Source organism: Amycolatopsis sp. (assembly GCF_036008905.1).
Classification (GTDB): Bacteria; Actinomycetota; Actinomycetes; order Mycobacteriales; family Pseudonocardiaceae; genus Amycolatopsis.
Genome location: NZ_DASYMU010000159.1, coordinates 1 through 46,416 on the forward strand (window position 1 = coordinate 1; position 46,416 = coordinate 46,416).

39 protein-coding genes are annotated in these 46,416 nt (G+C 66.9%); 23 read left to right on the top strand and 16 right to left on the bottom strand.

What is annotated here, in order from left to right; translation table 11 throughout:
• The 3 genes from VGP60_RS27755 to VGP60_RS27765 form a co-directional block, all read right to left on the bottom strand.
• Positions 1–700: metallophosphoesterase (locus VGP60_RS27755; protein ID WP_327551060.1), on the bottom strand; the 700-nt coding region annotated here is incomplete at its 3' end.
• Between the two features lie 107 nt (positions 701–807).
• Positions 808–1,590 (bottom strand): alpha/beta fold hydrolase, encoded by a 783-nt coding sequence (locus tag VGP60_RS27760; protein WP_327551061.1) that lies wholly within the window; start codon positions 1,588–1,590, stop codon positions 808–810.
• Positions 1,591–1,612: 22 nt separating this feature from the next.
• On the bottom strand, positions 1,613–2,101 hold the full coding sequence (locus VGP60_RS27765) for a GNAT family N-acetyltransferase (protein ID WP_327551062.1): 489 nt from the start codon (positions 2,099–2,101) through the stop codon (positions 1,613–1,615).
• Positions 2,102–2,230: 129 nt separating this feature from the next.
• Between VGP60_RS27765 and VGP60_RS27770 the strand changes: the two genes are divergently transcribed.
• Positions 2,231–2,872 (top strand): VanZ family protein, encoded by a 642-nt coding sequence (locus VGP60_RS27770; protein ID WP_327551063.1) that lies wholly within the window; start codon positions 2,231–2,233, stop codon positions 2,870–2,872.
• Here the strand turns inward: VGP60_RS27770 and VGP60_RS27775 are convergent.
• A complete protein-coding gene (locus VGP60_RS27775; protein ID WP_327551064.1) occupies positions 2,813–2,989 on the bottom strand; it encodes a hypothetical protein in 177 nt (58 codons plus the stop codon). The genes VGP60_RS27770 and VGP60_RS27775 overlap by 60 nt on opposite strands.
• Before the next feature lie 224 nt (positions 2,990–3,213).
• Here VGP60_RS27775 and mug point away from each other — a divergent pair, with 224 nt between their 5' ends.
• The 5 genes from mug (at position 3,214) to VGP60_RS27800 (ending at position 8,050) form a co-directional block, all read left to right on the top strand.
• The gene (mug, locus tag VGP60_RS27780; RefSeq protein WP_327551065.1) at positions 3,214–3,765 is read left to right on the top strand and encodes a G/U mismatch-specific DNA glycosylase; all 552 of its coding nucleotides are present in this window, start codon (positions 3,214–3,216) and stop codon (positions 3,763–3,765) included.
• Positions 3,766–4,031: 266 nt separating this feature from the next.
• Entirely contained in the window at positions 4,032–4,808 is a 777-nt protein-coding gene (locus VGP60_RS27785) for a response regulator transcription factor (RefSeq protein WP_327551095.1), read from the top strand.
• Between the two features lie 131 nt (positions 4,809–4,939).
• The gene (locus tag VGP60_RS27790) at positions 4,940–6,784 is read left to right on the top strand and encodes an acyl-CoA dehydrogenase (RefSeq protein WP_327551066.1); all 1,845 of its coding nucleotides are present in this window, start codon (positions 4,940–4,942) and stop codon (positions 6,782–6,784) included.
• A gap of 196 nt (positions 6,785–6,980) precedes the next feature.
• Positions 6,981–7,256, top strand: a complete 276-nt coding sequence (locus VGP60_RS27795) for a GlsB/YeaQ/YmgE family stress response membrane protein (RefSeq protein WP_327551067.1) — start codon at positions 6,981–6,983, stop codon at positions 7,254–7,256.
• A gap of 74 nt (positions 7,257–7,330) precedes the next feature.
• A complete protein-coding gene (locus tag VGP60_RS27800; protein WP_327551068.1) occupies positions 7,331–8,050 on the top strand; it encodes a leucine-rich repeat domain-containing protein in 720 nt (239 codons plus the stop codon).
• A gap of 2 nt (positions 8,051–8,052) precedes the next feature.
• On the opposite strand, the gene VGP60_RS27805 is transcribed toward VGP60_RS27800, so the two are convergent.
• From VGP60_RS27805 to VGP60_RS27825, 5 genes are all read right to left on the bottom strand, one after another.
• Entirely contained in the window at positions 8,053–9,849 is a 1,797-nt protein-coding gene (locus VGP60_RS27805; protein WP_327551069.1) for a VanW family protein, read from the bottom strand.
• Positions 9,850–9,873: 24 nt separating this feature from the next.
• Positions 9,874–10,029, bottom strand: coding sequence for a hypothetical protein (locus VGP60_RS27810; RefSeq protein WP_414640419.1), 156 nt, complete (start codon positions 10,027–10,029; stop codon positions 9,874–9,876).
• Between the two features lie 10 nt (positions 10,030–10,039).
• A complete protein-coding gene (locus VGP60_RS27815; protein WP_327551096.1) occupies positions 10,040–11,851 on the bottom strand; it encodes an NHL domain-containing thioredoxin family protein in 1,812 nt (603 codons plus the stop codon).
• A gap of 107 nt (positions 11,852–11,958) precedes the next feature.
• A complete protein-coding gene (locus VGP60_RS27820; protein WP_327551070.1) occupies positions 11,959–12,420 on the bottom strand; it encodes an SRPBCC family protein in 462 nt (153 codons plus the stop codon).
• A gap of 61 nt (positions 12,421–12,481) precedes the next feature.
• Complete coding sequence (locus tag VGP60_RS27825; protein WP_327551071.1) at positions 12,482–14,848, bottom strand: oxidoreductase; 2,367 nt, start codon at positions 14,846–14,848, stop codon at positions 12,482–12,484.
• A 276-nt stretch (positions 14,849–15,124) separates the two neighbouring features.
• Here VGP60_RS27825 and VGP60_RS27830 point away from each other — a divergent pair, with 276 nt between their 5' ends.
• The 4 genes from VGP60_RS27830 (at position 15,125) to VGP60_RS27845 (ending at position 18,195) form a co-directional block, all read left to right on the top strand.
• A complete protein-coding gene (locus VGP60_RS27830; protein ID WP_327551072.1) occupies positions 15,125–15,541 on the top strand; it encodes a hypothetical protein in 417 nt (138 codons plus the stop codon).
• Positions 15,542–16,153, top strand: coding sequence for a DUF3558 domain-containing protein (locus tag VGP60_RS27835; protein WP_327551073.1), 612 nt, complete (start codon positions 15,542–15,544; stop codon positions 16,151–16,153).
• A 1,028-nt stretch (positions 16,154–17,181) separates the two neighbouring features.
• Positions 17,182–17,412 carry a hypothetical protein gene (locus VGP60_RS27840; protein ID WP_327551074.1) on the top strand — a complete coding sequence of 77 codons (231 nt, stop codon included), beginning with the start codon at positions 17,182–17,184 and terminating at the stop codon, positions 17,410–17,412.
• A gap of 39 nt (positions 17,413–17,451) precedes the next feature.
• Complete coding sequence (locus tag VGP60_RS27845; protein ID WP_327551075.1) at positions 17,452–18,195, top strand: ESX secretion-associated protein EspG; 744 nt, start codon at positions 17,452–17,454, stop codon at positions 18,193–18,195.
• A 52-nt stretch (positions 18,196–18,247) separates the two neighbouring features.
• Here VGP60_RS27845 and VGP60_RS27850 read toward each other — a convergent pair whose 3' ends face one another.
• From VGP60_RS27850 to VGP60_RS27860, 3 genes are all read right to left on the bottom strand, one after another.
• On the bottom strand, positions 18,248–19,003 hold the full coding sequence (locus tag VGP60_RS27850; protein ID WP_327551076.1) for an amino acid ABC transporter ATP-binding protein: 756 nt from the start codon (positions 19,001–19,003) through the stop codon (positions 18,248–18,250).
• Entirely contained in the window at positions 19,000–19,806 is an 807-nt protein-coding gene (locus tag VGP60_RS27855) for an amino acid ABC transporter permease (protein WP_327551077.1), read from the bottom strand. Before VGP60_RS27855 ends, VGP60_RS27850 begins: the two co-directional genes overlap by 4 nt.
• 104 nt (positions 19,807–19,910) lie before the next feature.
• Entirely contained in the window at positions 19,911–20,726 is an 816-nt protein-coding gene (locus VGP60_RS27860; protein WP_327551078.1) for a transporter substrate-binding domain-containing protein, read from the bottom strand.
• Between the two features lie 149 nt (positions 20,727–20,875).
• On the opposite strand from VGP60_RS27860, the gene VGP60_RS27865 reads away from it, so the two are divergent.
• From VGP60_RS27865 to VGP60_RS27875, 3 genes are read left to right on the top strand one after another with little or no spacing between them, the layout of a single operon-like run.
• The gene (locus VGP60_RS27865) at positions 20,876–22,525 is read left to right on the top strand and encodes a circularly permuted type 2 ATP-grasp protein (protein WP_327551079.1); all 1,650 of its coding nucleotides are present in this window, start codon (positions 20,876–20,878) and stop codon (positions 22,523–22,525) included.
• Between the two features lie 46 nt (positions 22,526–22,571).
• Positions 22,572–23,519 carry an alpha-E domain-containing protein gene (locus VGP60_RS27870; protein ID WP_327551080.1) on the top strand — a complete coding sequence of 316 codons (948 nt, stop codon included), beginning with the start codon at positions 22,572–22,574 and terminating at the stop codon, positions 23,517–23,519.
• Positions 23,516–24,358, top strand: a complete 843-nt coding sequence (locus VGP60_RS27875) for a transglutaminase family protein (protein WP_327551081.1) — start codon at positions 23,516–23,518, stop codon at positions 24,356–24,358. The genes VGP60_RS27870 and VGP60_RS27875 overlap by 4 nt, the downstream gene beginning before the upstream one ends.
• Positions 24,359–24,417: 59 nt before the next feature.
• Here VGP60_RS27875 and VGP60_RS27880 read toward each other — a convergent pair whose 3' ends face one another.
• On the bottom strand, positions 24,418–25,845 hold the full coding sequence (locus VGP60_RS27880) for a M20/M25/M40 family metallo-hydrolase (RefSeq protein WP_327551082.1): 1,428 nt from the start codon (positions 25,843–25,845) through the stop codon (positions 24,418–24,420).
• A gap of 362 nt (positions 25,846–26,207) precedes the next feature.
• Here VGP60_RS27880 and pdhA point away from each other — a divergent pair, with 362 nt between their 5' ends.
• From pdhA to VGP60_RS27895, 3 genes are read left to right on the top strand one after another with little or no spacing between them, the layout of a single operon-like run.
• Positions 26,208–27,443, top strand: a complete 1,236-nt coding sequence (pdhA, locus tag VGP60_RS27885; protein ID WP_327551083.1) for a pyruvate dehydrogenase (acetyl-transferring) E1 component subunit alpha — start codon at positions 26,208–26,210, stop codon at positions 27,441–27,443.
• Positions 27,443–28,468 (top strand): alpha-ketoacid dehydrogenase subunit beta, encoded by a 1,026-nt coding sequence (locus VGP60_RS27890; protein ID WP_327551084.1) that lies wholly within the window; start codon positions 27,443–27,445, stop codon positions 28,466–28,468. Before pdhA ends, VGP60_RS27890 begins: the two co-directional genes overlap by 1 nt.
• 9 nt (positions 28,469–28,477) lie before the next feature.
• A complete protein-coding gene (locus VGP60_RS27895; protein WP_327551085.1) occupies positions 28,478–29,803 on the top strand; it encodes a dihydrolipoamide acetyltransferase family protein in 1,326 nt (441 codons plus the stop codon).
• A 45-nt stretch (positions 29,804–29,848) separates the two neighbouring features.
• Here the strand turns inward: VGP60_RS27895 and VGP60_RS27900 are convergent, their stop codons facing one another.
• The 3 genes from VGP60_RS27900 to VGP60_RS27910 are packed head-to-tail and all read right to left on the bottom strand — an operon-like array spanning position 29,849 to position 34,911.
• The gene (locus tag VGP60_RS27900) at positions 29,849–31,201 is read right to left on the bottom strand and encodes a hypothetical protein (protein ID WP_327551086.1); all 1,353 of its coding nucleotides are present in this window, start codon (positions 31,199–31,201) and stop codon (positions 29,849–29,851) included.
• Positions 31,194–32,213, bottom strand: coding sequence for a hypothetical protein (locus tag VGP60_RS27905; protein WP_327551087.1), 1,020 nt, complete (start codon positions 32,211–32,213; stop codon positions 31,194–31,196). Before VGP60_RS27905 ends, VGP60_RS27900 begins: the two co-directional genes overlap by 8 nt.
• A 7-nt stretch (positions 32,214–32,220) precedes the next feature.
• The gene (locus VGP60_RS27910) at positions 32,221–34,911 is read right to left on the bottom strand and encodes a hypothetical protein (protein ID WP_327551088.1); all 2,691 of its coding nucleotides are present in this window, start codon (positions 34,909–34,911) and stop codon (positions 32,221–32,223) included.
• 237 nt (positions 34,912–35,148) lie between these two features.
• Between VGP60_RS27910 and VGP60_RS27915 the strand changes: the two genes are divergently transcribed.
• The 7 genes from VGP60_RS27915 to VGP60_RS27945 all read left to right on the top strand — a co-directional run.
• Entirely contained in the window at positions 35,149–35,703 is a 555-nt protein-coding gene (locus tag VGP60_RS27915; RefSeq protein WP_327551089.1) for a TetR/AcrR family transcriptional regulator, read from the top strand.
• A gap of 20 nt (positions 35,704–35,723) precedes the next feature.
• Positions 35,724–37,673 (top strand): ABC transporter ATP-binding protein, encoded by a 1,950-nt coding sequence (locus VGP60_RS27920; RefSeq protein WP_327551097.1) that lies wholly within the window; start codon positions 35,724–35,726, stop codon positions 37,671–37,673.
• A gap of 65 nt (positions 37,674–37,738) precedes the next feature.
• Positions 37,739–38,206, top strand: a complete 468-nt coding sequence (locus tag VGP60_RS27925; protein ID WP_327551090.1) for an FxsA family protein — start codon at positions 37,739–37,741, stop codon at positions 38,204–38,206.
• A 75-nt stretch (positions 38,207–38,281) separates the two neighbouring features.
• Positions 38,282–39,820: a TIGR02677 family protein gene (locus VGP60_RS27930; RefSeq protein WP_327551091.1), complete on the top strand. Its 1,539-nt coding sequence runs from the start codon at positions 38,282–38,284 to the stop codon at positions 39,818–39,820.
• On the top strand, positions 39,817–41,025 hold the full coding sequence (locus VGP60_RS27935) for a TIGR02678 family protein (protein ID WP_327551092.1): 1,209 nt from the start codon (positions 39,817–39,819) through the stop codon (positions 41,023–41,025). Before VGP60_RS27930 ends, VGP60_RS27935 begins: the two co-directional genes overlap by 4 nt.
• The gene (locus VGP60_RS27940; protein WP_327551093.1) at positions 41,022–45,137 is read left to right on the top strand and encodes a TIGR02680 family protein; all 4,116 of its coding nucleotides are present in this window, start codon (positions 41,022–41,024) and stop codon (positions 45,135–45,137) included. Before VGP60_RS27935 ends, VGP60_RS27940 begins: the two co-directional genes overlap by 4 nt.
• Before the next feature lie 92 nt (positions 45,138–45,229).
• A partial coding sequence (locus VGP60_RS27945; protein ID WP_327551094.1) for a TIGR02679 family protein occupies positions 45,230–46,416 on the top strand: 1,187 nt, incomplete at its 3' end.

Sequence of the window (46,416 nt, forward strand, 5' to 3'; positions counted from 1 at the left end):
CGGTCTGGTCGATGGCCTTGACCTCGTCGCCGAACTTGAGGCCCTTGATCGCGTCCGGCGTGACCACGCTGGGCAGGTCCTTGAGCGTGACGCCGATGATCCCGAGCGGCACGCCGTCGACGAACTTCACGGTGAACGGCAGCAGCGCGGGGAACCCGTTGGTGAAGCTCACGTTCGAGCCGAGGAACGGAAACTGCGCGCCCTTGAACGAGCTGCGGAACTGGCAGCCGTCGGTCGGGTGGCAGCCGCCGAACTGCATGCGCTGCAGTTCCTTGTAGCCCTCGTCGAACTCGTGGTTGCCGACGACGGAGGCCTTCACGCCGAGGCTGTTGAGGAATTCGATGGTCGGCTCGTCGTGGAACAGCGCCGAGACCACCGGTGAGGCGCCGACGTTGTCACCGGCGGACAGCACGATCGAGTTCTTGACCTCGGCGCGCAACTGCTTGACGTGCGTCGCCATGAACGCCGCACCACCGGCGTCCACGGTGGTCCCGCCCGGCAGCGTCACCCGGCCGGAAGACCCGGACGGCGGCTCGAGGTTGCCGTGGAAGTCGTTGAACGTGATCAGCCGGACGTCCGTGGTCGGGTCCGGGCGGTTGGCCCCCACGGCGGATGCGGGGGTGGCCGTCATCGCCACCGTGGCCAGCGCGGCAGCGGCGATCGCCACTGCTCGTCGCGTCAGCCTGGTCGAAATAAACATTGTTCCTCCGATCGGGCGCCCCAGGACCCCTAACGGGCGCACGGCGGAGGAGTTTGCCTGCTAAGCGCGACGATCACCAGGGTAAAAAGGTGAGCGATAGGTAAATGTCATCCATGGCTGCCGTCAAGAAGCACCTTGGCGACGAGCTCGGGATCGTCGCTCATCGGCACATGTCCGCACCCTCTGAGCAGGAGAAGTTCCGCTTCCGGAGCCACGCGCCGCAAGTAGTCGGCCTTCGGCCGCGCCAGAATCCGATCGCGCGCCGCCCAGGCGATCGTGACCGGGACGCCAGTCACCGGGCCCTCGAAGTGGAACCCGCCCTTGGCCTCGGCGAGCGTGGGCAGGAAGCCCGGAGCCGTGGCGAACGCTTGGGCGTCCTCCATGATCCTTTCCGGCGAGAGCAGCCAGGGCTTGTCGAAGATCATCCCGGCGATGAGCGTCCGGCCCACCTTGCCGGCGGCCAGGCGTGCCGTGAGGCGTTCGGGGAGATACTTGGCGGCCTGGCGGTGCGCACGCAGCACACCCAGCGCGTACCGCTGCTGCTGCGGCGTCCAGAGCCCGGCCGGCGAAAGCGCGGTCACGCTGCGCACGAGACCGGCTTCGCCCAACGCCAGCGAAAGCAGTCCGCCGAGCGAGTTGCCCGCGACATGCGGACGGTCGAGCCCCACCTCGGCGAAGAACTTCGCGAACGCGGCCAGCGCGGTGTCGATGCCGTAGATGCCGTCATGCGGCGGCGACTCGCCGAAACCCGGCAGGTCGACCGCGATGACATCCCGATGCGGCGCGAGCAGCGGCACAACCGGATCCCACGCCTGCCGCCGATGACCGACCCCGTGGATCAGCACCAACGGCTCGCCACGCCCTGTCCTGGTGAAGACGACTTCGTCCATCTCAAGAGCGTAAGCCGGAAAGCTACTGATTGGTAGTACTGCCGGTAACGGGTAATCGCATCCGTTCCCGGCGATGAATCCCTTCGCGAGTGAAGCTCTCCCACTCGCCGCTGGCCACGAAACCGAACCGCTCGTAGGCCTTTCTGGCCACCAGATTTCGGTCAGTGACGTGCAGCGCGACGGCCGAGGCGCCACGCCTCGCCGCCTCCGCGACAACCGCGTCCACAAGTCGCTTCCCGACACCCTGTCCACGCACCTCGGGAGCCACCCACATGGCGATCAACAACCACTCAACCGGGTCATGCCTGCCACCCACGAGACCGACCGGCCGCTCGCCGTCGAACGCGATGAACCATGCCGCGGACTGCTGCCAGGATCGCCACTGCTCGTCGGTGTAGAGCTGCTCGCGCGCCAGCGTCGAACCGAACGCTTCGGGTGACTCAGCCAACGCCCGCAGTCTCACGTCCCGAAGCCGCGCCCAGTCGTCGATCACGCGTCCCACCTGGACCACCTTGTCCTCCTCCCCGCGGCGCCCGACCGATCGGCGCCGCATCCCTCGGCCAAGTGGCCGATCCCGCCGCCACAGCCATGGCTTTTCGACCGACGTGGCGGCATACCCAAGATCCATAACGTCGGGGACATGACGCACGCACAGGTCACGGCCCTCGCCTACGGACTGCTCGCCTTCTTCGCGGTATGGGCGACGATCCTCATCCCACAGCTGATCGTGCACCACGCACGCTTTGGCCGGATCGACCGCCGCCGGGTGATCACCACCGCCGTCGTGACCCTGTACTCGTGCCTCGCGCTGGCCGTGGTGTTCCTGCCGCTGCCGGGCCCGCACACCAAGCACCTGAGCCAGACCGTGCAGCTGCACCCGTTCCAGTGGATCGACGACATCCACACCGAGCTGCTGAAGCACGGGCTGAGTTCGGCCCACGCGCTGACTTCGCTGACGTTCCAGCAGGTCGCGATGAACGTGCTGCTGTTCCTGCCGCTCGGCCTGTTCGCCCGGGTGCTGTGGAAGCGGGGCCTGATCGGAACGACCCTGATCGGTTTCACCGTGTCGCTGATGATCGAAACGACCCAGGTGACCGCGAACTTCGGCACCGCGCCGTTCGTCTACCGGATCTTCGACGTCGACGATCTGCTCAACAACACCGCCGGCGCGATGCTCGGCTGGCTGGTGGGCGCGCTGTACCTGGCTCTGCGGAAGGTGCCTTCAGTTGTCGATGCGCAGCCGGTGCGGAGCGAGCGGATCGACTTCGCCAAGACGCGCTAACCGGGCTTGCCGCAGCTGGGCTTCCCGTTTCGCGGCCCGCTTGTCCTCGAACGCGACCACCACGATGGCGAGGATGAAGATCAACACCACGAGGCTGAGGATCAGCGCCAACTGCATACGACCCCCTCGAGACGACCTTGTGCGCGAGATCACACAGCGTACGCACTCCCTACCAACTCCGCCACCCCCCACAAGCCCAGCGACACCCGTCACCACCGATCGAAGCTAAAGCGAGCACCACAAGCCGGGTCGGAAGCTAAGAGATCGCCATCTGTCGACAGATGGCGGGCCGCACTGGGAGTCGGGCGCAGACCCGCCGAAACACACTGAAGACTGAGCGGGTGAATCGGCCTACGAAGGAGCAGCTGGCGGCGGCACGGGACGTAGTCCTCGAGGACGTGATCGCGCCGGAGCTGAAAGTCCTGTTCTGCGGGATCAACCCAGGCCTCTACTCCGCGGCCACGGGCTACCACTTCGCCCGACCGGGGAATCGGTTCTGGCCCGCCCTGCACGGCGGTGGGTTCACGCCGCGGTTGTTCAAGCCGAGCGAGCAGGGGTTGCTGCCAGAATTGGGGCTGGGGATCACCAATGTGGTGGCACGGACGACCGCGCGAGCCGACGAGCTGACCAACGAGGAACTACGCAAGGGCGGTGTCCACCTCGCTTCGAAGGTGGCAGAGTTCCGGCCGGAGTGGCTGGCGGTGGTCGGGATTACGGCCTATCGGGTGGCGTTTGGGGCACCGAAAGCCAAGATCGGGCCCCAAGACGACCCGATCGGGGGAACGCGGGTGTGGGTACTGCCCAATCCGAGTGGCCTGAATGCGCACTGGACCCCGGCAACCTTGGCCGAAGAGTTCTCTCGGTTACGCGCTGTGACATCCCACTCTGGGTAGTACTTCAAGGCGTCTGAGCAGCGACGTCGCTCACATCTCGCCCAATTGATCGCCGTTCACCGGTTACGGAGAGTTTTACTGTTACCCCAGAGTACGGCTGTGAGGGGGAACTCGCGTCACAAACCGCTGACATCCGACTCACAGATATCACGAGGTGTCATTCTTGGCTGGTCCCAGCAGGGGGGATCGGGTGGCGGTACCAGCTCGCCGGGGGGTGAGCGGCATGGTGACGCACCAAGGGTGGCGGCGTGAAGACCGGAGAACACATGGCGACAAGCATCGAGCCCACCCGAGTTCAAACGACCCCGCTCGGGGCAGGGGGCCGCAGTCTCGGCGTCGGCGCCATCGACCCGATCCCGATCTTCCGCGACGGCTTGGCGTCGCTCGTCCACCGGACGCACGGTCTGCACTGGGTCGGCCACGCGGCCAGCCATCACGCCGCGCTCCAGCTCTGTGAGCAGCTCAAACCCGACGTCGTCGTGCTGGATTCCGCACTCGACCCGAACTGCCACCTGACGCGGCTGATCAGTACCGGCGATCCGTCGATGGTGATCGTGACGCTCATCCGCGACACCAACCGCAGCCCGCAGTACCTGTCCGCGGCGATCGCGGCCGGGGTACACGCGGCGGTGCCGCGCGCGATCGACCCACGCAGGCTCGGCGAGGCGATCCGGCGGGCGCACACCGACCGGCGCTACCTGGACCCGGCGCTGGCCGCGCTCACCGCGAGGCCGAAGCGGCAGCCTGCCCAGATTCCCGGTCAGCCCGTCGCGCCGCGCGCCCCGATGCCGCTGTCACGCCGCGAATACCAGGTGCTGCAGCTGGTGGCGGAAGGACTTGAGAACTCAGGGATCGCGAAGATCCTCTTCCTGTCCGTCGAAACCGTCCGCACGCATGTCAAGAGCATCCTTCGCAAGCTCTCCGCACGCGACCGGACACATGCGGTCACCATCGCCTTCCGGGGCGGAATTTTGATCGCGTCGCCCGATGGCGCGCATCAGTGCACTCCGGAGCCTCGCGCGGTCACCCAGCTGCCCCACTGATGGCTGATCCATTCGTCACAGGGGTGGGGTTCTGCTTGCCTGGAGTTACCCGTAGGTAATATCCTTATGTTACCGGCAAGTAGGGAAGCAGTGCCCAGGCCGGACACCCGAGACCTAGACGGAGCGACGACATGGGCCACTACAAGAGCAACGTACGAGACCTGGAGTTCAACCTCTTCGAGGTTCTCGGCATCCAAGACCGCCTCGGAAAGGGCGTGCTGGAAGAGTCCGATGAGGAGACCGCTCGCGGTGTGCTGTCCGAGCTGAACAAGCTCGCCGTCGGCCCGCTGGCCGAGTCCTTCGCCGACGCCGACCGCAACCCCCCGGTCTACGACCCCAAGACGTTCTCGGCGACGCTGCCCGAGTCGTTCAAGAAGAGCTACAAGCAGCTGCTCGACGGCGAATGGTGGCGGCTCAGCCTCACCAACGACCTCGGCGGCCTCGGCCTGCCCCCGACCGTGCAGTGGGCCTCCGCGGAGCTGATGCTGGGCGCGAACCCGGCACTGTTCATGTACATGGCAGGCGCGAACTTCGCGATGATCATGCACAAGAACGGCAACGAAGAGCAGCAGCGCTGGGCGCAGTTCATGATCGACCGCGCCTGGGGCGCGACGATGGTCCTCACCGAGCCGGACGCCGGTTCCGACGTGGGTGCCGGTCGCACCAAGGCGTTCCAGCAGGAAGACGGCACCTGGCACATCGACGGGGTGAAGCGGTTCATCACCTCGGCCGACCAGGACCTGACCGAAAACATCATGCACCTGGTGCTCGCGCGCCCCGAGGGTCCCGGCATCGAGACCCGCCCCGGCACCAAGGGCCTCTCGCTCTTCCTCGTGCCGAAGTTCCACTTCGACACCCAGACCGGTGAGCTCGGCGAGCGCAACGGCGCCTTCGTGACCAACGTCGAGCACAAGATGGGCATCAAGGCGTCCACCACCTGCGAGCTGACCTTCGGGCAGCACGGCACGCCCGCCAAGGGCTGGCTGCTCGGCGACGTCCACGACGGTATCGCGCAGATGTTCCAGGTCATCGAGTACGCCCGCATGATGGTCGGCACCAAGGCCATCGCGACGCTGTCGACCGGCTACCTGAACGCGCTGGAGTACGCCAAGGAGCGCGTGCAGGGTTCCGACCTGCCGAACATGCTCAACAAGGCGGCGCCGCGCGTCACCATCACGCACCACCCGGACGTCCGCCGCTCGCTGATGCTGCAGAAGGCGTACTCCGAGGGCCTGCGCGCGACGTACCTCTACACCGCGTCGTTCCAGGACCAGCTGTGGACCGGCGAAGGCGATGAGGCTTCGCTGAAGCTCGCCGAGCGGGTCAACGACCTGCTGCTGCCGATCGTCAAGGGCGTCGGCTCCGAGCGGGCCACCGAGCAGCTCGTGCAGTCGCTGCAGACCCTCGGCGGTTCCGGCTTCCTGCAGGACTACCCGATCGAGCAGTACATCCGTGACGCGAAGATCGACTCGCTGTACGAGGGCACCACGGCCATCCAGTCGCTGGACTTCTTCTTCCGGAAGATCGTCCGCGACAAGGGCCAGGCGCTCGCCTACATCGCCGGCGAGATCACCAAGTTCATCGAGTCCGAGGCGGGCAACGGCCGGCTCAAGAACGAGCGCGCGCTGCTCAAGCAGGCGCTCGAGGACACGCAGGGCATGCTCGGCTCGCTGATCGGCTACCTGACCGCGTCGCAGGAAGACGCGGAGAGCGTGAACAAGATCGGCCAGCACAGCGTCCGGCTGCTGATGTCGGTCGGCGACCTGCTCATCGGCTGGCGCCTGCTCAAGCACGCCGAGATCGCCATCGCCGCGCTCGACGCCGGTGCGTCCGCCAAGGATGTCCCGTTCTACGAGGGCAAGGTCGCCGTGGCGTCGTTCTTCAGCAAGTCCGTGCTGCCGGAGCTCACCGCCCGTCGCACGATCGTGGAGAACGCCGACAACGACCTGATGGACATCGCCGAAGCGGCCTTCTAGCCGCCATTTGCCGTAACCGGAAGAGGCCGTCCAGGACGTTCAAGTCCCGGGCGGCCTCTTTTGTGTACACCCGCTGTGTACATCCGCGAGAAATTGCGGCGTGGAACGGTTTGGAAGGGATGAGCCCAGGGCATCTTGAGGGCGAGACCGGGAGGCCTGCCAAGGCATCCGGGTGAACCGGGACTAGGGAGTATCCATGACCGTCAGCGGCATTATCAGCGCTATCGTTGTCGGCTTGATCCTCGGTGTGCTGGGACGGCTCGTCGCCCCCGGCAAGCAGGGAATCCCGATCTGGCTGACCATCATCGTCGGAATCATCGCGGCCTTCATCGGCACCGCGATCGCCCGAGGCCTCGGCTACGCCGACACCAACGGCTTCGACTGGCTCGAGCTGATCACGCAGGTCGTCGTCGCGGCGCTGGGCGTGGTGCTGGTTTCCAGCATGTACGGCAGGCGTGGCGTCACCAGATAAGCCAGCCAAACAAGACTCCTGGCCGGTCCGCCGAAAGGTGGGCCGGCCGGTGTTCTGTTCGCTAGGTTTCCGGTATGACCACGAACCGGCTGGAGCTCGAAGGCCAAGGACTGACCGAGGTCCCGTCGCTCGCCGGGGCCGGCGAAGTCGAGTACTTGAGCTTCTACACCAACGAGTTGACCTCCGTGCCGGAGACGCTGTGGGAGCTGACCGGCCTCCGCGTGCTGATCCTCGCCGACAACAAGATCGCCGAACTCTCGCCGTCCATCGGGAAGCTCACCCAGGTGCACACCCTCGACCTCGGGCACAACCGGCTGACCGAGCTGCCCGACGAACTGGGCTGCCTTCCCGAACTGAGCGAATACCTGTACCTGAGCGACAATCTGCTCACCAGGTTCCCGGATTCCCTGTGCCGCCTTGGCAAACTCCGCTACCTCGGTATCACCGACAACCAGTTGACCGAGCTGCCGTCGGCCATCTCCGGACTGACATCGTTGCGCGAACTTCGGCTGTACCACAACAAGTTGACCTCGCTCCCCGAGTCGATCGGCGAGCTGTCGACGCTGCGGGAACTGCACCTGCGCGGTAACCGGCTCACCACTTTGCCCGCGTCGATCGGCGACCTGAGCGAACTGCGCCAGCTCGATCTGCGAGGCAACCGGCTGACTTCGTTGCCGGAGTCACTGGCCAAGCTGTCCAAATTGGACAAGCTGGATCTGCGCTGGAACAAGCACCTGCCGGACTCGGCTGTGCTGCATGAGCTGGAAGAGCGCGACTGCATGGTGCTTCGCTAGCACTAAATACAGATGATCGTCGATTTCGGCCCGTAGATGACATTCCTGGTCTCGCGGCGAACCTCGGCGCCCGTGCCGACGTCGGAAAGCACCCGTGTGTCGGAAGTGGTGAAACCGGGCTGTCCCGCCGAAGTCACACAACCGGCGCCGGACCGGAATTCGAGCGGCGACACCGTTTCGTTCGTCCTCGGGCCCGGAATGCTCGCGACGGTGAACCGTTTGGTGCCCCAGATCCTGACGGTCACGGAACTTCCGGAGGCAGCAGCCTCGATGGCGATCCCGGTGGGCGCGTCGTTGGTGAACTTCGAATCGACGCTGGTGCCGCTGGTTTCCATCGCTTTCACGTCACGGCCGGGCGGATAGCGGTCCAGGAAAAAGTCGTGCTCGGCGTGGTCGACGTCCTTCAGCCCGGCGAGGTACACGGCGTTGTACAGCGTGGAAGCGAACTGTGAGACCCCGCCGCCGATCAGCTCCGGACCGGTGCCGTCCTCCTGGACCGGCGCCGGCACGAAGCCCTGTGCCGCGGTGCGCGGGCCGGATCGGGTGTCGAGGCTGAACGTCTCGCCCGGTTTCACGATCGCCCCGCTCACCTTGGCGGCCAGCGCCTGCACATTCGTCGCCGCGGCGCCGGAGAAACCATCGCTGGTGAACTCGCCGATGACCTCCTTGATGCCGAGCGCGCCCGCCGCCTCCGTGGTGACGTTGGGGCGGGTGACGTCGTAGACAACCGGGAGATCGCGGCCGTCGGCCTTCTTGAGCACCTCTGTCAGCGGGAGGAAGGTGTTGGCCCAGTTGATTTTCCGGGCGTCTTCGGACGGCTGGACCGTCGGCACGTTGTTCGCGAAGACGATCTGGGCGTCTTCGCTGTCCTTCTCCGTCGTGACGAGGTCGTCCTGCACGGCCAGCTGCAGCTTGTGCTGGTCGATCCGCACCTCCAGCGCGCCACCGTCGCGCGCGACGAATTGGAACGAGCGCGCGATGTCGTCCGGGTTCAATATCGAATCTGTACCGTCACCGTGCACGATGATCGGCTTGGCCACCGCGGCTTTGACGATCTGGTCGAGCGCGCCCTGGACGCCGGCCAGAGTCGCCTTCACCGGCGTGACGTCGACCCGGACGGTGACACCGCCCGGGTCCAGCCATCCGTCGGTGAGCACCTTGACGGCCGCGGCCTGGTCGCCGAGCACCTGGCCCTGCTTCGGTTCGATCGCGTACGGCGTGACCCCGCCGTCGACACCGGCCTGCGCCAGGAAACCGATGCCGCCTTCGACGGCCTTGTGGTTGATCCTGTTCGCGGCGAGTTCGCTGACGGCGCGGGCCAAGACCTCGCTGTCCGTCTTCTTCACCAGGCCGACTTCACGGGTGGTGAAGAACGACATGATCCGGGTGATCGGGCTGAGCGGCTGACTTCCGGCTTCCGCGACCGTCTCCGACCAGTCGAGCCCGAGACCGGACTGCGCCGGATCGAGCCGGGTTTCGACGTCGCCGGCCCGGATCGTGACAGGCCTGACGAGTTTCGGTTCGAGCTCCGAATGCAGCTTCGCTTCGGCGTCGGCGTGGGTCATGCCGCCGACCTCGATGCCCGCGACGGTCACCCCGCGCGGGACGTCACCGACGCTGAACAGAAGGTCGGCCACATAGAGCACCACGAACAACGCGATCGCGCCGCCCGCGACCATCAGGGCCCGGCCGATCCCGCGGCGGACAGGGTGTTCGGGCAGGGGTGGGTACACCACGATCGGGTCGGCCCCGAGCAGCTCGCCGACCAGTTCTTCGTCGCTGACGGCCTCGTCCCCCACGCCTGCCCTCCGCCCCGGTGATCGCTACAAGTACAAGCCTGTCCCGTCGTCGTTCCGTTCCGTGGCCACAGCATGGACGTCGCGCTCGCGCACCACCAGATGCCCGTCGCCCTGGATCTCGACCTCGAACTGGTCCTCCGGGTTGAACAGCAGCTGGATTTCGAGTTTGCGGTCCGGCACCTCGACTATGTTACTGACTCGGAGCGCCTGCCATAACAAGTTGCAGCGCGCCTTCTCCGTCGCCCGAAACCCGGACCGGGACGCCCCAGTCCTGGCGCGTGACGCGGCAAACCGGATGCTCGGCGCCGTTGTCGCAACTGGCCGCCTGCGCGACGACCTGCAGCACGCCCTCGGTAAACCCGTCGGCCAGGCGGATCCGCCGGGTGAGATGCGTGCCGACACCACTGCCCTCGGCCAGCAGTTCAGGTGGTGACGCGCGGATCTCCAGCCGCGTCGACGGGCCGTAGCGGTCGTCGAGTTTTTCGCCCGGCGGCGGGGTGAAGACGACGGAGAAGTCCAGCTCGCCGGGAGCGAGCACGGTCGGCGGGCGCCGGACGGCGTGGGCGTCGCCGGAGACGTTCGTCGGGGCGCCCATCTCGACGGGCACGAGCCGGTGTCCGGCGGATTCGACGGCGAGAAGCACACCTTCGTGGAGGAGAAGCCCGGACGGCTCGGCCAGCCCGGTGGCGATGGTCGACACCACCCTGGTCAGCGGGTCGTACCGCCGGATCGCGCCGTTGTAGGTGTCCGCGATCGCGATCGTGTCGTCGTCCAGCACGGCGACGCCGAGCGGATGCTGCAGGAGCGCGTCTTCCGCGGGGCCGTCGGAATGCCCGAACGAGAACAGGTCGACACCGACAGCGGTGTGGACCGCGAAGCTTTCGCCGTCGGGCTCGATCCAGCGCAGAGCCGAGGTTTCGGCGTCGGCCAGCCACAGTTTTTCCGGTGTCGCGGCAAAGCCGGACGTCTGTGCGAAGAAAGCTTCGTCGACGGGCCCGTCGCGCAGTCCTTCCACGGTCGTACCGGCGAAGCGGCGGATCTGGCCGGTGAGCGGGTCGAACAGGCTGAGCGTGTGGTTGCCCGCCATCGCGACGACGACCCCGCCGGCCGGGGCCCACCACACGACGTCCCACGGACTCGTGAGGTCGACGTCCAGCGCGTTGCCGGAATCCGGGCCGTTGCGCCATTGTCTCGACGTACCGGCCACAGTGGACACTTTGCCGATATTGAGGTCGATGCCGCGCAGCAGATGTCCCGCGGTGTCCGCGACCACCGCGTGATAGCCGACCTTTTCGGCGACTTCGTTGGGCAGCAAGAGGATTCCGGCCGGCTCGGTGAAACTGGCGCGGTCGAAAGCGCCGTCGGCGGAGCCGCGGTCGCCACTGCCGAACCGCCGGACCACCGTCTCGCCGTCGGACGCGAATTCCACAATGGAGTGATGACCGGTGTCGGCGACGAGAATGCGGCCCTCGGCGGTTCGCACCGCCTTGCTCGGAAACCGGATCTCGTTCCGCTGCTCTTCGGCGGGCACGTACAGATTGCCACCGCGGCGCAGGGTGCCCTTGGCGTCATGGGTCTTGACGAGCTCGGCGATGACCTGGCGAAGGGCTTCGCCGTGCCCTTCCCCCGCGGCGTGGTGCACGACGTAGCCCTCGGGGTCGACGATGACGAGCGTCGGCCACGCCTTGACGGCGTACTGCGACCACGTCTCCATCTCCGGATCGTTGAGGACCGGGTGATGGACTTCGTAGCGCCGGACCGCCGACTCGATCGCCGCGGCCTCACCCTCGTGGAGGAACTTCGGCGAATGCACGCCGACGGTGACCAGGACGTCGGCGAACTCCGCCTCCAACGGCCGGAGCTCGTCGAGCACGTGGAGGCAGTTCACACAGCCGCTGGTCCAGAAGTCGAGCAGCACGATGCGTCCGCGCAGCTCAGCGAGCTTCAACGGGCGGCCGCCCGTGTTCAGCCAGACGTCACCGGACAGCTCGGGGGCGCGCACGCGCGCTAGGGGTCGTACGGAAGTCACACCAGAAGTGAACTACACGGATCGGCGTCCTGTTCCGCTATCCAGCCCGTGGAACCGCGAGCTCACCCGGCCGGAGGAGGCTATCCCTCGACTTTGGCCTTCAGGCGCCGGAGAGTTTCGTCGATGCTCGCCTGGTTGCTCTCGTCGCGCCGCCACACCCCCGTCGCGAACGAGCTCACGGCCTTGAACCAGCGGGAGCGACGCTCCCACGTCCGCTCGGTGACGACGCAGACGTCGCCGTCCTGCTCGATGTCGTACTGCCAGCGCGCGACCGGCTGGCCGAACGAGCGGACGTCGAAGGCGAACCGGGTGCCTTCCTCGGCGTCGGTAACCGTGCTCAGCGTGCTCCAGCGGCGGAAACCGTTCTTGTTGCTGCCGCGGAACCTGACCCCGACGGCAGGGCCGTTCGCGCCGGCTAACCAGCGGTAGCCGGTGTACTCGTCGGAGAGTTCAGCGAGTACGCCTGGGTCGCTGACCAGCGCATACACCTGTGCCGGGGAGGCCTTGACCTCAATCCGTCCGGACGCACTGGGTGCTGGCATGACGACCTCGCCTCATCGCGGGATGTTACTGATGAGGAACATACCGACAGTATGGACCGTGTCAAGCGCTACGCCGCAGCATGCGACTGACGCCCGCGGCGATCGTGGTCGCCAGCACCCAGCCCATCGCGGTGATCCCCGACGCCACCCACTTGTCCGTGCCCTGCATGAACCACTTCGACTTGTTGCCGAAGTCGACGATCGGCACCAAGAGGTCGGCGGTGTAGATCACCGGATTCCACTGCAGGCCGGTGTCATCCCGGTTGACCGCACAGCGCGAGCCGTTGATCGTGTAGAGGCCCGGCGGCGCGGTGGTGCAGACGTCGGTGCCGTACCCGAACCACAGGCTGCCGACCAGCAACAACGCCAGCAACCAACCGAGCGCGCGCACCGGGCGGTAGCCGTAGCCGACCATCGAGCGCTGCAGCCAGCTCCACAACTTCACGCCGGGACCGAAGAACTTGAAGCCCTTGGCGAGCGCCTCGTAACGGAACTGCTGCTTCTTGAACGAGACCGTGGACGCGTGCTCTTCGTTTCCGCTCGCCCTCAGCGTCGCGGCGAGCTGGTCGTACGGCCCGGGCCGGTAGCCGTCGAGAGCGTTGCGCAGCAACTTGATCCGCTCGTCGAGCGTCTTGTCGTCGTCGAGCCTGATGGCGACTTTCAAGGCGTCGTAACGGAAATCCTCGAGCTCGATCCCACCGGTAGACACCCAGAAGTTCTCGTTGTCCCCCAAGGTGCCGCAATGCGCCCGCCGCAACACCACTCGCCCGGAAGGCGGTTCGCTCGGTGTCAACATGAACTCGTCGGCCTTGACGTCACTCGCGTCGACCGCGATTCCGTCCCGTGGCAAGGATCCCAGCTCGGCGCCACGCAGGTCGACACGCCGGGCGATGGTGGCGCCGTCGAGGTTCACCCCGCCCTCGGCGTGGAACGGGCGGTCCTTGTCCTCGGTGAGCACGAGATCCCGGCCGATCCGCGCGGTGCGGACGTCGACCGAGAAACTGGTGGTGGGGCGCACGCCGGGCGCGGTCAGCTTGGTGCCGTACAGATTCAGGCTGCCGCCGACCTCGATCCCCTGCAGCCGCAACGTTCCCTGCACAGTGGCGTCGGTGAGATGGAAGTTGCCCGCGATCTTCGTGCGTCGCGCGGAAAACGCGTCACGCTCCGGATGCAGGAACAAAGTGTTCCACGCCAGCACGTTTCCGCCGACGGTCACATCCGCGAGCCTGACCTGCCCGGACTGCACACGCAGACTCGTCGCCTCGATGTCACCGCCGATCTCGCTACCGTCGAGATGCAACGCCCGGTCGTAATACGGCGTCCGCGTCCCTCGCGCGACCTTGAGGTCCGCGCCCGCCAACCGCAACGAGCCACCGATCCGCGCGTTGACCATGCGGATCGTGCCCAGCGCCTCGAGCCCGTCACTGAGCTCCAGGTTCCCGTCGACACGGAGTCGATCGGCCACCAACGCGGGCCGCGGGTCGATGTACGGATCGTTGGTCTTCCACTGGTCGACCACGATCGGCCCGTACTGGTTGACCCCGATCCGCGCCTCCCGCAGCACGATGTCGCTACCGACCCGCGAACTCGGCAAGTAGAGGATTCCGTTGCAGGAGAACCTTTTCCGCTGCGCCGCCGGCCCGTAGTTGTCGACCTCGCAAAGCAGGCTCCCGCCGATCTCCGCCCCGTTCGCGTTGAGCGCGAACCCTTCCGGATTGTTCAACGTGGCGCCCGAAAAGTTGACGTTACCGCCGGCGCGCAGGCCGGGAAGCCGCACTTCACCATTGGCGACGAGCCGATACGCGAGCAGCGCGCCGTTAATGTTGAGGCGGTCGCCCTGGATCGCCTTGCCATGCGGATGGGTGATGGTGGTGCGGGTCAGCACCACCGATCCCTCGATCACCGCGTCGGTCAGGTTGATGGCCGCGTTCGGCATCCCGCGCTCACGGTCGTCACCCCGCTGGACCGTTGTCTCCTCGATCTCGCGCCGGTCGCCGTCGACCTGGACCACGCTGCGGATGAGACGAAGATCATTACGGCTGCGCAGGTTACGAGCCTTCAACCCCGGCAACCAGCACTTGCGGAACACCAGCCCCAGCAAGTTCGCCTCACGCACGTCCGGCGGCTCCTCGAACCGACACCGCTCGAACCGGAACAAGTACTCGAGATCCGCCGCGCGCAGATCGAACGTCCCGGTGATGTAGGCGTCCTCGACCTGCACGATCGGCGCGTTCGTCGCCTGCCTGCGCCACCGCAACAACCCGCCCGAATCCGGCTCGCGAAGAGGTCTCAGCAGGTCAGAAGCCTTGACCTCGTACTTTTTGTCAGGAATCCCCGCGAACGGATCCAACGGCGGCAAGACGGTATCCGTCGGCACGTCCTCACCCTCCCCAGGCGCGCGCGGCACACCCCGTCGAAACCCCGGCATCGACGGTCTCCTCCATGTCGGTAACTCGACCCCGCCCAGCGAAGCCGATCATGCACAAGGTGCGCAATCAGCCTAATGGAGTACATGCCGTGTACCCACCGTCGCGAGACGGCAAAACTCCCCTGCGCCCATTCGCGCTGGCCAGCTAGGCCGAGTGATCTCTTTCGAACCCACCCACCGGCCGATGCCGCGCTGCTAGAGTCACTGTTCGGAACAAGACGGGAACAGAGGGTAGGCCGCGCCCGAACGATCGCGGTCCGTGCGGGGAGGCACGCCATGGGACAACCGAACACAGCGCCAGGCGCCACGCCAGCAGCTGCTTATACCGACCTTGGCCGTGGCCAAGCGCAGGCCGACTTCGCGTCAGCGTCGGCGGCAAGCGGTTGGGAGTTCGACCGCGACGCCATGGACAGAGTGATCAAAAGCTTGGACGACAGCATTCACAACGAGTACCAACGCGCGCAAGACGAGGCCGTCTGGCTGGCCCAGATCATCCCCCCTGGTGATGAGGTCGGCAGCCAGGGCTACGTCGCGAGCGCGAACGCGTCCGGTGCTTCCTACCAACAGTTTCTGGTGAGCGCCGTCAACTACACAACCGCCTACCGTGACACTTTGATAGTCATCAGGGACGCGTACCAAAACCAGGACCAAGCCAGTCTCGATGCACTCCGCGGAATTCGAAAGGCCGACTGAATGCGACCCCGCACGATCCTTGCCGCTGTCCTTATCTGTGCTGCGACAGCTGCAAGCTGCAGCAACACGACTGATGGCAACGCTACAGTCACGCCCTCCGCCACACCTGGCGGCACCAGCGACGCGTTACCCAAAAATGGCGCACCGGCTGTCAAAGATCCACTGGTCAACACCACCTCAGTTGAGACGGATCCGTGTTCGGCGCTCACTAACGCGCAACTCGAGACGTTCGGTGGAAAGATCGACCGGAATCGCGTGGACGAACTCTCGCTGGGGAAAAACTGCGTGTGGGTCTACACGGCCCAGTTCGGCACGATCGCCGCCGGGATGACCGTCGGGAACAAAGAGGGCCTGAGTAGCCTCTACTACCAAAGCACCCATGGCGGCTTGACCACCTTCAAACCGGTTTCACCGGTCGAAGGCTTTCCCGCCGTGGTTTACTCCAACGGCGGAGAATCCCCGGGCGTCTGCACTCTGGCCGTCGGCGTACGCAACGATCTCACCTACACGATCATCACCCGTCTCGACACCGCAAACCCCAATCGCTCGGACCCGTGTGGCACGGCGACAAAGGTTGCGCAGCTAGCGATACAGCAACTCAAGGCGGCTTAGTCATGGTGTACAGCGGGTGGGAGATCTATACCAAACTGAACGCTGTTCCAGCGACCACGCAGTCACTGGACGCAGCACAACGAGCCTCGCACACCATCAAAGACATTCACCATGAAATTACGTCGACCATGAGGAGCACGCAGGCTTCGCTCGGAACTTTCTGGAAGGGCAAAGGCGCGGAAGGTGGAGCAGCGGGACTTGCACCACTGATACAGACTTCGGAAATCGCCGCGCAAAACATGGATAACGCGCGAAATTCCATGTATGAGCAAAATGCTTCGTTTCACAAGACACGAGGTGCGGTAGTCCCGGTACCCAACGAGAAGCCGGGTGACGACGGCCCGCTCGACATCGTTTCAATCGGCGCGAGTGATGACGAGATCGCCGCTGCCCAATTCGAGACCGATACCAGGCACAACGTCGAGGTTTACGAGAGCTACTACCAAAGCACGCAGCCCCGAGCGACGCAGTTGCCACCAACGTATCCGGCTGCACACGATCCGAACGTCGACGTTGGCGGAGTGACGCCTGATCCAATCGATCCTGGCAGCGCGGGTCCGCATCCGACCGACGGCAAGCATGGGTCAGGCGGCGGAGGCGACAGCACCAGATCAGCGGGGTTCGGCGGCGGGCCGAGTTCGTACACGCCTCCGCCCGGCGCTGGGAGTTACCAGGTGCCACCGCCGCCGGTGAGCAATCCCGTCGCGGATCCGCGGCCGCCGATGGTGCAGCCGCCGGGATTCCGGCCTGCACCACCCGGTGGAACAGATCCGTCAAGGTGGACTCCGCCGGCGAACCCGCCCGGATCCCGACCCCCCGGTGGCTTCGGTCCCGGTGGCGGCGGTGGTGGCGGTGGTTTCGGCCCTGCCGGTGGCGGAGGTTTCGGGCCTGTTGGCGGAGGTGGCTTCGGTCCTGGTAGCGGCGGAGGCGGTGGTGGCGGTCTCGGCGGCGGCAAGATGTCCGGCGGGACGCCTGGAGCCGGAAGCGGCAGTGGTGGCTTGGGCGGGGGTCGCGGAAGCGGAGTCGGGATGCCCGGCGAAGGCCGCATGCGCGGCGGGTCGGCCATGGGCGGTGGCGCCGGCGGCAAGGCCGGAGGCACGGGCGCCGGCGGGATGGGCGGAATGGGTGGCGGGAAAGGTCAGGGTGCCGAGGACGAGGAGCACCAGCGCAAGATCCTGCTTCCGGAAGAGGATCCCGATTCGATCTTCGGCGGTTTCGAAAACGGTCAGAAGCCGACTCCGCCGGTGATCGGCGCGTAGAGAACAAGTACAACAGCACCGAGGGGGAGGGCCTGAGCCGTGCTGCACAACCCGGTCGAGATCAGCATGCAGACGTACGAAACGCTGCTGGAGCAACAGAATCTCGGCGACATCCATCCGACGCTGGTTCGTGGCGCGAAGTGGTATCTGCCCGAGGAGCGTAAGCAACTGGCCGCCGACGCGCAGTCCGAGTTGGAGAGACTCGGGTTGCAGCGCGGTGGCCGTATCAACGCCGAACTCCTCGACACCCTGCAGTTGTTGCAGCGGCCCGCGGTCGAGTACTACACGTGGGTGAAGAGCAAGGGGCAGCAGCGCACCATCCGGACGGCCCGCAGTGAGCGCGAGGCCGTCATCGTGGTGGCTGTGAACGACAAGCTCTACCTCGCCCCGACCCGGCCGGAGACGATCGCGTTCGACCTCGCGATTCGGTTGCCGGAGACCAAGCCGGCGCACACGCATTCCCTGAACTGCGCCGAGTCGGATCTGCAGTTGCTGATGGACGGCGGGACGCTGACGGGTGCCAGTCCCAGCATTCGCGACGCCAAAAAAGTCCTTGGCTGGCTGAAGATGCCATACACGCATTACGGACAGCTTTACGCGGCCATCCGCGACGGTCACAGCAATCGTAAGCGGACTCCGAAGCCACCGGGCTGGATGGATACCGAGCAGGGACGGGTCGTGTTCGGGGTCGACGCCAGCAGTTGGATCAGCTTGGCCGGCGCCGGACCACAGGACATCGCGGGTCGGCTCACGCAGCTCGAAGGCCAACTGCGCGGACGATGAACGCAAGGTGCCCCTCTCGGAAAATCGAGAGGGGCACCTTCACTCAAAGCGACTAGCCCTGGTGGTTCGGGTTCAAAACCCGCGCCAGGAAGGACTTCGTGCGTTCGTGCTGGGGGTCGCCGATCACCTGCGAAGGCGCGCCCTGCTCGACGACGACACCGCCGTCCATGAACAGGACGTTGTCCGCGACCTCGCGGGCGAACTGCATTTCGTGGGTGACGACCAGCATCGTCATCCCCTCCTGAGCGAGCTGACGCATGACGGCGAGCACGTCGCCGACCAGTTCCGGGTCGAGCGCCGAAGTGGGCTCGTCGAAGAGCATCACCTCGGGGTTCATCGACAGGGCCCGCGCGATGGCGACACGTTGTTGCTGGCCGCCCGAAAGCTGGCCTGGCATCGAGCTTTCCTTCTCGGAGAGACCGACCTTCGCCAGGTTCTCCCTGGCGATTTTGTCGGCTTCTTCCTTGCCGCGCTTGAGGACCTTGCGTTGCGCGACGGTCAGGTTTTCGAGCACGGTGAGGTGCGCGAACAGGTTGAACGACTGGAAGACCATGCCGATGCTGCTGCGGGCGGCGTCGATGTCGACGTCTTCGTGGGTGATTTCGTTGCCGTTGACGACGATTTTGCCCTGTTGCGGCTCTTCGAGGAGGTTCACGCAGCGCAGCAGAGTCGACTTGCCGGATCCGGACGGGCCGATGATGCAGATCACCTGGCCGCGTTTGACCTCGACGTCGATGCCCTTGAGGACCTGCAATGAGCCGAAAGCCTTGTGCAGGCCTGTGACTTCGACGATCACGTCGGTGGTCATACCGCACCTCCTGCCGAGACGCCGGCACCGTACTTCTTTTCCAGACGTTGCTGGACGAGCGAAAGCGGGATGGTGATGATCAGGTAACACAGCCCGGCGACGACGATCGGGGTCAGTCCTTTCGCCTCAAGCAGTGCTTGACGGCTGAACTGTGCCAGTTCCTGCTGCGCGGGCGTGGTGCCGAGAAGGAACGCGAGCGACGAGTCCTTTGTCAGCATGATGAGCTCGTTCGCCAGCGGCGGCAGGATGATCCGGAACGCCTGCGGGATGACGATGGTGATCATCGTCCTGGCCGGCGACATGCCCAGTGAGCGGGCCGCTTCGACCTGGCCGCGGGGGACCGCCTGGATGCCGGCGCGGATCGTTTCGGCCATGTAGGCCGAGGAGACGATACCCAGCGCGAGCATGATGGCGACGTTGCGGGGCAGGTACGTGCCGGGGAACGCGATGGGCACGCCGACGCCGACCGCCAGGAAGATCAGCAGCGCGGGCAGGCCGCGGAAGAATTCGATGTAACCGCGGGCGAACCAGCGGTAGGGGCCCACCGAAGAAAGTCGCATCAGGGCGAGCAGCAAGCCCATCCCAAGCCCGAGGGCGAAACCGAGCGCGGTGAAGATGATGGTGTTCTTCAACGCCACCGTGATCACGTCGGGGAACTGCGCGGCCGCGACGTCGAGGTCGAAGAACGCGTGCCCGATCCGGCTCCAGTCGGCGATGAACGCGAACACCACGATGATCACCAGCAGTATCGCGTACTGGGTCCCGCGAAACGCCGAGCGCCGTTGACGGCGGGTCAGTGCCATTTCACTCCAAGGTCAGCCTGGACTGGGTAGCCCCAGCCAGGGTCTGGAATAGACACTGTGGCCGGCGCGAGCGTGCACCGGCCACAGCATCGAACATCGACGGGTTACTTGGCGGCGCCGGGCTGCCAGACCGGGGCCTTGCCGAACCACTTTTCGTAGATCTTCGCGTACGAGCCATCGGTCGCGGACGCCTTGAGCACGTCGTTGATCGTCGTCAGCAGCTGCGTGCTGCCGGCCTTGACGCCGATGCCGTAGAACTCGTTGGTCTTGAACTCGACGCTGACCTCGGTGTCCGGGTTCGTCTTGATGAAGTCGTAGAGCACCCCGTTGTCGTTCACGCCCGCGTCGACGGTGCCGTTCTTGACCGCCTGCTCCAGCAGCGCCAGGTCGTCGAAGGTGACGATTTCCGCGCCCTTCGCGTTCGCCGTGGCGTAGTCGGCACCGGTGGTGGCGGACTGCACACCGACCTTCTTGCCGGCGACGTTGCTCAGGTCACGGATCGGCGAGCCCTTCTTGACCAGCAGCGCCTGCGTGGCCTCGAAGTACGGCTCGGAGAAGTCGAACTTCGCCTTGCGCTTGTCAGTGATCGTCATGCCGGCCGCGGCGAGGTCGCACTGGCCGCTGTTCATCGCTTCACCGGACTCGATGTTCTCGAACGCGATGTCCACGATGCTCTGCTTGACGGCCAGCTTCGTCGCCACCAGGTCCACCAGATCGACGTCGAAGCCGACGATCTTGTCGCCTTCCTTGACCTGGAACGGCTGGTAGGGAAGATGGGTACAGGTGGTGAGTTCGCCGCTCTTGACCAGCGGGACACCTCCGGCGGACGTACCACTGCCGCTTCCGCAACCAGCCAGGGTCACGGCCAGCGCCACGGCAGGCAGCAGGGCCAGCGCCTTGAGTTTGGGTCCACGCGCCACGTTAGTCACTCCTTGTAGTTCTCACCTGTCGAGAGCTCGCATACTGCCACTCCAAGGAGCTACTGCCCAGCACCGTCACGTTACGGCCGAGTTTCGTAGTGCTTTACGGCGACTCTGGGTATCGCGCCAACACGGCACGGTAAGCAAGTATGGCGAACATGAACAACAACTCCGCGCCGCGGCTGCCGCCCGGAGGACGCCGTGCGCGTACCTCGAAGGTCAGCCGTAATAGCCAACCTGGCGCGCAGTTCGACGGCTATCTGTCGCCCAAGCGCCCGCACTCCGGTGCCTACGACGAGATGTTCGCACCCGACGGAACCGTTCGCGGGCCGTACCGCGCGCTCTACGAATCGATCGCCGCGCTGGACGGATCCGATCTGACGGCGAGGGCTTCCGCGCTCGATCGCGCGATGGTCGACCAGGGGATCACCTTCTCCTTGTCCGGTCAGGAGCGTCCGTTCCCGCTCGACCTGGTGCCCCGCGTGGTCGCCGCCCAGGAATGGTCCAAGTTGGAACGCGGCGTGGCGCAGCGGGTCCGCGCGCTCGAAGCCTTCCTCGCCGACGTTTACGGCGACAAGCAGATCCTGCGTGACGGCGTGTTGCCGCGCCGGCTCATTACGTCTTGTGCGCACTTCCAGCGAGAGGCGTTCGGCATCAACCCGCCGAACGGCGTGCGCATCCACGTCTCCGGCGTCGACCTCGTCCGCGACGAAGAGGGCACTTTCCGCGTACTCGAGGACAATCTCCGTAACCCCTCCGGCGTGTCTTACGTCATGGAGAACCGCCGCACGATGGCGCGCGTGTTCCCGGACCTGTTCGCGCAGCACCGCGTCCGCCCAGTCGGCGACTACGCATCGCACCTGCTCAGGGCGTTGCGCGCGGCCGCGGCACCGAACGTCGCGGACCCGACGGTCGTCGTTCTGACGCCCGGCGTGCACAACTCGGCGTACTTCGAGCACTCGCTGCTGGCCCGGCTGATGGGCGTCGAGCTCGTCGAAGGCCGCGACATGTTCTGCCGTGACAACGTGGTCTACCTGCGCACCACCGAGGGCGAGCGGCCGGTGGACGTCATCTACCGGCGCGTGGACGACGAGTTCCTCGACCCGGTCCACTACCGCCCGGATTCCGTGCTCGGCATCGCCGGCGTGCTCAACGCCGCCCGCGCGGGCAACGTCGTCATCTCGAACGCCGTGGGTAACGGCGTCGGCGACGACAAACTGGTCTACACCTATGTGCCCGAGATGGTGAAGTACTACCTCGGCGAAAAACCCTTGCTGCCCAACGTCGACACGTTCCGATGCTGGTTGAAGGACGAGTGCGACCACGTGCTCGACAACCTGGACAAGTTCGTGATCAAGCCGGTCGAGGGCTCCGGCGGGTACGGGATCGTGTTCGGCCCGGACGCGAACGCCGCCGAGCTGGCGACGATCCGGCGCAAGATCAAGGCCGACCGGCGCGGCTGGATCGCCCAGCCGGTTGTGCAACTGTCCACGGTGCCGTCCAAGGTGGACAACTTCCTCGCGCCGCGGCATGTCGACCTGCGGCCGTTCGCGGTCAACGACGGCAAGGAGATCTTCGTCCTGCCCGGCGGTTTGACTCGCGTCGCGCTGCCGGAGGGCAGTCTGGTGGTCAACTCGTCGCAGGGCGGCGGTTCCAAGGACACCTGGGTGCTCGCCGCGCGTTCGTCGACAGTGGAGCGTGAGCTGGAGCAGCCCGCGCTCGGCCCGGCGTCCGCTGTGGACGGTCTGGCCGCCGAGCAAGGCCCTGGACTCACGTCGTCTCAGCAACAGCAGCAGTGACATTCAACAAAACAGACAACTATAAAGGCAGTCAGGAGGCGATCAAGTGCTTGCACGCAACGCCGAATCGTTGTACTGGATAGGCCGGTACGTCGAACGCGCCGATGACACCGCCCGGATTCTGAACGTCTCCGTGCACCAGCTGCTGGAAGACGCCAGCGTCGACCCCGACTACGCCAGCCGTCAGCTACTCGCCGTCCTCGGCATCGAATCCAAAGGCGACGAGGAACTCGACGTCTGGAAGCTGACCGAGCTGGTCGCCTACGCCAAGGACAACGCGGCGTCGATCGTCGGCTCGATCAACTCGGCCCGCGAAAACACCCGCGGTGCCCGCGAAGTGGTGTCGACCGAGCTGTGGGAATGCCTGAACGCGACGTGGAACGCGGTGCCGGACAGGCAGCGCTACGCCCGCCGCGCCGGGCCTCATGCGTTTCTGTCCTTTGTGGAGGAACGCGCGGCGATGTTCGCCGGGCTCGCCGACTCCACGATGAGCCGCGACGACGGCTGGCTGTTCATGGTGCTGGGCCGCTCGGTGGAACGCGCCGACATGGTCGTGCGCCTGCTGCTTTCGCGGGTGCAGGACAAGGCGTCGTCCCCCGGCTGGATCACCGTGCTCCGCTCGGCGGGCGCGCAGGACACCTACCTGCGGACCAACCGCGGCGCGCTCGACGCCGGCCGGGTCGTGCAGTTCCTGTTGCGCGACAACCTGTTCCCACGTTCGGTGTTCCACGCGCTGCGCCTGGCGGAGGAATGTCTGGACCAGCTCGACACCGGCGCCAACACGCGTGGCACGGAGAAGTCCGAGGCGCTCAGGCTGCTCGGCCGGTCCCGCAGCGAACTCGAATTCCTGCGCCCGTCGGACCTGTTGGAAGACCTGCCGCGACGTCTCGGCGCGCTGCAGACGGCGATCAAAGACATCGGTGAGGCGGTTTCGGTGCAGTACTTCAACACTTCGCCGTGGGTGGCCTGGCGCGGCGCGGAGGTTTCACTGTGACCTGGCAACTCCGCGTGGCACATCGCACCGGCTACCGCTACGAAAACCCGGCCACCCAGTCGTACAACGAAGCGAGGCTCACGCCGCGTTCGGACCGGCGGCAGAACACGGTCGCGACGCGGGTCGAGACCACGCCGTCGACGCGTGCCTATCGGTACACCGATTACTGGGGCACGGTCGTCACCTCGTTCGACCTTCACGCGCCGCACACCGAGTTCACCGTGCTCGCGACTTCGGTGGTGGAGACGGCGGACGTCGCCGAGCCGATCCGGACGGCGACCTGGCGGGACCTGCGCAGTGAAACGGTTCTCGACCAGCGCACGGAGTACCTCGGCGCGACCAACTACACCCCGCGTGACCGCGAACTCTCGACAGTCGCGCGTGAGCTGCGCAAAGGCAAGGAACCGGCCGACGCCGTGCTCGCGATCTGCGACTGGGTCCACGAGCAGCTGAAGTACAAGCCGGGAACGACCGGCGTGCGCAGCACCGCGACCGACGCGTGGAACGCGAAGGAAGGCGTCTGCCAGGACTTCGCGCACGTGACGCTGGTGATGCTGCGGGCGATCGGCGTGCCGTCGCGGTACGTGTCGGGCTACCTGCACACGCGGCCCGAGGCGAAGCTCGGCGAGACCGTGCAGGGCGAGAGCCACGCGTGGGTCGACGTCTGGACCGGCGGCTGGTGGGCGCACGACCCGACGAACGCGATCCCGGTGGGACCGCGGCATGTCTGGGTCGCCTACGGGCGGGATTACGCCGATGTGGCACCGCTCAAGGGCATCTTCACCGGTGGCGGACACTCCACTTTGGACGTCTCCGTGCACCTGACCCGGCTGGCGTGAGATGAACGGACCGTTCCTCGCAAGAAGTGCCAGGAACGGTCCGTTCATCTCACTTTTCGTCAGCCTCGCGCGTGGGCGTCCAGGATGTGCGCGACGGATTCGGTGATGCGCTGTGCCTGGTCCAGGTGCAGCCACTCGTCCGGCACGTGGATGTTCGAGTCCGTGCCGAGCGCGCCGGTGACGAGGAACTGCGCCTCCGGGTACTTCAGCCCGAGCAGCGCCATGAACGGGATCGACCCGCCGAGCCCGACGGCGCGCCAAGGTGCCCCGAAGATCTGGTCGCTGACGCCTTCGAGCGCGGTGGCGAGCCAGGGCGCCGACTCCGGCGCGTTCCAGCCGTCGGCGTTTTCGAGCCCGGCCAGCTCCACCTTCGCGCCGTACGGCACGTCTGTGGTCAGCGCCTTCTCGACGACGGCGAGTGCCGCGGCCGAGTCGGCCGTCGGCGGCAGGCGGAAGCTCAGCGCGAGGGTCGTCGAGTCGCGCAGCACGTTGCCGGCGTCGGCGGGCTCGGGCAGGCCGGACGCGCCGATCACCGAGAGCGTCGGGCGCCAGCTGTTGTTCAGCAGCAGCTCGTAGTTGTCCTCGGTGACCGCGTGCGCGCCTTCGACCAGCGGGAACGTCTTCTTGACCGCGCCGGGGGCGACGTCGGCGGACGCCCGTGTCTCGGTCAGGCGGTTCTCCGGGATCTCGACGTTCAGCTCGGCGAGCAGCAGCTCGCCGGACTCGGAGTTCTCGATCCGGTCCAGCAGCGTGCGCAGGATGCGGAACGAGCTCGGCACGATCCCGCTGGCCAGGCCCGAGTGCTGCGAGGAGTCGAGCACGCGCACGGTGACGTGCACCTGGACCATGCCGCGCAGGCTCGTGGTCAGCCAGATGCGCTCGTAATCGTTGCCGCCCGAGTCGAGGCAGACAACGAACGAAACGCGGCCGAGCTTGTCGGTGAGGTGTTCGAGGTACGCGGGAAGGTCGGGGCTGCCGGATTCCTCCCCGGTTTCCAAGATCACGACCGCGCGGGCGTGGGCGCCACCGGCGGCGTGGATCGCCTCCAGCGCGGTTGTCGCGGCGTAACCCGCGTAGCCGTCGTCAGCGGCTCCGCGGCCGTACAGACGGCCGTCCTTGAGGACCGGCTTCCACGGGTCGAGGCCCTCGGACCAGCCGCCGACGGGAGGCTGCTTGTCGAGGTGGCCGTAGAGCAACACCGTGCCCTTGTCCTCAGCACCCGGCGTCGCGGGGACATCGAGCAGCAAGACCGGGGTGCGGCCTTCCAGTTCGACGACCTCGACGGTCGCGCCCGGCAGCGACCTGGCTTCGAGCCAGCCTCGGACGTGCTCGATGGCGGCTTTCAGCTGACCGGTCTGTGCCCAGTCGGAATCGAAGGCCGGCGACAGGGCGGGGATCCCCACCAGGCCGGACAAGCTCGGCAGGACGTCGTTCGCCCAGCTCGAGAGGACGGTTTCATGCACGGTTTTTTGCTCCACGGCCGCCATCCTGCCACCACCGTGTGGACCGTGCCGCAAGTCACAGACGCCTTGCCCCGAGGTGCTCGCAATGCCCGATTCCCGGGCACCGGGACGCGCGCGAGGCCAGGTCGCGCCGATGGCGGGCGCCCTACTTTCGGCCTACCCATCATCGGCCTTCCTACCGTTTGCCCTGCTCAACCCAGGTTTCTCCGCAACAAGTCGGCAGCCCGCTCTCACCCTTATGCGCGCGTTCGTGCCAGGATGTCGGCGTGAACCGTCAACGCCGACGGTGACCCGAGCGCTTCAACCCGATGCGCAGGTCGCCTCCGGTGAAGTCGCTGTGGCCGCCACAAGCGGCCGCGCGGCACCGACATCAAGGAGACAAGCGCATGTCGTCCCCAGAACAGTGGACGCACCCGGAACCCGGAGCCGGGCCGGCCGCGATCGCGGCACAACCATCCCCGGAGCAGGTGATAGCCGGTTTGCGAGCAACCAGCGAAGGTGGCGCTGAGCTCACTCAGCTCCTCACTCCCGAAGGCGAGCGCGTCGAATCGCCGCAGTTCGACAAGTACGTCGAGGACATCGACTTCGAAGCACTGCGCGGGCTCTACCGCGACATGGTGCTCGTCCGCCGCGCGGACCGCGAAGCCAACGCCATGCAGCGCCAGGGCCAGCTGGGCATCTGGGTTCCGCTGCTGGGCCAGGAAGCCGCGCAGATCGGCTCCGGCCGGGCGCTGCGGCCGACCGACATGGCCTTCCCGAGCTACCGCGAACACGGTGTCGCGTACACGCGCGGGGTGGACCTCAAGGAGGTCCTCGGCATTTTCCGCTGCACCGATCACGCGGGCTGGGACTTCAAGGGCCACGGCTTCCACCCGTACACGATCGTCATCGGCAACCAGGTGCTCAACGCCACCGGGTACGCGATGGGCCAGAAGTTCGAAGGACGAGTAGGGAACACAGACGGGGACGGCAATTATCTAGAAACGGATGAAGCGACGATCACCTACTTCGGTGACGGCGCCACGAGCCAGGGCGACGTGCACGAGGGCTTCGTCTGGGCCGCCGTTTACGACGCGCCGCTGGTCTTCTTCTGCCAGAACAACCAGTGGGCGATCTCGGAGCCGACGGAACGCCAGTCGCGCCTGCCGCTCTACCAGCGCGCCCGCGGTTACGGCTTCCCCGGTATCCGCGTCGACGGCAACGACGTCCTCGCGTGTCTCGCGGTCACCCGCTGGGCGCTCGAAGAGTGCCGTCACGGCAACGGCCCGGTGCTGATCGAGGCGTTCACCTACCGGATGGACGCGCACACCACCACCGACGATCCCACTCGCTACCGGCTCTCCGACGAGCTGGAGGAGTGGAAGCTCAAGGATCCGATCGAGCGCGTCCGGGCGTACCTGGCCCGCAACGGCGGTGCCGACCACGAGTTCTTCGAGCAGGTCCAGGCCGATGCCGACGCGTTCGCGTCCGACCTGCGCGACTACTGCTTCAACATGCCGGAACCGCCTCCGGAGCGGATCTTCGCGAACGTCTACGCCGAGCCTTCACCGGTGTTGGACGCGCAGCGTGAAGAGTTCCTCTCGTACCTCGACGGTTTCGCAGCGACGGCAGGTGAGCACTGATGGCAGCCCCCACGAAAGCCCCTGAATCCGTCGAGTCGGCCGTCCAGAAGCTGACCATCGGCAAGGCGATCAACCTCGGCCTGCGCCGGGCGATGGAAGAGGACCCGAAGGTCCTCATGATGGGTGAGGACGTCGGCAAGCTCGGCGGTGTCTTCCGCATCACCGACGGCCTGCAGAAGGACTTCGGCGAGCAGCGCGTGCTCGACACGCCGCTGGCCGAGTCGGGCATCATCGGCACCGCTGTCGGACTGGCCGTGCGCGGTTTCCGGCCCGTCTGCGAGATCCAGTTCGAGGGCTTCATCTTCCCCGGCTTCGACCAGATCGTCAGCCAGCTGGCGAAGCTGCACTACCGCAGCCAGGGCAAGATCAAGATGCCCGTGGTCATCCGGGTCCCGTTCGGCGGCGGCATCGGCGCGGTCGAGCACCACTCGGAGTCGCCGGAGTCGCTGTTCGCGCACGTCGCCGGCCTCAAGGTCGTCTCGTGCTCGAACGCGGTCGACGCCTACTGGATGATCCAGCAGGCGATCAAGTCCGACGACCCGATCCTGTTCTTCGAGCCCAAGCGGCTCTACCACTCGGGCGCGCTGCGGGCCGACGTCGACACCTCGGCGACGCCGGAACCGCTGTTCGCGTCGCGCGTCATTCGCCAGGGCACCTCGGCGACGGTCGTCGCCTACGGCCCGTCGGTGAAGGTCGCGATGGACGCGGCCACCGCCGCGCAGGACGACGGTGTCTCGCTCGAGGTCATCGATCTCCGCACGCTCTCGCCGCTTGACCTCGACCCGGTGTTCGCTTCCGTGCGCAAGACCGGACGGCTGATCGCGGTCAGCGAGGCTCCTTCGGAGTCGTCGCTGACGTCGGAAATCGCCGCCAGGGTGCAGCAGGAGTGCTTCTATTCGCTGGAAGCGCCCGTGCTGCGAGTGACCGGATTCGACACGCCGTACCCACCCGCGAAGCTCGAGGAGCACTACCTCCCCGACCTCGACCGGGTGCTGCACGCCGTCGACCGCTCGCTGGCCTGGTGAGGGGAACCGATGCCTGAGTACAAGCAATTTCCCCTGTCGGACACGGCTGAGGGGCTGACCGAGGCCGACATCCTCAACTGGCACGTGAAGCCGGGCGACACGGTGACGGTCAACCAGATCGTCGTCGAGATCGAGACGGCGAAGGCCGCTGTCGAGCTGCCCATTCCGTGGGCGGGTGTTGTCACCGAGCTCCATGTCGAACCTGGCCAAACGGTCGAGGTCGGCACGCCGATCCTGACCATGGACGTCGACCCGAACGGCACCGCGGCTCCGGCCGCCGCGCCGGAACCGCCGGCGACTGTGCCCGCCGAAGAACCGGAGATGAAGCCGCTGGTCGGCTACGGCTCCAAGACCGTGGTGACCACTCGCCGATCCCGCAAGGGCGCCACTCCAACACCGACACTGACGCCCGCTCCTGCTCCGGTCGCCGTCGCGCCAGTGGCTCCGGTCGCCACCAACGGCGAGTACGTGCCGCTGGCCAAGCCGCCGGTGCGCAAGCTCGCCAAGGACCTCGGCGTCGACCTGCGCTCGCTCGTCGGTTCCGCCGACGGTGGCGTGATCACCCGCGAAGACGTCCACCAGGCCGCGAACGGTTCGGCTGTGGATGTGTCCACGGTGTTCGCTACGGACCCTGGTACGCGGGAACGCAGGGTGCCGATCAAGGGCGTCCGCAAGGCGACTGCGAACGCCATGGTGCAGAGCGCTTTCACCGCTCCGCATGTCACGGAGTTCCTGACGATCGACGTCACGCCGATGATGGAACTGCGCGAACGGCTCAAGAACAGCCGGGCGTTCAAGGGCGTCAAGCTCAGCCCGCTCGCGTTCGCCGCGAAGGCCGTTTGCCTTGCGGTGAAACGAACTCCGGACATCAACGCGGTCTGGGACGAGCAGGCGCAGGAAATCGTCTACAAGGACTACGTGCACCTCGGGATCGCCGCGGCCACCCCGCGCGGGCTCATGGTGCCGAAGGTCCATGACGCCGACGCGATGACACTGGCCGAACTCGCCGTCGCACTGGGCGAGCTCACCGAAACCGCGCGCGCCGGCAAGACGACTCCGGCGGCCATGGCGAACGGGACGTTCACCATCACCAACGTCGGCGTCTTCGGCGTCGACACCGGCACGCCGATCATCAACCCCGGCGAGTCCGCGATCCTGTGCCTCGGCACGATCAAGGACGCTCCGTGGGTCGTCGACGGTCAGCTCGCCGTGCGCAAGGTGCTGCAGCTTTCGCTGAGCTTCGATCACCGCGTGATCGACGGCCAGCAGGGCTCGGAGTTCCTCGCCGACGTCGGCGCGTTGTTGGCCGACCCGGCGATCGCGATCACCTTCTGACAATCCGTGAAGGCCTCTTCCCTTGGAGGAGGCCTTCACGGATTTCTACTTCTTGGGACCCGGCGGGTAGCGCATCCACGGCATGGGGTTCGCCGACGCGGAAACCGATTCCTTGTGCAAGGGATTGCGCAACCCCGCCGCGGCTATCTGGATCGGGACGAGCCCGGAAACGTCGGACTCGGGATCGAACAAGCCCGGCTCCGAGTCGTGGGAGAAGAACATCCCGTGCGGCAACAAGGTCCCGCCCCATTCTGAATGCTCCGCACCCGCGGGCCTGCTGACCTCGACCGAGATCCAGAAGGTGATCGCCGCGCCTTCCTTCTTGATCGCCGCGGGATTCGCCCGCCACCGGGTGAACAACTCCGTGAAGGGCCACTCGCTCGGATTGGCGCTCGCCGCCAGCGGAGTACCGGCGCGGGAATCCCGCGTGATCGCGAAAGTCAGATCCTGCGCCGGAATCCGCGGGTCGATCATCGGACCGCCCAGCTCCTCGGTCCAGTTCAGTCCGGCGAACTGTTTTCCACCGGTGAGCACCGGGAACTTCCCCGTAACACTGACCGCACCCCAGCGCCAATGAGTGTGGAAACAGTGGAACGCACCGGGGCTGGAGGGCAGTTTGCCCTTGTCATCTCTCGGGAAATGGTGGTAGTTGTCCCAGGTCTGCCGATCCGGTCCGGTGTCGAGCTTCGCCCGCTCACGCAGTCCTGAGCCGATCAGCTCGTGGTGCAACGGTTTCTCCGCGCCCTCGAAGACGTCGTAGAGCACCGGCGGACGGAGCAAGTTGCCCTCGCTCGGGATCACGAGCGGCACATCCTCGCTGTCGCGAAAGACCGCGCCGAGGTCGTTCCCGTCCCCTTTGTTGTGCAACACGAGATCGAAGCGGAAGTCCGCCCGGAAATACGACGGCCCCGGCAGGTTCTCCTTTCCCGGTTTCAGCCGGAACTCCAGCAGCGGGAATATCCGGGCCGCACGTAGTACCGAACCGGGTTCATGGGAGGGATGCTTCGAATACGGTCCGAACAGATAGCGCTGGTTGATGGTGAGGATGTCGTTCCGCTTTCCGGGAATCGCGGTCTCCGCTTCGTAATCGACCCCCAGCCCGCCGGAGATCGGGTAGATCGCGAAGTCTCCCGGCGCCTGACCACCGCGAATGAGCTCGAACGGCTGGTTCTTCGCCGGAAGATCCGGACTGCCCAAGACGTACGACCGTTTCTTGGCCTTGAGCACGGGATCCGGGCCACCGGATCGGTCGCGTGGCTCGGGCGCCGCCACCCACACCCGGGGGACGCGGATGTCGTGGGCCATCGGGAACCCCTGATGCGAGACCGTGTCGAGGATCAGCCCGCCGGGTTCCAGCCGGTCCGAGAAACTCCAACCGCCGAAGGATCGCTCAGCCATTCGTACCCACCACCCGCAGTACCGCTTTCTCCGTCACGTCATTGACCGCGTCTCGAACCCGAACCACGACATCCCAGACCCCCGGGCCGACCCGTGCCGAAGAACCACCGGACAGGGGAACGATCTCCGTCGGCGCCAACGGCGACCAGGCCTGCCAGTTGTACTCGAACCGGCCCGAGCCGCCGATCGTCAGCGCCTCAACAGCAATCCCGCCCGACATCCGCGTCGGCACCACCTGCACCAGCATCGAATGCCCGCTGGCAGGCGAGACCACCGCCAGATCGTCGTCCCAGCGAATCCAAAAAGGACAGAGGGCGTCACGGTGCTCGTCCTCGTCACCGCTGAGGTAGATGAGGCTCATCTTCTTCTCCTCGTGGTCATCCCGGTGCTCCGGTGGCTCGTCCTCGTCCGGTGACGGCAGCCGGGCCACCATGGTGTCGGTGCCCAGCGAGCGGCAGGTGGATCCGAACGCCTGGACTTCGCCTGCCGCGTCGACCCACACCTCCACGGTCTCCCCGAACACCGGGACGAGCTTCTCGTCGCTGCCCGGCCGGAGCATCCGGACGAAACGGCACACCGTGCTACCGCCCCGGCCTTCCCCGCCCACCGCTCCCGCCCAGGTGTCGATCATCCGAAGATCGTCAGGCAGGATCGCGGGCAAGTCACCGCCCGCGGCCGCGAGCCGACGCCGGACGTCGGCGAGGAAAGCGGTCGCGGCCTCACGGGTGCGCACCAGGGGCGGCGGAGTCGGCCCGCCACCCCTGCGGCCGGAGTCGAGCCACAAGGCCCCGCTGGCGGGGTGCACTTGGAGCCGTTTCTCCCGCACCTTCGGGAACAAGACGCGCTGGATCACCTCGGCGTTTTTGACCACTTTGGCTGGGTCACCAGGCCGGTACACCCGGACCGATTCCTTGGGCACCGAACCACCGTGCGGCGGTTCGGGCCGGGCAGGCGGGGCGATCGGTGTGATGAACGGCGACCCGGCCGGCGGCTCGTGATGGAACGTCCTCATCGCCGGATTACAGCTGCTGTCCGGTTTTGGGGTCGTACTCGACCTCCACCGCGACCACCTGGTCCGTCGGCAGGACCTCGACCCACTGATCGAAGATCTGGTACGGCTCGGCCGGTCGGAACCCGCCGTCGAGCGGGTCGAAGCCGGTTTCGAAGACCTTCTCCGTGGCGAGCGTGTTGTCCATGTTCGTGTTCGACGCCTGGAGTTCTTTGACCAGTTCGTCGAGCACCCAGCCGATCGTCTGGCCCCGCCAGGTCTCCGGGTCGCCCTGCTGCCACTTGTAGAGTTCGCCAAGGGCAGCCTCACCCTCCACATCGGACCGTTTGAGCCAGTCGACGGCCTCGGTCTCGTGGCCGGGCCGGATCGGCAGCACTACCTTGACCCAGGCGGCGTTGAGGAATTCGTTGCGCCGCTCGTCGCCGTCGGCCTGGATCAGCCAGCCCAGCGAGCTGCCGGTCGGTCCTGGATTCGAGTTTTCGGTGATCAGGTAGTTGACGCGGTATTCGAGTTCCGTGTTCGGGTCGCCCGGTCCCCGGTTTTCCCCGCTGGTATGGGAATACCAGCTCACCACGGTCTCGCCGTCGATCGGATCCGGCGACTTGTTGTCCCAGTTGTGCGGCGGCACCGGATACCGGCCCTTCGTCCCCGGTCCGGCGGGATCGGTGATGTTGAGCGGGCGCCAGTAGTCGGGCGCGACGAAGTAGAGCATGCGGTCGACGTCGAACATCTGCCGGATCAGCTCGGCCGCCAGATGCCCGTCCGGAACGTTCTTGTTGAGCTGCTTGATCAGATCCGCGAACACCACCTGGCGCTCCTCCTTGCGGAGCTCCTCCGACGGGCGGGTGCGGATCTTGCTGATCAGATCGATCCGAGCGCCCACCGCCTCGGCGTAGGTACGGCGCTGAATCACGGCGACCGCGTCTTCGTACTCCTTGAGCGCGCGGTCATAGGAACCCTGGTCGGGATGAGACGACGGCGGCGCCCAGGTCAGCGAAAAGGTCAACGTCATGGAGTCGGTTCCGGCCCAGCTGGCCTCGCTGGCCGTCAGCGAGAACTTCCCGTTCTGCACGTTCTCCGGCCTGACCTCGACATGATGCGGGATCAGCTTGGCCGGCCCGCCGTTGCCGTTCTTCGCTTCCAGCACCACGATCCGGTCGGTCAACGTGTAGCCAGGCGCCGGTGGCACGGCCACGAAATCGTTGGTGGCGTGGACATGTTCGTTGTCCTCGTCCTCGTTGTTCATCCACTGCAAACTCTCGTCGAGCAGGTAGGTCGCGCCGTTGTGCGGCGGGTTGCTGTTGTCCCGGTGTAACCACCGGAACGGGAATGTGCCGGTGAAGGTGACGATCTTCTCCTGCAGGGTTTCCAGCGGTTCCGGTTTGCGCAGCGACGAAAGGTCGGGCGCGGGCACCACGTGCACGAGCTCGCCGAGGCCGAGTTTCCGGCCGGGCGCCACGTACGACTTCGGATCCGCACCGGGCGCCGGAATTCCGCCGGGGCCAAGAAAGACCTGCCAGCTCAGCTGTGAACCCAGATGCTGCAGCTGAACACCGACCTTGCGCATCTTCCGCCGCAGCTCGTAGTTGACCAGCTTGTCGGTCGTGTTCTGCACGACGTAGCGGCGGCTGGAGGTGTCCGTCGTCTCCGTGACGGTTTTGAACGTCGTCTTGAAGTTGCGGACGATCTCACTGCTGACCTTCGAGCTCTGCGTCCGGCTGTGCTTGTGCGTCTGCTCCGACGACTTGCCGGTCGAGGTCGTCGTGCTGAAGGTCGTGCTGACATCACCGTGGTAGATACCGGCGAAGTTCGCACCCGCGCTGGCACTCGCGCCGAGGGTGGTGTCGTTGGCGTTGTCCTCTTTCACCGCGTCCGCGACATCGGCCTGCTCGGTCAGGCTTTCCTCGACCTTGCGGGTGGTCTGCTCGGACTGCTCGGCCGTCCGCTCGGTCGAGGTCCGGCGCGAACTGGTCTCGATGACCTCCACGGTCCCACCCGGGCTGAGCCACAGATGCCCGGCGGGGGTACCAAGAAAGGTGTCGAACTCGAAGAAGTACTCCCGAAACAGGTTCACCAGGCCGACCGGTGAAAGGATGCCCTCGACCGGAGCCGCGTCAGAGAGCGCGGCGAGCGCTTCGCCCGGCACCCGCTCGCCGGTGAACCGTTCCGCGTTCTGCGCTCCCATCCAGCCGACAAGTGGCTGGTAGACACCGAAAACCTCGCTCGCGTACGGGTAGGTTCCGGTGAAGTCGGCTACCGGCCTGCCGGTGAAAACGCGGCTCGCGGGCGACGGAAGCGACTGGATGTTCGCGACCGAACCGCCGGCGGTCTTCGCGAACGGCAGCACGGTCCACGGCCTGCCCGTCCCGGTTGCCCCGACGAGGAAGAGCTCACGATCAGCCTGGGCGGTAGGCGCGACGAAAGAGATCGACTGGGTTCCGCTCGGCGAGCTGAGAATCTTGCCCGCGTATTGGCGGCTGATCGTGGTGTCCCTCTCGAGGAACGCGCCGTTGAGCGCGGTGACGTCCGGGTACCGGTGCGGGTCCTGAACGTCGACGTCGGCGGGGAGGGCCAGCGCGATCCGCTGGTTACCACCGATGAAGTCGCCGGGCGAGCCTTGCACGGTGTAGGTCCAGACCTGGTAATACGCGTTCGGTCCGCTGGTGGCGAGCGGAACCTTTCCGGTGAATGTCACGGTCAATGCCACGATGGTCTGCCCCTCGGTGATCGTCTGGTGTGTCGACGTCCATAGTTCGGCAGATGATCACCGGAAAGAGGGACACACGGCACGCCGAAAGGGCTTGATCATCCGCCTGATGAGGCAGCTGAATGATCAGTTCTTGACCAGCGCCGAAGCTAAATCACTTGACGGAGTGAGCACTCACTCCGCATACTGGAAGCCATGAACCCACCACCTACCCGGCAGAGAGCGCCGGGCATGAGCCCAGAAGACCGCCGCAAGATGATCGTGCGAGCCGTGCTGCCGCTCGTAATGGAACACGGCGCCGCGGTCACCTCCAGCCAGCTGGCGCAGGCCGCCGGCATCGGCGAAGGCACCATTTTCCGCGTGTTCAAGGACAAGGACGAACTCCTCGCCACCTGTGTGCTCGAGGCGCTCGACCCCAGCGACGCGCTCACCGCGATCGCCGAAATCCCACTCGACCAGCCCCTCGCCGACCGGCTACTCGAAGCGGCCGAAACACTTCGCGCGCGTCTGCAGCGGATGGGCGCGGTCATGGCCGCCATGCACGGCTCCGGCCGCGGCGGTCACCGGGATCGCCACGGCGGGCGACGCGAGTCGATGACCGCGATGCGTGATGCGATCCTCGAACTCTTCGAACCGGAGAAGGACAAACTGCGCCTGCCTGCCGAGCAACTGGCGTCGCTGTTCCTCTCCCTGCTTTTCACTCGTTCTCGTCCCGACGACGACGCCGGACCGACCACACGCGAAATCATCGACGTGTTCCTCAACGGCGCCATGGAGGCTGAATGATCCCCGGTGGGGGAGGCGGCCTGGAGTTCATGCTCGGCCGTGGCAGACGAGGTCGCCGCCGGGCGGTCACCGTGCCGGACAGTGGCCTGACCGGGCCCATCGACATTCCCGAACCACAACCCGAACAGCAGCCAAGAGACCTGCGCTCGCGATTCAGGCGCCTGCGCCAAGCCGTCGGCGGGACCGTTCGCGGACTCCCGAAGGTCGCACGGCTGACCTGGCAGGCGAGCCCGTGGCTGACCATCGCGATCGGCGTGGTCACGCTGATCGCGGGACTGCTGCCGACAGTGACGGCGTACGCCGCCAAGCTGCTGCTCGACTCCGTCGTCGCGGCGATCGCGGGCCACGGCAACAAAAGCACGATCGTCGGCGTGGCCGTGTTCCAGTTCGCGCTCTTGGCGTTCAGCGCGATCAGCACGGCGTTGACCACCATCAGCCAGACGCTGCTGCAAGAGAAGATGACGCTGACCATCCGTCATCAGGTGATGGACCACGCCAGCAAGCTCCACCTGGCCTACTTCGAAGGCTCGGAGTCCTACGATCTGCTGCGGCAAGCGTCGCAAGAAGCGCCGACGCGCCCGCTGTCGATGATGACCTCGGCACTGGGCCTGATCCGGACCATGATCACCTTTACCAGCATGATCGCGCTGCTGGTGTCGATCAGCCCGCTGCTCGCGCTCGTCGCGCTGCTGGCACCGATCCCGGCGTTCATCTCGCAGTCGAAGTACGGCGCCCGCGCGTTCTGGCTGACGTTCGTGATGTCCCCGATCAAACGCCGCATGGACTACCTGAACTCCCTGGTCACCACCGATACGTATGCCAAGGAGACCAAGCTGTTCGGCCTCGGCCCGTATCTCGTCGACAGGTTCCGTCAGCTCGGCCAGGTGTCCTACCAGCGCCAAGTCAAGTTGACGAGAAACCGGAACCTGAGCGCGACGGCCTGGGGGATGCTGAGCACCGCGGCCGGCGCCGCCATCGCGCTCTACATCGCACTTCAAGCCGTCGACGGCAACCTCACGCTGGGAGACCTCGCGCTCTACACCGCGGCGGCGACCTCGGTGCAGGCGTCCGTGCAGGGCTTGTTCACGGCCTTCAGCGGAATGTACGAAAACAACCTCTACCTGGACAACCTCTACAAATTCCTCGACACCGAACCGGAAGTGAAGGCGCCGCCGAAACCGCGTCCGCTCCCGGACAAGGTCCAAGGCCACATCGAATTCGACCACGTCTCCTTCGGTTACCCCGGCTCGGAAGAACGCGCACTGGACGACGTCAGCTTCGAAATCCGCCCGGGCGAAACGGTCGCCGTCGTCGGCCGCAACGGCGCCGGGAAGTCGACGCTGTTCAAACTGCTGTGCCGCCTCTACGACCCGACCGAGGGCCGCATCCTGCTCGACGGCGTCGACATCCGCGAATTCGACCCGGACGCCCTGCGCGAACAGATGAGCGCGATGTTCCAGGACTACGTGACCTACCAGGCCACCGCCGCCGAAAACATCGGTCTCGGCGACCTCTCCCGGCTGGAAGACCGCGCCCACATCGAACACTCGGCCCGCCGAGCCGGCGCCGACGAACGCATCGAACGCCTGCCGAAGGGCTACGACAGCCCGCTCGGCCGCTGGTTCGACCAAGGCGTGAGCCTGTCCGGAGGCGAGTGGCAGAAGATCGCCTTGGCCAGGGCTTTCATGCGGGAAGCGCCGATCCTCGTCCTCGACGAACCGACGTCCGCACTCGACGCCCAAGCCGAAAACGAGCTGTTCTCCCGCCTACGCGAACTCGCCGCCGGCCGGACGACGCTGTATATCTCGCACCGGTTCTCGACGGTCCGGCAAGCCGGGAAGATCCTGCTGCTGGCCCACGGGAAGCTCGAGGAACACGGCACCCACGAGGAACTGATGGACCTCGGCGGGGACTACGCGGCCCTGTTCACCCTGCAAGCCGCCGCCTACCTGGCCGAACAACCCAGCTGACGCCCCCGTGCAGTGCCGGCAACGGAGGCCGGGAGCAAAACGGACGGGCTGTTCGTTCATCTGGTATGGCTGTCGCGTTCTTGCTCTATGTGGTCGCCGAGGTGGCCGCCGTCTGGGCGGTGGGCTCGGCTGTCGGTGTGCTCGGAACAATCGGACTACTGATCGCCGGGGCACTCCTCGGCTCCTGGCTCGGCCGCCGCGAAGGCGCCAAAGCCATGCGCGCGTTCGTCGAAACAGCCCGCGCCGGCCGCCCGGCCGAAGCCGAGGTCACCAACGGCATGCTCGTCGCGCTCGGCGGCGTGCTGATCATGCTGCCCGGTTTCGTCAGCGACATCGCGGGCCTGCTGCTCCTGCTCCCGCCGACCCGTTCGGTCTTCCGCAAGATGTGGCTGCGCCGCATCGAACACCGCGCCGTCATGTACGCGAACCGCACCCGCGGACCGGTCGTGATCGTGGACAGCGAAGTCGTCGACCCGGAGCCCAAGCCGCAGCAACAGCACCAGGTGATCGAAGGCCGCATCATCGAAGGCTGACACTTCTGAGCGCGCCGGGCCAAGACTGTCGGTAAGCCTCCGTACCCTCGGATCCATCACAGAGAGGAGTACGCGGTGGTCGATCCCGACTTCCAGCCGTTCGCGCACCTGACTGTGCCCAACTCCGCGCTCTATCGCCGTGTCATGGGCACATTCCTCCAGGCCAAGCGCAGGTTCACGGTACATCTGCGGCCGGAGGACGTGCACGAGGCGCTGGCAGGCGTCGAACTACCCGCCATCGCGGACGCCCTCGCCCGGCTGGAGGACTGGGGTAATCTGCGCGCCGACCCCGATACCAGCCGGGTCACCACAGTCGAGGACTTCCACCGCGCACGTTTCCTCTATCAGCTCACCGAACGCGGCGAGGCCGCCGAGGCCGCACTGACGGCCTACGACGAGGCACTCGGAAGACGCGGCGCGCTACAGGCTGTCGCCCTCTCCGATATCGCCACCCAGTTGCACGCGCTGCTCGAACTCGCTGGGCAGGCCGCCCCCGATCCGGCCAAGGTGCATCTGCTGCTGCGCGGCTTGGTCGGCCGGTTCACCGACCTGGCGAGCAACGCGCAGGCCTTCATGGGTTCGCTGCAGCGAACCATCGACCTGCACGACGCCGACGCGGACGCGTTCCGGGCTTACAAGGACCGGTTGATCGACTATCTCGAACGCTTCATCAGGGACCTGGTCGGCACCGGCGGGGAGATCTCGGGACTGATCGACATGGTGGAGCGGCATGGGGTCGGCGCGCTGCTGGACATCGCCGCCTGGCGAGAGGCTGAGGATGCCGCTCCGGGAGCGGATGACCCACAGCGCCAGGAGTTCGAACGTGTCCGGCCGCTGTGGCAGGACCGCTGGCACGGCTTCCGTACCTGGTTCGTCAGCGAGCAGCATCACCCCAGTCAGGCGAAACTGCTGCGCTCGCAGGCCCGCGCCGCGATCCCGCAGTTGTTGCAGGTGGTAGCCGCCCTCAACGACCGCCGGTCCGGCCGATCCGACCGGTCCGCGGACTTCCGGAGCCTCGCGAAGTGGTTTGCCCAGGCACCGGACGAGGCATCCCTGCACCGGTTGTGGCGGTCGGCCTTCGGGCTCTCGCCCGCGCGGCATCTGACTGTGGACGGCGAAACTCTCGAGGCCCGCGCCGAAACCCCGATCCCACCAGGCACCTCGTGGCTGGAAGCGCCGCCATTGGAGATCAGCCCGCAGCTGCGCAAGACGGGGAGCTACGAGCGTCGCGGTAAGGCCAACAAGATGGTCGACCGCACCGAACAGCGGCGCTACCTGGCCGAACTCGCGGCGAGGGAAGCAGCCGAGACGGCCGCCGCGCGGGCCGCGCTGGCCACCACCCACCCGACCCGGCTCGCCGACCTCGGCGAGCTCGACCCAGCGGCGTTCAAGCTCTTCCTCGGGCTGCTCGGGGACGCACTCGCGGCCAGGATCCCAGGTAAACGCGTGGTCGAGACCACGACGTCGGACGGCAGCATGGCGATCCGGCTGACCGGGCTGGACAATGCCGGGCAAGCCGAAATCCACACTCCGGACGGCGTGTTGCGCGGCCCGGACCACCTGGTGGAGATCATCGACCTGACCACGGACGAACTCGCGGAGCGAAGCGCGTGAGCCCTTCCCTCTCCGATGCTCTTACCGCGTCGCGCACCGACGAGTTCCGTCGCGGCGCGCGGGCTCTGCTCCGGCGTCCGATCGTGCGCGCGATCGGACCGCAGGCGGACGACTTCACCCTGATCAGGCGACACGCGGCCGAGCTTCGCACGTGGTTCGACCGCAACACCGGCTGGCGGCTGCTGGTCGACAGCGAGGCCGCCAGGCTGGTCAAGAGCGCGGCGACCACCGACGACCACACCCACCCCGCGCGCGACGTGCGTTCGCGGCAGCCGTTCGGCCGCCGCCGATACGTACTGGTCTGTCTCGCGCTCGCCGTGCTCGAGCGTGCCGACTCGCAAATCACGCTCGGCAGGCTGGCCGAGCAGGTGGTGCTCGGCGCGTCCGATCCAGAGCTGATCGGCGCCGGCGTCGAGTTCACCCTGCAGGGCCGGGACGAGCGCGGCGACCTCGTCTCCGTGGTCCGGCTGCTCCTCGATCTCGGCGTGCTCAGCCGGGTCGCCGGCGATGAGGACGCGTTCGTCAAGGACACCGGTGACGCGCTCTACGACGTGGAACGCCGGGTGCTCGCCGCGCTGCTGGCGGCCCCGCGCGGGCCGTCCACAGTGCGCGCGGAGCAGTTCGAAGAACGGCTTCGCGCGCTGACGGCCGAACTTCCGCCCACCACCGACGACCTGCGCAACCAGCGCCATCGGCACCGGTTGACCCGACGGCTGCTGGACGAGCCGGTGCTCTATTACGACGAGCTGGACGAAGCCGAGAACGCGTACCTGACCAGCCAGCGCGGCGCCATCACCGCGCGGATCACCGAGCTGACCGGCCTGGTCGCCGAGGTCCGCGCCGAGGGCATCGCGATGGTCGACCCGTTCGACGATCTCACCGACGTCCGGATGCCGGAAAGCGGGACCGAGGGGCACGTGACGTTGTTGCTCGCGGAGTATCTGTCATCCGGCACCCCTGGCCGCGAGGTGCCACTAACCGAACTCCACGCGAAAGTGCGCGAGTACGCCGTGGCTCATAAGGGATACTGGCGCCGCAACGCCACCGAGCCGAGCGCGGAGATCGAGCTGACGACGGTCGCGCTCGTGCGGCTCGAAGCGCTGCGGCTGATCCGGTGGAACCCTGCCTCGGTCGTCGCCCGTCCCGCATTGTCCCGATATGCCTTGGCCGAACCCACGATTCGCCTTCCGAAGGACCGCCGATGATCCGCGAGCTGCCCAAACCGGCGCTGGAACGCTGGCAGCCGCTGCGCGCCGGGCTGATCGACCTCTTTTATTACGACACCGAGGAATTCTGGTTCCGTGATGGGCGATTGCTGTTGCGCGGCAACAACGGCACCGGCAAGTCGAAGGTGCTCGCACTGACCCTGCCGTTCCTGCTCGACGGCGACCTGTCGCCGCATCGCGTCGAACCGGATGCCGACCCCAAGAAGAAGATGGAGTGGAACCTCCTGCTCGGCGGCGCCCACCCGCATTCCGAGCGCCTCGGTTACACCTGGCTGGAGTTCGGCCGGCTCGACGAGCACGGCGAAGCCCAGTTCCGCACCCTCGGCTGTGGACTGAAAGCCGTGTCCGGCAAGGGAATCGCCCGGCACTGGTTCTTCAGCACCGAGCAGCGCGTCGGTGCCGGTCTCGCGCTGGTCGACGCGACCGGCACTGCCCTGAGCAAGGACAGGCTCGCCGACGCACTCGGCGAGCACGGCACCGTGTACGACCGGGCCCGGAGCTACCGCCGGGCCGTCGATGAGGCCTTGTTCGGGTTCGGCGAACAGCGCTACGGGGCGCTGGTGGATCTGCTGGTCCAGCTTCGCCAGCCGCAGTTGTCCAAGCGCCCCAGTGAAAAGGCACTGTCCGCGGCGCTCACCGAATCGCTTCCACCGCTGGATCAGGCCGTGGTCGCGGATGTCGCCGAAGCGTTCCGCAGCTTGGAGGAGGACCGCGACGCGCTGGGCGCGATGACCGAGGCGCATGGCGCGGCGAAGTCGTTCCTCGGGCATTACCGCCGCTACGCCCGGATCGCGTCGCGAAGGCGGGCAGCCCGGCCACGTGAGGCACAGGCGGCGTACCGGCGCGTCAACGATGAACTGACCGCGGCCGAGACCGCTTACCAGCGCGCGGAAACCGAGCTGACGGCAGCCAAGACACTGCTCGACGAGCTCGGTACCACACGGAAACGGTTACAGGCCAGGGAAGAGGCGCTCCGCGCGAGCCCCGAGATGCGCAGCGCCCACGAGTTGGAGCGGGCGGCGAAGGATGCCCGCCGGCTCACCGAGGACGCAAGCAGGCTCGCCGGCGAACGCGACCGCTCCGCCGGGAAGTTGACCACCCGCCGGGAACGGCATGTTTCGGCGATGGAACGCCTCACTTCCGCGCGCTCGGGCCTGGACGCGGCGCGTGCCTCCGCCGCGGATACCGCCACCACAGCACTAATCGCCGGCTCGCACGCGGAGCGGATCGACAAGGCGCTGGACGGCCAGCCGGAGCTGCTAGCGCTACGCCGGGAAGCCGAGCAACTCGCCGACCGCCAGCAACGCGCGGTCAAGCAGGTGACAGCGCTGATCGGTGCCGTCGAGGAAGCGGGCCGCACCCTCGCCGAGGCCCGGCGGAAGGTGTCCGAGCTCGACGCGGAAGCCGACGAACTCGCCGAGCGCCGGACCATCGCCGAAGTCGCGGCGACCGAATGTGGCGCCGAGCTGATCTCGGCGGTGCGCGGTCATCTTGACGCGGCCACCGAATTGAGGCTTCCCGACCCGGCCGCCACCTTGGCAGAGCTGGAGTTGTGGGTCGAAACCCTCGACGGCACCAACCCGGCGGCAGCCGCGGTCGGTGAGGCTGGGCAGGTGGCGACCGCCGCCCTCGCCCGGAGCGACGCCGCCTTCGAGGCACGGGAAGTCTCCGCACGGCAGCACGGCGTTGACCTGACGACGGAGATCGATCGGCTGGAACGCGGCGAGGACAGCATTCCGCCGACGCCGTACACCAGGCAGAACACCACCCGTGCCGGGCGAGCCGGTGCGCCGCTGTGGCAGCTCGTGGACTTCGCCGCCGAAATCGGCCCCGCCGAGCGAGCCGGCCTCGAATCGGCGTTGGAAGGCGCGGGCATCCTCGACGCGTGGGTCACCCCGGCGGGTGAGGTGCTGGCGCCGGACACCGAGGATGTGGTGCTGCGGCCCGGTGATCGGGTGTCCGGGCCGAACCTGGCCGCGGCGTTGAGTCCTGCAGTGGACCGCGAAAGTCCGCAAGCGAACGCGGTTTCCGATGACGTCGTCGCGGAGGTGCTCGCGTCGATCGGCCTCGGCGAGCACGGGAATACCTGGGTGCGGACCGACGGCGGGTTCCGCATCGGCGTGCTGGCCGGTTCCTGGCGCAAGCCGACAGCCGAGTACATCGGCCAAGGCGCCCGCGAAGCAGCCCGGCGTGCGCACTTGCTCGCGCTCCGCGCTGAATTGTCCACAGTGGAATCCGAACTCGCGGAGCTGGCCGAATCGCGGCGGCTACTGGGCGAACGGCAGGGGATCCTGGCCGTCGAGGTCGCGAACCTGCCGTCCGACACGGCGTTGCGGGAGGCGCATTCGGACGTGAAGAGGCTCGCCCGTGACTATCAACAGCTCGTGGGTCGCCAGGAGATCGCCGCTGAGCGGCTAGTCGACGCGACCGACCAAGCCGGGCAAGCGCAGACCATGCTTACGGAGAGCGCCGGCGACGCTGGCCTGCCATCAACCCGTGCCGATCTGTCCACTGTGGATAGTGCACTGGCCGGCTACCGGGTCGCCCTCGCCGGTCTCTGGCCGGCCGTCGGCACCGTGACCGAAGCCGCCCGCGAAGCAGCGGAAGCCGCGGAGGCACTCGAAGACGCCGAGACTGAACTGGCTGAGCTCGCGGAACGTGCCGATGCGGCGGAACAAGAGGCAGCCGGTGCCGTGGAGCGGCACAAAACGCTGCGCGACACCGTCGGGGCAGCCGTCGCCGAGCTGGAGTCACAGCTCGCGGACGTCGCGGAGCTGTTGCATACCAACGAAAATCAGCGCGATGACGCCAACCGCACCCGCGAAGAGGCGATCGGGGCCCGAGGCAAGGCAGAGGGCCGTCGCGAAGAGCTGACCGAACAGCTGAAGACCGCGACCGACGAGCGCGCCGCGGCGGCCGAGGCGCTGCGGCGGTTCACCACCACCGGCTTGCTCGCCGTCGCCCTGCCCGAACTCTCGGTGCCGGACCCCGGTGAGCCGTGGGCGCCGGATCCCACCGTGCGGCTGGCCAGGAGGGTGAACGACGAACTCGCCGACACCCCCGACGACGACCCGGCCTGGGATCGCGCCCAGAAACGTGTCAACGACGAACTCAAAACGCTGACGGACACCCTTTCCCGGCAGGGCAACAAGGCGTCGGGCGACCTCTTCGAAGACGGCCTGGTGGTCGAGGTCGAATTCCAGGGCAAGCCGGCGACGGTCCCGGAACTCACCGACGCCCTCGCCACCGAGGTCGCCGACCGCGAGCGGCTGCTCAGCGAGCGTGAGCGCGAGATTCTGGAGAACCACCTGGTCAACGAGGTGGCGAGCACGCTGCAAGAACTGATCTCCGCCGCCGAGGCGCAGGTCGCCGGGATGAACGTCGAGCTGGACGAACGGCCGACCAGTACCGGGATGCGCCTGCGGCTGCAATGGCGGCCACGGGAAGACGGCCCGGCCGGATTGGCCGCCGCCCGGGAGCGGTTGCTCCGGCAGACCGCCGACGCCTGGTCCGAGGACGATCGCGCCGCTGTCGGCGGCTTTCTGCAGGCCAGGATCGCCGAGGTGCGGGCCAGGGACGCGGCAGGTACCTGGCTGGAACATCTCACCGAGGCGCTGGACTACCGGAACTGGAACAGGTTCGTCATCCAGCGGCACCAGAACGGCCAGTGGAAGCCCGCGACCGGCCCCGCGTCGGGTGGTGAACGGGTGCTCGCGGCCAGCGTGCCGCTGTTCGCCGCCGCGTCCTCGCACTACGCGTCCGCCGGCAGCCCGCACGCGCCGCGCCTGGTCACCCTGGACGAGGCGTTCGCCGGCGTCGACGACAACGCGCGGGCGAAGTACCTCGGCCTGCTCGCCGCGTTCGACCTGGACGTGGTGATGACCAGCGAACGCGAGTGGGGCTGCTATCCGGAGGTGCCCGGCCTGGCGATCTCGCAGCTGTCCCGCACCGACGACGTGGCGGCGGTACTGGTCACCAACTGGGAATGGGACGGCCGGAAGCGAACCAAGGTTGACCGCCGAGAACCCGCCCCGGTCGCCGCGCCCAGTCCGGCACCGGCTCCCCAGGAAAGCTTGTGGGGCGACACCTGATCACGGCGAGGTTCGCTGTTCGTCACGGTCGATAGGGTGATGCCTTGAGCGCGTTTGACGAGGAGGCGAGGAGCACGGCTGAGCATGATCGGTTGACCCGCTTGTTGGGCGACGGGGAACTGGCCTGGCTGGTCAATCGCGTTCGCCGCCGAATGGAACGCGGTGAAACCCTGAACACCTCGGTAACCCTCGCCGATTCCACCGCCGACCAGCGAGCCGCCGTCCACCGGCTGCTCGGCCGCCGACCTCGCGCCGGCACCACACTCACGGTCCCACTCGCCGCCGTCGACGAAGTCCTTCGCCGATCCGGCGCCTGTCCCGAGGGCCTGGGCGCCGCCGTGGTCACGCTGACCGGTCCGGTCACGGACCGCGCCGATCACCTGGCTTCCCTCGATGCAGCCTGGCAACGCGCCTTCGCCCCCGTGGCCGCCCTTCTCGACACCAGGCCCGAGCTGCTCGAGTGGTACGAACGCCTGCACGCCACCGGCCTGGTCCGTCGCCTGGCCGGCACCCCCGCAGTCGCGGAACCCCTCCTCGCCGACCTCGCCTCCGTGCTCCACAACCTCCCCGCCGCCGGTGAACCGCTGGGCCGTTTCGCCGCCAGAACGGTCCGCAGCGCACACGCCCTGGACGACGGCCAACCCCTCACCACCCTCGCCCTGGGCGCCGCACGCTCCCTCGCCGACCTGCCGGACGCTTCCAACCGCGAGATTTGGGCCGCCGTCGGCGTCCTGCGCGACGAGCTCTCCAGCACAGCGCTGACCCTCGGCCTCCCCGGCGACCCGCACACGCCCACCGGCCGCGCCCTCGCCGCCTGGCACTCCGCCGGCCAGCCCGTGGTCCTCACCCTGCGCCAGCTGGTCCGCGATCCACCCCGCCTGGCCGGCCAACTCGTCTCCGTCTGCGAAAACCCCGTAGTCGTCTCCGCCGCCGCCGACCGCCTCGGTCCCCACTGCATGCCCCTGATCTGCACCAACGGCCAACCCGGCGCCGCCGTCATGCTCCTGCTGCGCCAACTCACCGCCGCGGGCGCCGATCTCCGCTACCACGGCGACTTCGACTGGGGCGGCCTGCGCATCGCGAACGTCCTCTTCGACCACCTGCCGACACACCCCTGGCATTTCGACGCCCCCTCCTACCGCGCCGCCGCAGCCGCCCACCCCGGCCACGACCTCACCGGCACTCCCGTCGAAGCCCACTGGGACGCCAACCTCGCCACCGCCATGACCGAACTGCACGTCAAGGTCGAAGAGGAACACCTCCTCGACCAACTCGTGGA

What these genes read in the sequence shown, in the direction of transcription:
- VGP60_RS27760 (WP_327551061.1), bottom strand. Translation starts at nt 1,590, where the DNA reads ATGGACGAAGTCGTCTTCACCAGGACAGGGCGTGGCGAGCCGTTGGTG.
- VGP60_RS27770 (WP_327551063.1), top strand. Translation starts at nt 2,231, where the DNA reads ATGACGCACGCACAGGTCACGGCCCTCGCCTACGGACTGCTCGCCTTC.
- VGP60_RS27775 (WP_327551064.1), bottom strand. Translation starts at nt 2,989, where the DNA reads ATGCAGTTGGCGCTGATCCTCAGCCTCGTGGTGTTGATCTTCATCCTC.
- VGP60_RS27785 (WP_327551095.1), top strand. Translation starts at nt 4,032, where the DNA reads ATGGCGACAAGCATCGAGCCCACCCGAGTTCAAACGACCCCGCTCGGG.
- VGP60_RS27790 (WP_327551066.1), top strand. Translation starts at nt 4,940, where the DNA reads ATGGGCCACTACAAGAGCAACGTACGAGACCTGGAGTTCAACCTCTTC.
- VGP60_RS27795 (WP_327551067.1), top strand. Translation starts at nt 6,981, where the DNA reads ATGACCGTCAGCGGCATTATCAGCGCTATCGTTGTCGGCTTGATCCTC.
- VGP60_RS27800 (WP_327551068.1), top strand. Translation starts at nt 7,331, where the DNA reads ATGACCACGAACCGGCTGGAGCTCGAAGGCCAAGGACTGACCGAGGTC.
- VGP60_RS27820 (WP_327551070.1), bottom strand. Translation starts at nt 12,420, where the DNA reads ATGCCAGCACCCAGTGCGTCCGGACGGATTGAGGTCAAGGCCTCCCCG.
- VGP60_RS27825 (WP_327551071.1), bottom strand. Translation starts at nt 14,848, where the DNA reads ATGCCGGGGTTTCGACGGGGTGTGCCGCGCGCGCCTGGGGAGGGTGAG.
- VGP60_RS27830 (WP_327551072.1), top strand. Translation starts at nt 15,125, where the DNA reads ATGGGACAACCGAACACAGCGCCAGGCGCCACGCCAGCAGCTGCTTAT.
- VGP60_RS27835 (WP_327551073.1), top strand. Translation starts at nt 15,542, where the DNA reads ATGCGACCCCGCACGATCCTTGCCGCTGTCCTTATCTGTGCTGCGACA.
- VGP60_RS27840 (WP_327551074.1), top strand. Translation starts at nt 17,182, where the DNA reads ATGCCCGGCGAAGGCCGCATGCGCGGCGGGTCGGCCATGGGCGGTGGC.
- VGP60_RS27850 (WP_327551076.1), bottom strand. Translation starts at nt 19,003, where the DNA reads ATGACCACCGACGTGATCGTCGAAGTCACAGGCCTGCACAAGGCTTTC.
- VGP60_RS27855 (WP_327551077.1), bottom strand. Translation starts at nt 19,806, where the DNA reads ATGGCACTGACCCGCCGTCAACGGCGCTCGGCGTTTCGCGGGACCCAG.
- VGP60_RS27865 (WP_327551079.1), top strand. Translation starts at nt 20,876, where the DNA reads ATGGCGAACATGAACAACAACTCCGCGCCGCGGCTGCCGCCCGGAGGA.
- VGP60_RS27880 (WP_327551082.1), bottom strand. Translation starts at nt 25,845, where the DNA reads ATGGCGGCCGTGGAGCAAAAAACCGTGCATGAAACCGTCCTCTCGAGC.
- pdhA (WP_327551083.1), top strand. Translation starts at nt 26,208, where the DNA reads ATGTCGTCCCCAGAACAGTGGACGCACCCGGAACCCGGAGCCGGGCCG.
- VGP60_RS27890 (WP_327551084.1), top strand. Translation starts at nt 27,443, where the DNA reads ATGGCAGCCCCCACGAAAGCCCCTGAATCCGTCGAGTCGGCCGTCCAG.
- VGP60_RS27895 (WP_327551085.1), top strand. Translation starts at nt 28,478, where the DNA reads ATGCCTGAGTACAAGCAATTTCCCCTGTCGGACACGGCTGAGGGGCTG.
- VGP60_RS27900 (WP_327551086.1), bottom strand. Translation starts at nt 31,201, where the DNA reads ATGGCTGAGCGATCCTTCGGCGGTTGGAGTTTCTCGGACCGGCTGGAA.
- VGP60_RS27905 (WP_327551087.1), bottom strand. Translation starts at nt 32,213, where the DNA reads ATGAGGACGTTCCATCACGAGCCGCCGGCCGGGTCGCCGTTCATCACA.
- VGP60_RS27915 (WP_327551089.1), top strand. Translation starts at nt 35,149, where the DNA reads ATGAGCCCAGAAGACCGCCGCAAGATGATCGTGCGAGCCGTGCTGCCG.
- VGP60_RS27925 (WP_327551090.1), top strand. Translation starts at nt 37,739, where the DNA reads ATGGCTGTCGCGTTCTTGCTCTATGTGGTCGCCGAGGTGGCCGCCGTC.
- VGP60_RS27940 (WP_327551093.1), top strand. Translation starts at nt 41,022, where the DNA reads ATGATCCGCGAGCTGCCCAAACCGGCGCTGGAACGCTGGCAGCCGCTG.